This is a genomic window from Pannonibacter carbonis, assembly GCF_003012935.1.
Classification (GTDB): Bacteria; Pseudomonadota; Alphaproteobacteria; order Rhizobiales; family Stappiaceae; genus Pannonibacter; species Pannonibacter carbonis.
This window is the reverse complement of record NZ_PUDR01000019.1, coordinates 1-55,885: the sequence shown is the minus strand read 5'-3', so window position 1 is coordinate 55,885 and position 55,885 is coordinate 1. Positions and strand designations below refer to the sequence as shown.

Below are 55,885 nucleotides of genomic sequence, written 5' to 3'. Positions count from 1 at the left end.
GAAAGCCGGGTCGAATGGTGAGCGTGGGCGCGATATTGAGCTGACGCTGCACGATCTGCTGGCCGGTCTGGCTGACGCTGTTCGAGGCGCCCTGACGGAGCGCCTGGACCAGACTGTTTTCGTTCTGGCTGGTCCCCGCCTCGGCGCCGACGCTGAGCAGCGTCGAGAGTGCTGCGGCCTTGAACAACTCGCCCCAATGGTAGTCGACGCCATCCTCGAGGCCGGCATAGCCTTCGGCGTCGGCGCCGGGCTGACGCTCCAGCACGATCGAGCGACCGTTTGGAAAAATCAGCCGGTTCCAGACGAGCAGCACGCGGCGTTGGCCGAAGCCGACCCCGGCGTCATATTGCCCGACGACGCGCGTACCCTGCGGAATGAGCAGGATCTTACCAGTCGGGCTGTCGTAGATGTTCTCCGTCACCTGCGCGGTGATCTGGCCGGGAAGATCGGAGCGTATGCCGGTGATGAGCGCGGCGGAAATCACGGCGCCCGCCTGAAGCACATTGGCTGATGCGGGCGCGGTGACGCGATCGGGAGCTACGGTGCGCTTGTCGGGCGTCTGGTTCAGGAAAGCGAGCTGGCGGTCCTGCGCCGAAGGTGTCGCCGGCTGCGGCGCGAGGCCGAGGGTGGTGAGGTCGGTCTGTGGGGTCGGGGTCGTAACGGGCTGCACGGTTGTTCCGCTGGTCGCTGGCCGCGTCTCCGTCGAGGCGAACAGGCGCGCGGTCCTTGCGGCTTCCAGCTCCTGCAGGCGGCGCTGTTCCTCTTGGCTGGGACCGACGGGCGCCGGCGCGGCAATCCCGGGCGTCGGAACGAGCTGGCCGCCGTTCTGCGCATTGAGGATCGGGCGGCCAAGATCGCCCGGCAATGGCGGCCCGAGCTTCGGCACGCCGCTATAATCCTTTGGCAGGCCAGCGAGGCCGTCCGGCGTCGTGCGATTGTCGGTCGAATAGAGTTCTTGGCCCTGATTGCCGCCGTTCCGTGTCTGGAGTGCATAGATGAGCGCTCCGCCAACGCCGAGGCTGGCGGCGAGGCCGAGCCCGGCGAGCACCTTGCGCGACAGCCGCGTGACGCGCGGCGGCTCGGGACGCAGCCGCATGGGCGCGACCGGCTCACCGGTCAGCGGCCGAGCGTCATCCTCCGGCATTTTCCCTTCCTCCTTTCCGGGATCGATCTTGCTGGTCACGACGCTGGCCTCCCGTCGGTGCGGGAGATGCGGATGCGCTTCTGATCCTTGGCAGCGCCGAAGCGCAGTTCAGCGGCGGCGAACAGCCGGTCGACGATCATGTAGTTGCCGCGCACGCGGTAATTCACGAGCTCGGACGTATCGCCCTCCGGGCCGACGACGAACAGCGGTGGCAACTCGCCCTGGCCGATGCCACGCGGGAACTCGATGAAGACCTGTTTGCCGTCGTCAAATGCGCGCAGTGGCCGCCACGGCGCGCGGTCGCCCGTCACCTCGTAGCGGAAATTGACCCGGGCGAGATCAACCCCGGTCGCGACGGGCTGCGCCGCTTCGGCTTGGATGTTCTGGCGACGCAAAGCGATGAGCTGGTCCTGCGGATATTGCCAGGACACCGAGGCCATGTAGGTCTTCTCGGTAGAGCGCAGCTCCATGTGATAGGTGCGCCGGTCGGTGTTGATGACGAGGTTGGTCATCAATTCGGGCCGGGTCGGCTTGACGAGGATATGGACCTGTTTCGCCGCTCCCGTGCCGCTCTCCGTGTCGCCGATGATCCAGCGAACAGTGTCGCCGGCTGCAACCGGGCCGGTGCCGACGAGCTGCTCGCCTGGTTGAAGGCCGATATCGGTGATCTGCCCCGGCGAGGTGTAGACTTGATAGAGCGCGCCATCGACGAAGGGGTAGATCTGGATGGCGTTGATGAAGCCATTCCTGACCGGCTGCATCCGCGCTGCGGCGTTGGCCTCGTTCACGCGCGCGGCGGGATCGGTGAGTTCCGGGACAGGTTTGCCGTCCTTGCCGACGGCCTTCAACTGGCTTGGCAGCGGCAGCGGCTTCGGGAGTTCGACGACTTGCACGGGCTTGGGCGGGTCGGCCGCCTGCACGGCGGGCGCGGCGTTGTCATAGTCGATATCGGGCGGCGGAATGTGCCCGGCGCATCCGGCGAGTGCTGATGCAGAAAGCAGCAAAGCCGCGAGTGAGACTTTACGGAAAGCCGGACGCACCGCACTCCAGGGGGCGGCTTTGCGGAATGCTGGCGTCATTGTCCAAGCTCCTTCGACCAGTTGATGGCGTTGACGTAGATTCCGAGAGGGTTCTTCCGCAGCGTGTCGGCATCGCGGGGCGGCTGCACGGCGGTCGTGAGGATCGCCGACCAGCGTTCGGTGGCGCTGAGCGAACCGTCCTGATAGCGGCGCTCGATCCAGGCGACGCGGAAGCTTGAGGGCGACGCGCGAATGACCGACGACACCTCGATCGCAACCTGTTGCTTGCCGACCTTGGCGAAGGGATCGTTGGCGCGGGCGTAGTCATTGAGCGCGAGTGCGCCGCCCTGCGTTGTGTAGTCATAGGCGCGCAGCCAGTTCTGGCGGACAATGATCGCATCGGCGGGAATCGAGCGGACTTCTTCGATGAAGCGCGCGAGGTAGAAGGCGATCTGCGCGTCATTCGGCTGATAGTCGGCGGTGGCGGGCGCGACCGCCTGCGCCTGGCCGAGGCGATCGACCTGCACGACCCACGGCACGACTGAACCATTCATGGACTGCCAGACAAGCGCGGCAGACAATCCCGACGACACGGCGAGTGAGCCGAAGGCCATCAGGCGCCAGTTTCTCGCCTGCACGCGGGCGGAGCCGATGCGATCGTCCCACACCTGCGCGGCGCGCTGATAGGGCGTCTCAGGTTCGGGGGATTTGCCGTAATGGGTGGAAGGTCGCTTGAACATAGTCAGTCACTTTCAGAGAGGTTGACGGAAGAGCCGCCGCCATGGGCGTCGCCGCTGCGCACCGCATGGGCGGCGGCCTGAACGCCGTGCGTGAGTTGCTGCGAGCGTCTCATGCGCGTCGCCCAGGCCGGCGGGTTGTCGGTGGCGGCGGACGAAGCGGTTGATCCGGATGCGGCTTCAGCGCCATCGCCGCTGACCGTGCCTGCGGTCGAAGACCCGCCCGTCGTCTCGAAGGCGGCGCGCGCACCCGACTGGTAGCTTTCCCGGATGCTGTCGGCGGCGCGACCAGCCGCGCGGCGCAGCGGCGAGACCGCTGCCCGTGCGCCGGTCGAGGCGACGTTGCCGAGGCCTGACGCGACGGCGGATGCACCGGTTTCACCGGCCGCGCCGAGGCTGTAGGCAGTGGATGCGCCACCGGCGAGTGCGGCTCCGCCACGGGCAGCGGCGGCCGCGCCGCCTGCCAGCGCCGCGCCCCCGGAGGCAACAGCGCCGACAGTGGCCGCGCCAGCAGCGACGACCCCGCCTGCGGCGAGACCCGTGCCGATGACTGCGCCTGCGCCGAGTTGCGGACCGCCGGAGACCAAGCCGTTGGCGATGCCGGGGCCGAAGATGCCGAGGCCTAGCAGCGAGAGCGCCGCCAGAACGATCGCCATCGCATCGTCGATCGAGGGCGTGGCGCCACCGAAGCCCTGGGTGAACTCAGAGAAAAGGGTCGAGCCGATGCCGATGATGACGGCGAGCACCAGCACCTTGATGCCGGACGAGATGACGTTGCCGAGCACCCGTTCGGCCATGAAGGCGGATTTGCCGAACAGGCCGAAGGGGATCAGCACGAAGCCGGCGAGCGTCGTCAGCTTGAACTCGATCAGCGTGACGAAAAGCTGGACGGCAAGAACGAAGAAGGCGAGTAGCACCAGCACCCAGGCGAACAACATGCACGCGATCTGGATGAAGTTCTCGAAGAAGGACCAATAGCCCATGAGGTTCGAGATGGAATCGAGCAGCGGCCGGCCAGCGTCGAGGCCGGTCTGCGCGACCTTGCCGGGGCGCAGGAGATCGCTGACTGAGAAGCCGGTGCCGGACGCCTTGAGGCCTAGCCCTGCGAAGCTCTCGAAGACGATGCGCGCGAGATTGTTCCAGTTGCCGATGATGTAGGCGAAGACGCCGACGAACAGCGTCTTCTTGACGAGGCGCGCGATGATGTCCTCGTCGGCGCCCCAGCTCCAGAACAGCGCGGCCAGCGTCACGTCGATTACGATCAGCGTGGTGGCGATGAAGGCCACCTCGGGTTTGAGCAACCCGAAGCCGCTATCGATGTAGCGGGTGAAGACGTCGAGGAAATGGTCAATGACGCCGGTGCCCTGCATGATCAGCGTGCTCCTTCGGACTGCGTGGCCGTGGCCGGTTGACCTAGGAAGCGACGGCGATTTTCGGCCCAGGCCTTCAGGCAAGACGGATCGCGGCTACCTGCCGCTCCGATCCCGCTGCACCGGGTGAGTTCCGCATCGAGCGGATCTCGCGTGACGAGCGGTGGTCGCTGTGCCGTCTGGCTCTCCGCCTGATAAACAGGACGATTGACCTCGATCGCGGTCGCCACGACGGCGAGCGCGATGAAGACGACGGCGCCGATGCGTGCGAGGGTCTTACCGTCCATCGCGCGATCCTCAGTTGTTGCCGTGGAACATCTGCGCATTACCCGGCTGGTAGCCGGCGCCGGGCGTCAGGAAGCGGCGGCGCTGTTCCTGCCCCTGCGCGGCTGCCGCGGCCTGCTCAGCCGATTGCAGCGCCTGCGCGCGGCCGTTGGCGGCGACAACGGCGGTCAGATCGGCGAGCTGCTGGGCCTGAAGCGCGAGAAGCTGGTTGCCGGCCTGCGTTGCCTGAAGAGCACCGGTCGCCGACTGGCTCGCTCCGACCAAGGCCGACATCTGCGTCCGATTGGTGTCGATATTGCCGACGGCGGTCGCCTGCACGCGCATGGCGTCCTGCAATCCGCCGACCGTGTTCTGCCAGCGTGAACGAGCGTCGGCGACGAGCTGGGCGTCCGACGCTGACATCGAGACATTGGCGTATTTGGTCTGGAACGCCTGATCGATCGCTTGCACGTTGTAAGCGATGTTCTGCGCCTGGCTGAGCAGTTGCTGCGTGCGCTGCACCGACTGCTGAAGCTGCTGGAGCGAGGAATAAGGCAGGCTCGCAAGATTGCGGGCCTGGTTGATCAGCATCTGCGCTTCGTTCTGAAGCGAGGTGATTTGGTTGGTGATCTGCTGAAGTGAGCGCGCGGCGGTGAGGACGTTCTGAGCATAGTTCGACGGATCGAAGACGATGATGGCGTACGCCGGCGTCGCCAGCATCGAGGCGACCGCGATGGGTGTGATCAGCAGCGCGGCGACGAGCCGCGTCGCACGGGTGCGACGAAGTTTCATTGGGACTTCTCCTTGTTGGCGAGGTTGGGAATGAGGTCGGCGGCCCAGGTCACGCCGCGATGGCGCAGCCAGGCATCGAGGAAGCCGTCCACGCCATGCTCTGCGACTATGCTGGCGATCGCAGCCTGATCGGTCTTCGACGATGCGGCGCAGAGGGCCAGCGCCACCTCAGAGAGGCCGAGTTCGAACAGACGGTTGCCGCGGCGCGACTGGCAGTAATAGTCGCGCTTCGGCATGGCGCGGGCGAGGATCTCGATCTGCCGGTCGTTGAGGCCGAAGCGGCGATAGATTGCGGTGATCTGGGGCTCGATCGCGCGCTCATTCGGCAGCAGCAGCCGGGTCTGGCAGCTTTCGATGATGGCGGGCGCGATGGCCGATCCGTCGATGTCGCTGAGCGACTGCGTGGCGAAAATGACGGAGGCGTTCTTCTTGCGCAGCGTCTTCAGCCATTCGCGAAGCTGGCCGGCGAAACTCTCGTCGTCGAGCGCCAGCCAGCCTTCGTCGACTATGATGAGTGTCGGCGAGCCGTCGAGTCGGTCTTCGATCCGGTGGAACAAGTAGGCGAGTACGGCGGGCGTGGCCTCGGTGCCGATCAGCCCTTCGGTCTCGAACGCCTGCACCGTCGCCGTGCCGAGATGCTCGCTTTCGGCGTCGAGCAGTCGACCCCAGGCGCCGCCGATGCAATATGGGCGCAATGCCTGCTTGAGGTCGTTGGACTGGAGCAACACGCAGAGACCGGTAATCGTGCGTTCGTCGAGCGGCGCGGAGGCGAGCGAGGTCAGCGCCGTCCAGATATGCTCTTTCACTTCCGGCGTGATGGCGATGCTCTCGCGGGTCAGGATCGCGACGATCCAGTCGGCCGCCCATGCTCGTTCGGCCGTCTCCTCGATACGGGCGAGCGGTTGAAGGCTGACGGACGTTTCCGAGCCATCCGTCAGGCCCCCGCCGAGATCGTGCCAATCGCCGCGCATGGCGAGTGCGGCTGCGCGGATCGAACCGCCGAAATCGAAGGCGAAGACTTGGCAGCCCGGATAGCGGCGGAACTGCAAGGCCATCAGCGCCAGCAGCACGGACTTGCCCGCGCCGGTCGGCCCGACGATCAGCGTATGGCCGACATCGCCGACATGAAGGGCAAACCGGAACGGGGTCGAGCCTTCGGTCTTGCCGAAGAGCAGCGGGGGTGCTGCGAAATGCTCGTCCCGTTCGGGCCCCGCCCACACTGCCGACAAGGGGATCATGTGGGCGAGGTTCAAAGTGCTGATCGGCGGTTGCCGGACATTGGCGTAAACGTGCCCCGGCAGGCTGCCGAGCCAGGCATCGACCGCGTTGATGGTCTCGGCCATCGCCGTGAAGTCGCGGCCCTGGATGACCTTCTCGACGAGACGTAGCTTCTCGTCGGCGACGCGCGGATCGCCGTCCCACACTGTCACGGTGGCTGTGACATAGGCGATCCCGGCATAGTCGGCGCCGAGTTCCTGAAGCGCGAGATCGGCGTCCGCCGCCTTGTTCGATGCATCCGTGTCCACCAGCACGGATTGCTCGTTGGTCATGACTTCCTTGAGGATGGCAGCGATCGACTTGCGCTTGGCGAACCACTGCCGCCTGATCTTGGTCAGCAGCTTGGTCGCGTCGGTCTTGTCGAGCAGGATCGCACGCGTTGACCAGCGATAGGGAAAGGCCAGCCGGTTCAGCTCATCGAGCAAACCCGGCGTGGTCGCTGTCGGAAATCCGGTGATCGTCAGAACGCGCAGATGCGCCGATCCTAAGCGCGGCTCCAGCCCGCCGGTCAGCGGCTGATCGGCGAGCAGCGCATCGAGATAGACCGGCGTCTCGGGCACGCGGACGCGGTGGCGGTGCGTCGAGACGCAGCCGTGCAGGTAGGTCAGGGTCTCCCCGTCATCGAGCCAGCGGCATTCGGGCATGAAGGCTTCGACTAAGCGCAGCAGCCGGTCGGTGCGGTCGGCGAAGCCCGCCATCACCTCATGGGGGTCGATGCCGGTCTTCTCACGGCCCTCATAGAGCCAGGTCTCGGCGCGGGCGGCGTCCTCGGCCGGCGGCAGATAGGTGAAGGTGAGGAAATAGCTGGACTCGAAATGCGATCCTGCTTCCTCGAAATCGGCTTTCCGTTCCGCATCGACCAGCGCGGACGCGGCATCCGGGAACACGCTGGCGGGATAGGTCGCGGCGGCGTGGCGCTGCGCTTCGACGAAGATCGCCCAACCGGAGCCGAGACGCCGGAAGGCGTTGTTGAGGCGGCCAGCGACCGCGACCAGCTCGGCCGGCACCGCCGAATCCAGATCGGGACCACGAAACCGCGCGGTGCGCTGGAAGCTGCCATCCTTATTGAGCACGATGCCGGGCCAGGCCAGCGCCACCCAGGGCAGGAAGTCGGCGAGCCGGGCTTGTCTGTTACGATATTCGGCGAGATTCATCATGCCCCGCTCCCTCAGACCGAAAGGTGCGCGGGGATGCGCAGATGGCGGCGGCCGACCTCGACGAAAAGCGGATCGCGCTTCGCCGCCCAGACGGCCGCGAAGTGTCCGATCGCCCAGATGGCGATACCGACCAGCCAGAGCCGCAGGCCAAGGCCGACTGCGCCGGCCAGCGTGCCGTTCATGATGGCGATAGCGCGCGGCGCGCCGCCGAGCAGGATCGGTTCGCTTAGCGCCCTGTGCAGCGGGACGGTGTATCCGGGCACGTCTCCGCCCTGTTCGACGACGCTTGCCATCAGACCAGCGCCCCTCCGCCGAACGAGAAGAAGGACAGGAAGAAGCTCGACGCGGCGAAAGCAATCGACAGGCCGAACACGATCTGGATCAGGCGGCGGAATCCGCCCGATGTGTCGCCGAAGGCGAGCGTCAGACCGGTCGTGATGATAATGATGACCGCGATGATCTTGGCGACCGGACCTTCGATCGACTGCAAGATCTGTTGCAGCGGCTGTTCCCACGGCATCGACGAGCCGGATGCATGGGCGGGCGCGGCCAGACCCAAGCTCAGCGTGGCGACCGATACGATCATGGCGAGGTGCCGGCGCGTCAGGCGCAGGCGTTGAACAACAGGCATCATTGAGAGGTTCCTTCTTCGGGCTGGGGGTGAATGGTGGCGGGCACGACTCGGTAATCACCGTCCGGGCCGAGGCCCTCGACGCGGGCGAGTTCGGAAAGCCGGCGCGCGGACCCGCGACCGGACAGCACCGCCACAAGGTCGATCGTCTCGGCGATCAGCGCGCGCGGGACCGTGACGACGGTTTCCTGGATGAGCTGTTCCATGCGCCGGAGCGCGCCGATGGCGCTACCGGCGTGGATCGTGCCGATCCCGCCGGGATGGCCGGTGCCCCATGCCTTCAAGAGGTCGAGGGCTTCGGCGCCGCGCACCTCACCGACCGGGATGCGGTCGGGGCGCAGGCGCATCGAGGACCGGACGAGATCGGACAGCGAGGCGACGCCATCCTTGGTCCGCATGGCCACGAGATTGGGCGCGGCGCATTGCAGTTCGCGCGTGTCCTCGATGATGACGACGCGATCGGCAGTCTTCGCCACCTCGGCGAGCAGCGCGTTGCTCAGTGTTGTCTTGCCGGTCGAGGTGCCGCCGGCAACGAGGATGTTGGCCCGGGACGCAACGCCCTCGCGCAATGCCTCGGCCTGGGCGGCCGACATGACGCGCGCGCGGATGTAGTCGTCGAGCGTGAACACGGCGACGGCGGGTTTGCGGATGGCGAAGGCGGGCGCCGCGACCACCGGCGGCAACAGGCCTTCGAACCGCTCCCCCGTCTCGGGCAGTTCGGCGGAAACGCGCGGGGCGCCGGCATGGACCTCCGCGCCGACATGGTGCGCGACCAGGCGGACGATACGTTCGCCATCGGCGGGCGACAAACGTTCGCCCGTATCGGACAGTCCTTCGGAGAGCCGATCTATCCAAATGCGCCCGTCCGGGTTCAGCATCACCTCGACGACGGACGCATCTTCCAGAAACCGGGCAATCGCCGGTCCCAGCGCCGTGCGCAGCATTCGCGCGCCCCGCGCAAAGCCTTCTTGATTGTGTTGTGAAGCCTTCATGTCGCCCCGAACTCAGCGGGGACAGACAGACCTTCCCCTTGCGGGGTTGATTAAAAGAGCCTGATTTTGGGCGGATTCAACAAGGATTCAGCGTCGTAGTAGTGTAGCGTGCAAATACAGGAGAACGGCGGTTGCCACCGGATCTTGCAGGCGCCCTGACCATGACTATTCGCCGCGCGTGCGACTATCCTGATGCTCCGAGTCGTTCATATCCTCGGAAATTTCCTGCCGCAGCTTAGGCCCCTTGGCCAGGCGTCGTCCGAGCGCGGTGACGAACTGATCATAGCGTTCGCCCGCCTTCGCGCGGGCAGCCTGCGCAGCCGGCTCCGGCAGTGTCGGCATGGTCGAGACCCAGTATTTGATGAACACCGCGAGGCTTTCCACGGCGATACCAACATCGCGCTCCAGCCTCGTCATGCGACGATCGAGCTGGTCGAGCCGCTTGGTGATCGCTGCTTCCTGTTTTTCGGCGGCATCGGGCGAGAGAAAGGATTCGATTGCCGCTTCCGCGACAAGAGAGCGGGAATGATCGCGCCGTGCGGCGTGTTCGGCCAGTCGGTTCATGACCGCTGGATCGAGGTAGACGGACAGGCGCTGCTTGCGGGATGATTTTGTCATGGGTGTCTCACAGGTCCATGCCGTCGCCTGGATCGAGTGACACCTGACGCGCCACGCCCTGCATGATGCGGTTCATCCGGCTGTTGCGCGCGGCTTCATCCTCGGCCTCGTCCCGGTCTGCGTCGATCTCGAACGGGTTGTCGATCGGCATCGGCTTCTCGACCGGCTTCACCCGGTTGAGTTCGGGCTGTTGGCGGCGCTCGGATTCGGTCGGATCGTCATCGGCGGCTTTTGCCGCTTGGTTGGCGCCGACGATCTGTGGGCGTGGCGGCAACGGCAGCGTGGTCCAGTCATCGGGCCGGACCTGCTTCGGCGCGGCAAGCGAAGGCGGCGGCAGGATGCGTTCAACGAAGCGTGCATCCTCGTAATAGCGTGCCTTCCTCGCGCGGATCGGCGGGGTGCCGGCAGCCATGACGATTTCGTCGGAGGGCGCAAGCTGCATGACCTCCCCGGGGGTGAGGAGCGGACGAGCGGTCTCAGAGCGCGACACCATCAGGTGCCCGAGCCAGGGCGACAGACGGTGTCCGGCATAGTTTTTCATCGCCTTCATCTCGGTGGCGGTGCCGAGCGCATCCGACACGCGCTTGGCCGTTCGCTCGTCATTGGTCGCGAAACTGACGCGGACATGGCAATTGTCGAGGATCGAGTTGTTGGCGCCATACGCCTTCTCGATCTGGTTCAGCGACTGCGCGATCAGGAAGCTCTTGAGGCCATAGCCCGCCATGAAGGCGAGCGCGCTCTCGAAGAAATCGAGCCGCCCCAGCGCGGGAAACTCGTCGAGCATCAGGAGAAGCCGATGACGGCCGGCTTTCGCCTGGAGATCCTCGGTCAGGCGGCGGCCGACCTGGTTGAGGATCAGGCGGATCAGCGGCTTCGTGCGGTTGATGTCGGACGGCGGCACGACAAGATAGAGCGTCGTCGGGTGCTTTCCACCCACGACGTCGCCAATCCGCCAATCGCAGCGGCGCGTCACCTCGGCGACAACGGGATCGCGGTAGAGGCCGAGGAAGGACATGGCGGTCGACAGCACGCCCGACCGTTCGTTGTCCGACTTGTTGAGCAGTTCGCGCGCCGCCGATGCGATCACCGGATGCGGCCCGGCTTCGCCGAGATGCGCCGTCGTCATCATCGCCGCGAGTGTGGATTCGATCGGTCGCTTCGGATCTGAGAGGAAGGCCGCGACGCCGGCGAGCGTCTTGTCCGCTTCGGCATAGAGGACGTGGAGGATCGCGCCGACCAGCAGCGCATGGCTGGTTTTCTCCCAATGGTTCCGCTTCTCGAGGCTGCCTTCGGGATCGACCAGGATGTCGGCGATGTTCTGGACGTCTCGAACCTCCCATTCGCCGCGGCGCACCTCGAGCAACGGATTATAGGCTGAGGATTTGGCGTTGGTCGGATCAAACAGCAGCACGCGCCCATGCTGGGCACGAAAGCCAGCGGTGAGCTGCCAGTTCTCGCCTTTGATGTCATGGACGATCGCCGATCCCGGCCATGTCAGCAGCGACGGCACGACCAGGCCGACGCCCTTGCCGGAGCGCGTCGGCGCGAAACACAAAACATGCTCCGGGCCGTCGTGACGAAGATAGTGGCTGTCGTAGCGGCCGAGCACGACGCCATCCGGGCCAAGCAAACCGGCCGACTTCACTTCCTCCGCCTCGGCCCAGCGGGCTGAACCGTAGGTCTCGACCTTCTTCGCCTCCCGCGCGCGCCAGACCGACATGCCGATAGCGACGGCCACGGCGATGAAGCCTCCGGACGCTGCGATATAGGCGCCTTCGACGAAGACCTGTGGCGCATAGGCGTCATAGCCATACCACCACCAGAAGAAGGATGGCGGCAGGTAGATCGGGAAGCCGAACAGCCGGAACCATGGCGCGCCCAATTCAGGCTGAAACCCGAGCCGCCAGGCCACCCATTCGGTCGCCCCCCAGACGCAGATGAGGACGATGGAGAGAACGGAGATGATCTGGCCCCAGAGAATCTTGGTGGCGGGCATGGGCAATTCCTTGTCTGCAATGGTGGGTCAGAGGCCGAGGCCGCGCTTGCGGCCAAAGCTCCAGCCGATGCCGCCGTCGTCGCGAGCGACGCCGGAGACATGGCGGCCGAGTTGCTTTTCGAGGGAGGGTGTCCAGGGCACGAGCTGGAAGCCGAGGCCGTCATCGATCATGGCGAAGCGACCGGAGGCGAGCGTGAAGCGCTGGCGATAGGAACCGGCGACATATTCGCCAGGGCCTGCGCGATTGAAGGGCTGGCCGGTCTCGGCGGCGAGCTTCTCGCCCAGCGCCTCCAGTTCGCGGGCGCGCAGCGTGTCGATCAAGTTGCGCGCGAAGGTGACGCGCTGGCCGTGCTTCTCTGCGAAGCCCTGTTCGATCAGGTGCTCGGCGCGCTGTTCCATCGCCTGCCGCACCTCGGCGCCGAAGCCGCTGTCGGAGAGCGCGACGGGTTCACGCGCGATGTTTTGGCGATCGAGCCAGGTCGCGCCCGACGCGGTGATCTGGTCGGCGATGGCGAGATCGGAACGAACTGCGAGCGCCATCCGACGCTGACCTTGCGCGTCGTCGAACTTGCGCAGCTCGACGATCGAGCCCGGCGCGCTGTCGCCAGCCGCATCGAGATCCGGAAACCTGATGTGATGAGCACGCCCATCGACGCCATCGACGACGGCATAGGCCGTGCCGTTCAGTTCGTCATCAAGACCACGTGTCACCAGCCGGCCGATGATCGGGGTGTCGAGGCTCTCGGCGGCGAGAACGTAGCTCGCCGAACCCCGCTCGATGCCGTGTTCGGTGAGCGCCCGGTGCATTCGCTTGATGACGTCGCCGCGCGTCCCCAGCTCGCGCAAGGTCGCCTCGGCCTTCTCGTCGATTACCCACTGGCCGGGGCCGACTTGGTCGGCAAGCCCGAGGGCTTCGAGTTTGCGCAGGCGGCCGACCTTTTGGGCGTGATAGACTTCCGGTTGTTCGCTCGGCCGTGGCGCGAGGTCGATGACGCCGGTATCGCGCGCATCGCGGACAAGCTGGCGATCGAGCTGGGTCCAGCGTTCGGCATCGACCTGGCGGTCCAGTGTGCGGCGGATGTCGAGATCGGTGCGGGGGCCGAGTTCCTGGGTGATGAGGTCGCGCGCGCGGTCGCGCATTCCGTCTTTGATGTAGTCGCGGGAGATGACGAGATCCTGCCCGTCGTCACGGACCCCCCGAACGATCAGGTGGACATGCGGGTGCTCGGTGTTCCAGTGATCGACGGCCACCCAGTCCAGGCTTGTGTCCAGATCCCTTTCCATCTGGCTGACCAGATCGCGGGTGAAAGACTTGAGGTCCGCCATCTCCGCCGCGTCGTCGGGCGAGAGGATGAAGCGGAAGTGATGACGATCTCCCTCACTTCGCTCCGCGAAGGCTTTTGGATCGGCGTCGTCCACGCCAGGACCGAACAGCCTTGCCTTTTCTCCGTCTCGGGTGACGCCCTCGCGGCGCAGGTAATTGAGATGGGTGACGAGTGGCGCGGAACGGGGGCTGTGGCGCACCACGCGCGCCTTGATCACGGCGCCGCGCGAGCGCGCGGTGATGAAACGATTGGCCTGGATGCTGGCACGCTGGCCGCGCCCGAAGCGTGAGCGGTTGCCGGCAACGATCCGGCCCGAGCGTGAAACGCCGGCGCCGGCCTTCTTCGCGGCGGCGAGCGCCTGCGCGATGAAGGGTCGCGCGCGCTGTGCGCCGGAGGAGCGAATGCGGCCAGGCCGGATGCGAAACTCGGTGTCGTCGGTCATAGCCGAGACCCCGCACATCGCGCCAAGTGCAGGAAATCATAAGGAAATGGGTATGGTTGCGAGGTGCGGGAAACCCGCGCGCCTCGCGAAAATGCGCCATAACTCCTTGAAACAACACGACCGCAACAAGCCGCACCTCGCGGCCTTTTATCCTGCCATCCTTCGGTCGTGTTGCCTGTGCTCCACCTCTGCGCTCTCTGGAATACGCCAGCGCCCGCTATCGTGCGATTGGGAACTACCGCGCTCATCGCATCGGCCCGGTATCAGCGCGGGCGACGAACAGCCCGCCGGATTGCGGCACGATGGCGGAAACGTCACGCACCTCTGGCGTCGGTCCTGCATCGGTCGAAGAGCGCTCGGCCTGCACAGGATCGGCAGCGGGGCGGCGATCCGGCTGTCCGATGAACAGCGGCGCGCGGGTCCACGCCAGCGGATCGACTACTGCCAAGACGGTAGGTTTGGTCGCGCCGTTGCTGTCCAGCGCTGGCGCGACATTGGCGAGATAGGCGCGGGTTTCGGACGGTAGCGGACGGCCGCTCAGCGACGCCTCATAGCGACCGGGACCGGCATTATAGGCAGCGATCCAGCCGGGCGAGCCGTAGCAGTCGAACAGCTCACGAATGTAGGCCGCGCCCGCGATGATGTTGTCATGCGGGTCGTATGGGTCTGCGCCGAGACGGTGGCGGACGCGCAGGCCCGCCCAGGTCTGTGGCATGATCTGCATCAGGCCGATCGCGCCCTTGGGCGAGAGGGCGCGCGGATCGCCATTGCTTTCCGCGCGCAGCACCGCCCTGATCCATGCAGCCGGAAGCTCGAAGCGCTGTGCCGCTTCCGCGATGTGATCGGCGTAAGGATCGCGCGGCGTTGGCCGAGCGGTCGTGACGGGATCGGCGAGCGACGGCGCGGATTGAACGCAAGCGAGCGCGAAGCCGGAAAGGAGAAGGAGGGCGGTGCTGCGCATGGCGTCAGTCCTTCCCGTCGCATTTTGGCAGGCGGCTCCAGTGCAGCGACCAGTGCGTTCCGGCATCGTCGTCGCGGAACAGGTTGGCGCGGATCGGTTGCAGGAAGGTCGGATCGTCGAGCTGGATCGCGACATAGTCGCCGGCCTTCTCGCCGGTGCGGTTCCAGCCGGCGCCGACTTCCGCGCCTGCCTCGCCGGTCTCGCCATCGACGAGGTGGACGCGAAACTGGGGTGCGTTCTCGGCGTCTGATGGCTCTGCCGAGACGATGAGAATGTCCTGAGCCAGCATCAGCGTCGTCAGATGTCCGACGAAGCCAGTGCCGTCGTCGTCGTGCGTGAATGTGCCGATCTGTGGCATGGTGGTTTCCTTGGCGGTGGCGTTGAGAAATCCATCGGCGAGCACCGCTCCCGCCGATGGGAAAGCGGTCAGTGCGCGGCGGCGCGCCAGACGAAGCGGCCATCGCCGGCTTCGTCGGTGTAGATCGGTGTCGCCTTGCCGATGACGGTGCGCGCCGGGATCGGGCCGAAATAGCGGCCGTCGAGGCTGTCGGGCACGGACGGATTCATCAGGAAGATGTCGCTGTCCGCGATGCGGCGGCAGCCCTGCCAGACCGGCAGCGGACGGCCACGTCTGTCACGGTCGAGCGCGTCGCCGATCGGCACGGTATCGACCGTCACGGCATCGCCGGTGCGGCAGACTTGTTGACCGGGAAGCGCGGCGACACGCTTCATCAACGGCACGCCGCGACCGATATACCCGCGCTCGACCATGAAATCGGCGAGTGGCTTGTCCGGCATGACAGTGACCAGATCGCCGACCGCCAGCTGGCGGGACGGATCGAGGTCGTAGAGGCCGATTGGCACGCTGGCCGAGGCGTTCCACACGAGGCGCAGCGGTGTTGGAACGAACGACGCGAAGGCGACGCCCATGATCGAGAAACACGTCGCCATGACATAGCCGAAGCGGGTCATTGCTCGATCTCCCGCCGCTTGAGCCACGCTTGATGGCGTTCCATCGTATAAGCGCGCGGCTCGTGGCCTGCGCTCATCCGGTTGGCTACGTGCCGCCAGTGATCAGGAGCGACATCGCAGGCGTCGATGTCGGCCGCTTCCACCGCGTCGATGTGGCGGAGCACTTGTTCGACCTTCGGCCAGCCTTCGATCTTCAGGAGGATGTCGCCGCCGGGGCGCACGAAAGGCAGCGTCTGATAGGCTTCACCCGGCTCGACGGCGCGCACGATGTCGATGCGGGAAATGATCGTGCCGAAGTCGTTGCCCGCCCAACGGACGAAGGCGAAGATGCTTTGCGGCCGGAACGAGAGAACACGCCTGCGGCGGTCGAGAATCTCTTCGTGCGCCTCGCGGCCGAACCTGATCCAATTCTCGATCCTTTTCTCGATCCAGGTCAGTTCGACATGGGTGAGATCGTCTGCTGCGCGGCCACGTGGAGCGGCGACGCGGCGCACGGCGGCATCCGTGGCGCGGTTCATGAGGGGTCTCCTGGGTTCGGTGGGAATTCGCGCGTGAGCAATTCGCGCAAGGCTTCGGCGACCGTGACGCCGCGCCGAAACGCGGCGACCTTGATCCGGGCGCGAAGGTCGGGCGTCACATCGATAGTGAGACGCGCGCTGAACGCGCCAGCCTCGTTGGATCGCGGCGCGGCATCGGCGGCCTTGATCCAATGTTCGGGATCTGCTGGCCGGGCGGCGAATCCACGACGGGTGGGACGCTCGCTCATCGCGCAGTCCTCCCGATGCGAAGCCGGTCGATCTCGCCGGCCAGCGCGGTGATCTCGCGCGCTGCGAGCGTGTCGTCGTCGAGTTCAGCGACAAGCCGCCCGGACTGCGCGGCCGCTGCAAAGCCGATGCGTTGCCCGATAGCGCTTGCGAGCGCTTGCGGATCGTGGTCGGCAAGCATTTCGGCTGTCTCGCGCGCCATCACCGTGCGCGAGGCGCAGCGGTTGAGCACGAAACGGGCGACCAACTCCGGCCGATAGATGCGCGCCTCGGTGAAGAGCGACAGCATCTCGGCGGAGGCCCAGCCATCGAGAGGTGATGGCTGCACCGGGATCAACACCAGGTCGGCGGTAAGGAGCGCCGAACGCATCAGGCTGGCGACACGAGGCGGCCCGTCGATCACGACGTAGTCCGCATCTCGCGCTAGCTCGGGGGCTTCGCGGTGCAGCGTGTCGCGCGCCAGGCCGATCACCCCGAACAGGCGCGGCAGGCCTTCGCGGCTGCGCTGCTGCGACCAGTCGAGCGCCGAGCCCTGCGGGTCGGCGTCGATCAGCGTGACGCGATGTCCTTGCCGAGCCCATTCACCGGCGAGGTTAAGCGCCAACGTGGTTTTGCCGACGCCGCCTTTCTGATTGAGGAGCGCCAGGATCATCGCGCGCCTCCCGAACCGGGATCGAGAGCTTCAGGAGGTGCGGCGTTCTCGTCCCCCTTACCGGCTGGTCCGAGGGCGCCGATGGTTCCCTGATGGGAGTTCTGCACATCGCGCGCGCGCTCTAAAAAGTTAGATTCTGAGTTAGAGTCTAAGTTAGGAGCGCGAATTTCGGTTTTGACGCCGTGGGTTAAGGCCTGTTTCGGTTCCCGATGGCACGAGGGGCCGGTTCCTGATGGCACGTGCCCTCGGGTTCCCGATGGCACGACGCTATTCACAGGATATCCACAGGCCGGTGCGGGCTCGAAGGCGAGCAGCATCCGTCCGCCGACTTCGATTTCGAGGGAGAGCGTGTAGCCGGGCAGCGGCTGCCTACGGATGATGTCGCGCAGCTCGAAGGCGAAACGTTTGAAGGGCGAGAGCGCGCCGGATTTCAGGTGCAGATGGTGAAAATCGAAGCGCCAGCCATTACGCTGGCGGCCGCCATGTTTGCGGACGAGCCGGTAAAGCCAACGATCCAGTCCGCCCGTCAAATCGAAGTAGGCGCGGTCGATGGTGAGCACGAGCGCGTTGTCGAGCACGGCCTGATAGAACCAGTCGGGCACGATCAGTTCGACGCCGTCGGGCCGGCCGCCGCGATCGGTGCGTTCCTTCCATTCGTTGATCCACGAGAAGCGATGCCGACGGCCCTCGGCGGGCTGGCGTATCGAGGTGCAAACGGTCGTCGATTGAAGGCGGTCGAGCGCCGCCTTCAGGCGCTGATAGTCGCGCAGGGACGTGCCGCGACCGATGAACCTCAGGATTTCATAGGGAGTGGCGACCATGAGGCGCGAGGTGCGCAATCCTGTATCACGCGCCTCGACGATCTGGCTCGCCGCCCAGATCAGGATGTCGGCGTCCCATATGGTCGCCATCCCGTGATCGGGTACGGCCTCGACCCGGATGGAAACGCCGCCGGCGACGAAATCGATCGGCGCCACGCGATGCGTTTTGGACAGGGAAAAGAACGGATAGGCCATGAGATCCTGCGCATCTCGGGGCGCGAACTCGCCGGGGAGCGCTCGGAACAGATCGAGCTGTCCACGCTCTGAAGAGGGCCGATGTCGCGCCGCCATTGGGGAAGCCGCTCGCGATCAGCGCGCGTATCGAACTTGCGGCGCGGCGGGCGATGTATGGCGCTTCGCCGGCAGCACGCTCCCGCGCGGGTCCGAGGTGGACGTGACGGCGCCGCGCTCTGCCCATGCCTGGAGATCGTCGACGGCATAGACGACTCGCCCGCCGAGCTTTTTGTAAGCCGGCCCGGTTCCGTAGGTGCGGTGCTTTTCGAGCGTGCGGGCGGAGAGGCTGAGGAATTCGGCAGCTTCCTTGGTGCGAAGGAAGCGCGGAGGTAGGACGGCGAGATCGGGTCGCATAAATCGGCCTTTCGTGGGCTTCAATGAAGCTGCCGATGGTCGGCGGCGGACGAAGGTCACGATGGCGAAGGACGGGAGACGAGTTGCAGGGCGAAGTTGGGGGGACCCAAAATCCCACACCGTGCAGACCGATCGGCTTGATCAGGATCGGCGCCGATGACGGAGCAATTTGCGATAACCGCCCGCAATGAGGTCATGCGCATCCCTGAGGAGCGACATCACGGCATGTCGGCTCGACGACATCTGCCAATCGTCGCGACTGAGACGCTCGACGCCAAAGATGACTTTTGCGATCTCTTGTTGGGTTGCGCCGTCGCGATGAGCATCAAAAGCGCGAAGCATTTTGCGCTGACGCGCACGTTGTTGCCTGGTCAGCCGCATATCCGGGGGGATGGTGCGCCCGTGAAGCATGGCGAGCAGTCGGAGCACCGCCTCTACCCGGTCAAAACCTTCCAGGCCCAGAGGTATGACGGCGGCGACTGGACGCTCAGCCCGCGTCTCGGCGGCGAGAAGAAATTGAATGCGTTGCGCGGGATCATCGCCCCGCAAGAAGCCGTTGCCACGGTCGTCTGTTCTGAGGATGTCCTCAAAACCGGTTCGAGACTGGCCTTCAAGTGAGAGGTTTTCGACGGGAGCCGGTGCGAGGAGGACGATGCTGGTGTCGAGATCCGCATCCCAGAAAACGTTTGCCGCGGGAACATCGAGGATCGGATCGACCGGGAAATCGCAACCCCCATCGCTGGCGGATTTGATCCGACAGCGTGTCAGCGGCGGCGGAGTTTCTGAACCAATTCTCGAAGTCCAGATCGTAGGCTTCGTTACGTCGAAGCCACTCCCAGGCGATATCGGATGCGGACGAACCCTCGACGTGATCGTAATAGGTCGAGGATCGCCAACGCGATGCGTCGGGCGTCATCACAGTCCTCCCCAGATTCAAGCGTTTGACGGGGAGGACAAAGATTCCCGGATGAGTTGTCTGGCGGAAGCCTGAGTCTGGGCAGCGCGTGATGCCACGGCGGCATCACCTCGAGCCGGCGCGCAGACCTTCTCGGGCCAGTTCACGATAGCCGTGCTCGGTCATCCAGCGGGCGCGCGCGAGATGGGTGTCGTGCATTTGGCGACAGCCTACCGGGTCGAGATCGGGATCGAGACCGAAGAGAATCTGGACCACCTCGCGCCAATCCGCGCCATCACGGGCGGAATCGAGCAAGCGCAGGTAGAGAACCATATGCTCTCGGTCATATGTCGTCAGAGTTTTGCCCGCCGGTGGCTCGCTCAGAATCTGCGCCATCGATATTCCCCCGAGACAGCATATGCGCTGAGCAACGTCCTGTTAACCAAATTCCATTTTGTCATTGATCCATGACACCTGTCGCAAAAAGGAAACCGGGTGCGCGCACCCAAGTCGAGCGACTAGACCGGCGATTTTGGCTCGTTTCGCTCATGGAGCAGCAGCACGCCTTCACCTTTATCGGTCGCCAGAAGGACGATGCCGGCTGCTTCGAGCGCCCGTCGGACCTGATCGCGCGTCGTCTCGTACACCTCGAGTCCGTTTTCGGATTCGAGGCGCTTGAGCGCGGTCAGCGATGTCCGGGCCTTGTCAGCGAGCGTCTCCTGCGTCCAACCCAGCAACGCGCGCGCGGCCCGCGATTGTCGGGCGGTGATCATGCATGATCACCTCCCACCACGGCTGACGCGCATTCCAGAACTACGACTAAAATAGTCGCCCTAGTGCAAAGCGCCACAGAAATCTACGTTGAGCGCGTTCGGAAATCGGCACTTGGATAGGCGTCCGCGCTTGGCTGATTCGGTCGCTTTGCACGCCGAAGGCCCCGACCTTCCGGCAGGGGCCTTGCGCGGTGCCTCAGTCGCCGCGCCGCCCGTTGGGACGGGACCAGATCAGCGAGAAGGTGTCTTCGCCCTCGTCGTCGAAGAGGTTGGCGTAGATCGGGGCATTGAAGCTCGGATCGTCGAGCTTGAGGCCCAGATAGTTGCGACCTTCGTTGGAGCGCTTGGACCAGGCGGCGCCAATTTCGGCGCGGCCGACTAGGACCCGGTGGCTGGGGGCGTTCTCGCCGGTGGCGCGCTGGTCGGGGACGATGCGCACGTTCTTGGCCTGGACGCTGAGGGTGACGATGTCGCCGGTGAACTCGTTCGAGCCGGTCTTCTTGAAGGTGCCGATGGTCGCCATTGTAAGTCTCCGTTTTCCGTTCCCGAGCCCGCACCATTGCGGCCTCGATGGCGATCGGCAGGCCGGAGGCGATCGACGGCGCACCCCGAAGGGGCCTGACAGCTAAGGAGGGCTTTCTTGTTTCGCGAGGAATGACGGCGCAGCCGGCAGGGGAAGAAAGTTTGACGCCGCTGTTGCGTCATAGGCGATCGAGGCGCAGCCGACCTTCGGCCAGATCAGGCCATTGAAGAGGCCGTTTGGAGCGGTCGAGATACGGTCAGAGAACGGAGAAGATGGCGGCCGTCCCGCATTGGCAAACCGGCGTCACGGCACGCTCACCGGCTTCGTCTCCTCCCGGTAGGCCTACGTTGCCGCATTCCGACCTTCCACCGCCCTCCGGGAAATCGCCGCGCCAGCGTCCGGTGCGCCGCAGAGACATGATTCTGCCTGGGCTGCGCTCCAACGACGATCGTCTTTCCGGGGCCGAGCGTCGATCCGCGCCGCATCCGCCCATCGCAACGGTATGAGACGACGGGGAAGGCGACAGCCACTCGCTATTCTGATCCTCCTTACGGCGATGACGAAGATCAGGCCTGCGCAAGACCCCGGCCGGACGGGCTCGGGGCCGTCGCCATTCCCGCGACCCGCACGAAGGCGGAGATGCCGACCGCAACCGCGCCGATGACGGAGAACGTGATCTGCCATGCGTCGGAGGGCATGAGGTGCTTCACGATGCCATGGGTCGCATGGAAGCCGGCGATGGCCGCCGGCGCGACGAAGGCTGAGGCCACGATCAGCTTCAACCACATGGGCCGGACGAAGCTGATGAGCAGATGGCCGGCGGCGAGCGTGATCACCGCCGCCACGGCCCCGACCAGAAGGGCGCCGGGGATGTCGGCTCCGGTGCCGTGCTCCAGACGCCTGCGGTTACGGCGACGAACGCTGGCAGCGCGAAGACGACCAGCGTGAACAGCAGCCAGCAGAGCAAGCCGATCGCTGCGAGGGATGCAAGCATTGCGAGGATGATCATGGTGGTGGCCTCCGTAGGGGCAAGATCTGACGGTCGCGCCTTCCACCACCACCACGGCGCATCCGAAGTACAGCGCAGGAGCAACGATGCCGGGAGCGGAAATCGTCGGTGATTTCCGCGCGGGCGACCGGGGGCGCCTCGGTTAAGGGGCGAAGGGATCGATCTCATGGACGATGGCGGCGATGTCGCCATCATATTCGCTGGCGGGCGTGACCGACAGCGTGCCGTCGCCGGCCTGGAAGATGACGATGGCGGCCATCAGCGTGGTGGCGAGGCTGAAGGCGAAGGCGTGGGCGTCGTTGAGGGACATCGATCCGGCTCCTGTTCGAGCGGAGGACCATCCCCCGCTGACAGGCGCCCGATGAGTTCGGCCGATGGCCGCAATCACCGCGAAGGTGAAACCGTGAGCGGCGGCACGCGCAGCGTAGTCCGACCCTTTACGGGTTGATGGCGTCAGGCCATCGGCTGGACCAAAGGATCAGCGCCAATGGACGCGGGGTGGTGCCTGCCGAGTGGAGGAGCCGCCAAGTCCCACGCCGTCGATGATGGTGGGAACCTCGCCTCTCGTCATGAGAAACCGCTCGTTAGGCGCTATGACGATGGAGGCATGGCGGCGCCTGGACTCGCCGATGCTCCGCCAGACCTACGCTGATCGGACATTATTCGCGATGCAATATCACCTCGAAACCTTCGTCGACCGAGGGAGGAACGAAGTGACTGGTAAAGAGATCGAAGTCCTCTTCGCTGACGTTGAATTCGTGCTCGCCACTCGTATTTCTGCACTGGAGGCGGGCTTTGCACACCTCGTCCGATACATCTAGATAGTGGAGCTGATGCCTGCACCCCGCGCTCTCGAACAGGCTGCGCATCCATCCCCGAGTGGCTGGGGTGTTCGCCGGGAAGTCGAGCACGACCGATACCCCGCCGCGCAGCAGATCGATCAGGTGCGGGGTCATGGCTTCGCGCAGCCGTCTCGCGTTGCGAACATAGTCGGCCAAGCTGTTTTGTTCGCCGGGATAGAGGCGGGCAAGCCAATGATCTTCCCGCACGGCGACCGTGTGCGGCTGCTTGCTCAATTCAGTGGTGAGAGTTGATTTTCCTGCGGCGATCTTGCCACATACGAGATGCAGCGTCGGTTCGTTCGATGACATGACTTAGACCTTGGAAGACGCCAACGGCGTCATGACGTTCACAAGCGGAGAGACCCGACCCGATGTATCAGGCCGGGAGGTGAATTCGTCCGCTAGTCGCGACCGCGATGTGAACCAAGATCCTCATCCTGCAACAATACCGATCTTCCTGTTCCCAGTCCACAGCCGACATCGGGTTTTGGATAGACCTATCCTCGCACGATCAAGGTATGTTGAGGCGGAGGCAGCGCTTACGCGCCGCCAAACTTCCACACCGGGATGCCGAGCTTCTTGGCCTTGTCGGCGAGGTCGTTCATTTTTCCAGCCTTAAAGAAAGTCTGTTCGCGGGTCGTCCCCGCCCTGCGCGGATCATTCGGGAGGTCTCCAATCTGGTTGGGTTGCGAAGAAAGCGACGTTTTCCTCGAGCCGATCCCAGTGGGGTTTGTCGCGATCGAAAATGACCACTTCAACCTGCAGCCCGTCGGCGTTATCCATCGCGCCGAGCGGAAGCGTAATATGGTCGGCGCTCCGTGTGTTCCGGCCATAGACCGGGCTGCCGCAGGTTGCGCAAAATCCTTTCGTCACGGTTGAGCCTTTTCCGGACTGATAGGTGAACTCGCTGGTCGTCCCGTTTATGACAACGGCGTCCCGCCGAAACATGGCGCCAATGGAATGGCACGTGCCACTCAATCGCCGACACTCTTCACAATGGCATTGTGCAACCACGACTGGCGGACCAACAGCAGTAAAACGGGCTCCGCCACATAGGCATTTTCCACTATATGTTCGTGTCATAAGTCAGACCTTGTACTTGCGATGAGCAATCCGGCGTAGCCCGCCGAGCACATTGACCAAGCTTTGTTCCTTGTACACCGATGTGCCTCGCCATCGGTATAAAATGCGAAAAATGCTGGCGGCGCTTACGCGCCGCCAAACTTCCACACCGGAATGCCGAGCTTCTTGGCCTTGTCGGCGAGGTTGTCGTGAATGCCGGTGCCCGGGAAGTGCATCACGCCCTTGGGCACGATCTGCAGGATCTCGTCGTTGCGCTTGAACGGCGCTGCGCGGCTGTGCTTCGTCCAGTCTGGGGCGAAGCCGATCTGAGGGACGTTGCGGTTGGTCGCCCAGAGCGAGGCGATCTTCTCGGCACCCTTCGGAGACTTGCCGTGGATCAGCACCATGTCGGGGTGCTTTTCGCGAACCTGATCGAGCTTGGCCCAGATCAGCCTGTGGTCATTGAAGTCGAGCCCGCCGGTGACGACGATCTTGGGACCGGGAGGGAGAAGGATTTCCTGCTCGGCTCGCTTCTTCGCCATCAGGAAGTCGCGGCTGTCGATCATCGCCGAGGTCAGATTGCGATGGTTGATCTTTGAGCCGGTGCGCGGGAGCCACGGTTTGCCGATCTGGCGTTCGTAGTGTTCGGCGGCCTGGTCGCGCATCAGTTCGAAGGCGTTCTGCCGTTCGATGAGCGTCTTGCCCTCGGCGATCTGGCGCTCGAGTTCGACCGATTTCACCTCGCTGCCGTCCTGCTGCCGCTGCGAGCGTTTCTGCGCCTGCTCATTGTCGTCGAGTTCGCGGGCGATCCGATCGGCGGCGCGGTGGAACACGTTGACGGTCGACCAAAGGAGGTCGTCGAGGTCGGGTTCGAGGCGCGTATCCGCCAGGGTCGAGATCAGGGCGTCGAAGATGTCGGCGACAGCGCCTGCGACCTGATTGCCGTCGGGCAAGAGGCGCTGGTCGGGCTCGTCAGCGAAGGGGCGGTAGCCATAGAGCTGCAATTCGTTGAGGACGTGATCCGTAGGGGACGATTCGTGGTGGGGCTCATAGTCGTCATGCTCGCGCATGGTCTGCTCCTTTGGCTGGACCGCGACCGTCGCGGCCTTCATGGCGACGGTGCCCACGGGCGGAGCGGACCTGCACCCGGCGCCAAGCGCCGGGCCGGAGCATGAGCGGAGGATGCCGGAGGGCGACTATTTTGTTTCGCGATGGAAAGGCGCGGCACGCGCCGCCGGAAAATAGTCGGCCGCAGGCATTGCCTGTCCGAACCGCATGTGGGTCGATCGCCCTCTCGAAGGCCGAGGCGCGGTCCTCCCCAAAGGATCGTGCATCCATGCGAGCATGGTGGCGGCCCGAGCGCCGGCACCGCTCAGTCCGCGATCTAGGCCGCCAGCAGCATGAAACGGGCCACGTCCTGCGGTGCGAGTTGCACCCGGATTTGCGCTATCAGCGCGTCACGGCCGAATGTACGGAGATCCTCGTTGAAGTCCCCGAGTAAGGGGGACAGGGTAATCGCCTCGATCCCGATCGCGTTCGCCCGTTCGATTAGAGAGTTCCGCGCTCCGTTCCCGGCGTGATCGTTGTCGCGCACGACATAGAGCCGACGCAGCGCGTCGTGGAACTGGATGGCAGCGAGGTGAGCCGCGGAGAGTGCTGCGGCCGCCGACATGCCGGGCATGACCTCGCGCGCAGAGAGCACGCTTTCGATGCCTTCACCTGCCGCCAGTACCTCGCCGGGGAGTCCGAAGCGGACCGCGTGTCCGAGAAGGTCGCCCATCGCTTTGCGCTGCGTGTCGATCGGCGCCTTGTCGGAGCCGTCCGGGGCGAGCCAGGTCCGATGCGCGCCGGTGATCCTGCCGGAGAGATCGGTGACGACGCCGACCATTGCCGGCCAGGTCTCGGTGGGGCCGTGCTCATCGGGCCGATAATAGCAACGGGGATGGAAACGCAGGTTTCCGCATCCGTGCAAAGCCGTAATCCCGCGTCCGCGCAAATACGCTTCTACGAGCGTGCCGCCGATCGGCTGACACATGGCAACCAGTCGGCGTGCAGCCTCGGCCGACCCCGATGGTGCCGACGTGCGAGCGTGCTGTTTCGGTTGGGGTTCGGGATCGGGATGCGGCAGGCTGAGGAAGTGACGGGCCTCTTCAGCGACGTCGGCGAAGTCAATAAGGCCCAGCGATTCACGGATCACGTCGAGCAGATCACCATGTTCGCCCGTCGCGGCGTCGGTCCATTTGCCGGCAGGGCCTTTGGCGCTGGCTTTGAGGCGGACATACATCGAGCGGCCCGGTGTGTTGCGCACATCGCCGACCTGCCAATAATGGCCCTGTCGGCGACCGGCCCCAAGATAGCGGCGGCACACCGCCTCGGCCTGCCTGCCGAGACGCTGCGCCAGGTCGGAAGCATCGTGCCGGGACATCACGCCGCCTAGCGCTCGGAGAGGCGCATGATCGCGTAGGTGTCGAGCAACCTGCCGAGAACCGCCACGCCGCCCGTGGTGACAGGCACGAAGAAGCGCAGCTTCCACGAGATGATCTCGGTGAAGAGGCCATAGGCGCGAAGGCGCTCGCGCATTGTGTCCGTGAAGCCGGTCAGCTCGATGCGATTCGCTCCCATGACGCGGACGCGGCGAAGCTGAAGTCCCTCGGCCAGGTCAAGGATCGTCCGTCCGTCGAGGAGTGCCGTATATGCAGCGTCAGGCGACAGGTCGACCGTGTCGGTCGAGGCGGCGTTCGCGGCCCAGGCTGGGGAGACGCGGCGGCCGATGATGCGTTCACCCTCGTCGGTCTGAAGGCGGTAAACCCGCGTCGACTCGTTCGGCAGACGCTTCCACACCGGCAAGAGCAGACCAGCGACGATGTGGATCGTGCTTTCACTGAGCGGGGGCACATCGCTGAGTTCGCGGGACCAGGCAGCAGCGAAGATGTTCTGGTCGGCCTCCTGCCAGTGGCTTTCCGTCATCGACTTCAACGAAGCATGGTGGTGTTCCATTGGCCGGACCAACCGAACGCGGCGTTCGATCTCGCCATCATCGAGCATGAGCGAGGGCGCGGGGACCTGCACGGCGGCGCGACCGGACTTGGCGTTCACCAGCAGCTTGCCGTTGTCGGCATCGACATAGGCTAGCGCGTCCGCCAGCGTCATTGGCCGGTTACGCCGTTTCTCGGTGATGGTGAGCAGCCGGGTTTCGGCCCCGGTCGCCGGATGGGTGTAGATGGTCTTGCGGCCGGTGACGACAAAACTCTCCGCCGTCAGAGTCTCCAAGCCGACATCATAGACGCCGCTGGCGATGGCGCCCTGGACCTTGGCGTCGAGCAATTGCTCGAAGGCGGTGAACAGGATGCCCTGAAGTTCGATGGTCAGCGCCAGCAGACGGTTGAGGAAGGTGGTGATCGGCGGCAGCTCGTCCTTGATGCCATTATCGTCCATCAGCTTCAGGCCGGTGGCGCTCTCGAAACGGGCGAGCGAGCAACCGTCGATCTTGCCGCGCACGATCAGCAGGTAGAGCTGGCGCAGTGCATCGCGAGCGTAAGACGATTCCAGATTGTCCTCGGGTCGAAACAGCCCTTGGCCCCCGGTCTGGCGCTGGCCTCGTGTGATGGCGCCGAGGGTGTCGAGCCGCCGAGCGATGGTGCTTAGGAAGCGCTTCTCCGCCTTCACGTCGGTTGCGATCGGGCGGAACAGCGGCGGCTGAGCTTGGTTCGTCCGGTTGGTGCGGCCGAGACCCTGAATGGCCGCGTCGGCCTTCCATCCTGGTTCGAGGAGATAATGGACGCGCAGGCGTTGGTTCTTCGCGGTGAGATCGGCGTGGTAGCTGCGGCCTGTGCCGCCAGCATCGCTGAACACCAGCACGCGCTTCACATCGTCCATGAAGGCCGCCGTCTCGGCGAGATTGGCGGAGGGCGCGCGGTTCTCGACGGCGAAGCGGTCGCCCTTGCGGACGATACGGCGCGAGCGGCCTGTCACCTCGGCCACCGTGTCTGTGCCGAAGCGCTGCACGATCTGGTCCAGCGCACCGGGCACGGGCGGAAGCGAGGCGAGGTGCTCGATCAGCTCGTCACGCCGGGCGACGGCTTCCCGGCTTTCGACCGGCTGGCCATCGCGCATGACGGGACGCGACGACAGATTGCCCTCGCTGTCGGTGAACGGCTCATAGAGCTGCACGGGAAAACTATGGGCGAGATAGTCGAGGACATACTCGCGCGGCGTGATGTCGACGCGGATGTCGTTCCATTCCTCGGTCGGGATCTCGGCCAGACGGCGTTCCATCAACGCCTCGCCGGTCGAGACAATCTGCACCACGGCGGCATGGCCTTGCTCAAGATCACTCTCGATCGAGCGGATCAGAGTCGGTGTCTTCATGCTGGTGAGAAGATGACCGAAGAATCGCTGCTTGGCGCTCTCGAACGCCGAGCGGGCGGCGGATTTGGCCTGCCGGTTCAGCGTCCCGTCGCTGCCGGTGATATTTGCCGCCCGCATCGCGGCGTCGAGATGGTTATGGATAATCGAGAAGGCCCCAGCATAGGCATCGTAGACGCGGCGCTGTTCGTCGGTGAGCTGGTGCTCGACGAGTTCATATTCCACACCGTCATAGGAAAGCGACCGGGCGGTATAGAGGCCGAGCGAACGCAGATCGCGTGCCAGCACCTCCATCGCTGCGACGCCGCCATCCTCGATCGCCTCGACGAACTCGGCGCGGGTCACGAAGGGGAAATCCTCGCCGCCCCACAGGCCGAGCCGCTGGGCATAGGCGAGATTGTGGACCGTTGTGGCGCCGGTGGCGGAGACATAGACGACGCGGGCACTGGGCAGCGCATGTTGCAAACGCAGGCCAGCACGCCCCTGCTGCGAGGGGGCGACATCGCCACGGTCTCCCTTGCCGCCGCCGGCGTTTTGCATGGCATGGCTTTCGTCGAAAATGAGGACTCCATCGAAATCAGTCCCCAACCATTCGACGATCTGGCGGACGCGCGAAACCTTCTCCCCACGCTCGTCGGAGCGTAGCGTGGCATAGGTTGCAAATAGGACGCCTTCGCTGAGCGTGATCGGCTTGCCCTGCGGAAAGCGCGACAGTGGCGTCACCAACAGGCGCTCCATGCCGAGCGCCGACCAGTCGCGCTGAGCGTCCTCGATCAGCTTGTCAGACTTCGATATCCAGACTGCCTTGCGGCGTCCCTGGAGCCAGTTGTCGAGAATGATCCCGGCCGATTGGCGGCCCTTGCCAGCGCCGGTGCCGTCGCCGAGCATGAAACCGCGGCGGAAGCGGACGGTGTTCGGGGCGTCGGTGGGCGCTGCCTGGACGAGATCGAAGGTGGCATCGACCGTCCACGATCCGGCGAGATAGTCGTTATGGGCCTCGCCGGCGTAGATGACGGTCTCCAACTGGGCCTCGGACAGTAATGCGCGGATGTTCGCGGGCAGCATCGGGCGATAGCTGGGCCTGGGTGGCGCGACGCTCGCCATCGCGGCCGACTGCACGAGCCTGGTCGGATGCAGCTCGGAGCCGGGAATATGGATCGACTGCAATCCGTATTCTTCATAGATCGACTCGGTGAGATTGGCGCCATCGGTCAGCGTCGCGTCCACGATCTCATAGTCGAGTTCGATGCCTTCGGGATCGGCAACGGTAGCGGTGGGACGCGATGCCACCGAACGGACGAGAAAACCGCTCACGGATTTCGGCGCGGCGGCGACTGGACGAATTTCGGCAGGCAGCGTGACGGGGAGACGCGGCGGCACGTGGGCGTCGATCCACCCGAGCAGCGTGGCGGCATCGGGCGCCATGCCGGGAGACGACGGGAACATGCCCAGATCGTCGGCGGGCGACTTGTCGATGACGGTCAGCCGCGTCGGAAAGCTGGTGCCGTGCTTCTGATAGACCGAGCCAGCGATGGCGGCGCTGAACACAACGCGGCCACGCGCCTGCAAGCCGACAAAGGCATCGCGCCATTCGGACAGGTCCGGCCCGACATTGGCGCCGGTGATCGCGACCAGACGGCCGCCAGGCGCAAGCCGGTTCAGTGCTGAGGCGATGTGGCGGAAACCGGCATCCTGCACCCGGCCGGAAACATGCGCCATCGCCGAGAACGGCGGATTCATCAGCACGACGGAGGGAACAGCCGAGGCATACAGATGATCGTCAATCTGCGCGGCATCGAACCGGCTGACGGGAAGGACCGGAAAGAGGGAGGACAGCAGCTCGGCGCGGGTGTCGGCCAGCTCATTGAGGATGAGCGATCCGCCCGCCGTCAGCGCGAGGATCGCCAGCAACCCGGTGCCTGCCGAAGGCTCCAGCACGCGGTCGGATGGCGTGATTGCTGCGGCCGTCAGCGCAGCAAGGCCAAGCGGCAACGGCGTCGAAAACTGCTGAAGCGCCTGCGATTCCTCCGATCGCCGCGTATGCGTCGGTAATAATCCGGCGATCTTCGTCAGCACGGAAAGGCGTGCAGCCGAGGAGGCGGATTTGCGGAAGAGCGCCTTTCCGTATTTGCGAAGGAACAAGACTGCGGCGACTTCGCAGGCCTCGTAAGATCCCTTCCAGTCCCAGGCGCCCGACGCATCGGAAGCGCCGAAGGCCGTTTCCATTGCACTGCGCAGGATGGCGGCGTCGACGCGCTCGCCGCGTTCGAGATGGGGGAGCAGGTGATTGGCGGCAGCGAGGATGCCCGACGACGGGACGAGCGGCAGCGGCGCGGCCGCAGCGGCCTGGGGAGACAGGATGTTCATGGGTTGAGCCTCAAGGAGAGCGGAGAAGGACAAGCCCGCGCGGCGCTCTCTTTCGCCTGTCCGGACTCAATCCCTCCCGGCGGCCCTCTGACTCTCGCTCACCCCGACATGAAAAAAGCGCCCGACCGCAAGGTGGGCGCTTTTCCATCCATCAATGGCGTCTTCTACTGCCTGTCGGGCCGCACGAAGTCGTCCGGATCTTCGGGGTCGGGTGGCAGGTAGGCGTCGTAGGGATTGCCGTCCACGAGATGGCCGAAGGGCGTAAAGACGTAGTCGTCGTTGTCGCGCCCAACGGCGCAGATGACGTAGCGAGGGATGCCCGTCACGGCGTCCAGACACTCCATGAGGGCGAGGTTGCCGTCGCCCGCCGCGCGCAGCAAGGTCTGGAAATTGCTCCGGGCATGAGAGGGGATGCTCATAGCGGTCCTCCCTCGCCGGAGATGGTCTCGGCGAGCCAGCCATCTGTATAGATCCAGTCCACCGTTTCGCCGGTGGCGAGGTCGAGGACATGGGCGCCGCCACCAAATCCATCGAGCCGGGGCTTAGAGCAGGTGTTGGCGTATTGAAATCCCCAGCGGCCCGTGAGGCTGAACTCGGCGGCGCAGCGCTTCACGAACTGGATGACGCGCTCGGGATCGCCGGTTTCATCGTCGCGCATCCAGAGGTTCGTGCCGCCATGCTCGGGCTGGATCGACAGCAGGAACCCTTCGGAGGGCGGTTCCTCCGACGCGCCGTGCTCTGACAAGGCGTTGTAGAGATCGAGCGCGCGGGCGGCGTTTTCCGGCGTGCCGACATCGAGCAGGCACGAGAAATGAGTGAAGTAGTCGGCCATGACAGGCTCCAGAAATAAAAAGGCCCGAGCCGCGCGGCTTAGCCGCGCAGATGTTGGTTTATGGGCCGGGCTGACGGTTGAAGGATCGGAGAGAGGTCTGCGGGGAACGGATCGTGCCGCTCCCCGCCAGCGTTCGGCTATTCGGCGGCGATCATGGCTTCGTCGTCGTCGGCGTCGGCCACCTCGTCCTCTTCACCGTCACCAGACAGGAAAGCCGGAAGCGCGACTTCGCCACCTTCCTGATTGGCTTGCTCGCCAGTGGTGTCGGCATCGGCCGGGCGCAGCGGCTCGGGCAGCCAGCCGGTCTCAGCCAGCAAACGTTCCGCTTCCTTGGCCATGTCGCCCTTCTTCATATGGTCGATGAGCTGCGCCGCCCGATCGCCCGCGCCCTCGCGCACCGCTTCGACGATGCGCGTCTTGGTGACGCGGCCGAAATAGTTGCCGACCGTCGGCCGCCAGCCCGCGCTCACCATGTCGAGGCCAGTCGCACGCGCCAGCCGTTCGGCTTGGCCCATTCGGACCTTCAGCCCATGCTCGCTGACGCCCGAACCTCCATAGGGATTGGGCCGCTCGTAAAGCGCGTTGATCCCGTAGCTGACGCAATGAGCGAGCAGTTCCAGGCGACTGTCGTCGTCGAGCGCGATCAGCCAGTCCCACAGCGCCTCGTCATCGGCAGGCACATGATCGCCCCAGCGTTCGTGCCGCTCCGTGACGGATTGGGCCGAGGCGCTATCCTTCAGATCATCAGCCTGCGCCGCGAAATGAATCTGCCGAACATTGGCTTCCAGCACGCCCGTCGCCGGGCGATGCAGGAAGGTGTCGGACACCAGCTTGTGCAGCAGCGCCGTCATGGCGACGTGCGGATTGCTGGCGACCGCATCGCGGAGCGCCAGCGTGCGATGCGCGGTCAGTTCGATGACGAGGCGCTCGGGCAGCAGCTTGATGCCGTCTTCTTCCTCCTCCTCGACCGGCGCGACCCGACCGCCGATGGTGACGACGGCGCGCTGGATGGCAGGCTCGCGGATTTTCCCGGTTTGGGGATCGACATCCTCCACCGCCGCTTCGTCGCCGGAGCCCTCGAATGGCAATTCGTCCTCGGGGCGGACATAGCCGCGATCGACGACGAGCGAGCCATGCGTGTCGATGCTGACGAACACGCCGCCGATGGCGATCTCGGCCGGATCGTAGCTGACGGGTCGATTGTCGAGTTCTTCGATTGCCGCCTCGATCTCGCCGAGGCGTTGGTCCACCGCATCCGGCAATTCGTCGGCGTCCTCGTAGTCGGCGACCAGGCCGTCAAGTTCCGTCTGCAAGGCGTCGCGCGTCGCTTGTTCCTCCGGGGTGATGTCGAGCGACGTGCCCGAAAGCCGGCGCAAGCGCTGGGTGACGCCATAGGGGATGCTGACCGCCGCATCGACCCACTTCCAACCGGTAGCGGCGATCTCGTCGGCGACCGCGGACAGCTTCTCGGAGACCAGCCGATCGAGCAGGCCGACATCCTGGAGCCAGCCGCCATCGTCGGACTCGAACAGATCACGCAGCACGATGCCGCCTGCGGCTTCGTACGCGTCGATGCCGATGAACACGACGCGCTTGTCGGAGGCGCGCACCGCAGTTTCGGTCAGCATGCGCTTGATCTGCCACGGCTCCTTCTGCCAGCTATTGCGGATCGTCTCCCACACCTGTTCCTGGCGGGCGTGATCCTGCGACACCGTGAAGGCCATGAGCTGCTTCAGCTCCATGCCGTCTTCAGCGAACACCGCCAGCAGCGCGGGCGAAACAGAGGCCAGGCGCAGGCGCTGCTTCACGACATTGACGTCGATCAGGAAGGCGGCCGCGATGGCCTCTTCGCTCATGCCCTTGTCGCGCATGGCTTGGAAGGCGCGATACTGATCGAGCGGATGCGGGGACACGCGCTCGTCATTCTCGGCGAGGGAGATTTCCTCCATCAGGACGCCGCTCGCCGCGTCGCTGACGACGCACGGCACGGGCGCGGTCTTGTTGAGGCGCTTCTGCTTCGCCAGCAGTTCCAGCGCGCGATAGCGTCGGCCGCCGGCCGGCACCTCGAACATGCCGGTTTCGACGCCGTCGGCATTGAGGACGGCCCGCACATGCAGTGACTGGATAAGGCCGCGCCGGGCGATGGACTCGGCCAGATCCCCGATCGAGACGCCGGCCTTGATCCGCCGGACATTCGACTGGCTCAGCACCAGCTTGTTGAAAGGGATGTCGCGCGACGACGACAGGGTGATCTTCTGAATGGCGGTTGCCATGGTCGTTACTCCGCGACGGGCGGCCGAGAGACTCTCTCTCGACCTCCAACCCGTCACGAAGCGAAGCGCCGCCCTCTCACTCTTGGAGGGCAGCGCAACGCAAACGGAAAGACGGAGAAGCGTGGAAGTCAAAAGCCGGAGACACGGAAAACCGCATCTCCGACTTTGATGAGATCAGGCCGCGCGATCGAGCAGCTTCTTTGCTTTGGCCTCCATGTCGAGGCGGGCGTCCTGATGCGGCTTGTCGCGGGCAACCGCGGTGATGCCCTGCACGAAATCGAAGATCGACTGCGGCGGCCGCCCTTCCTCGGCCAGCACCGTCTCTATGATTTTGCCAGTCTCGGCCTTGGAGAAGCCGCGCTTGCGCAGGAAATCGGTGCGATCCTCGTCGGTACGGGCAACGATCCGTTCGCGCGCCGCCTTGATGCCGTTGATGAAGGGCATGGGCGAGGAATTGGCGAAGTTCATCAATGCAGGCGCTGCCTCATGGGCGAAGCGCAACGCGGCGTATTTGCTGTGGCGGATGCTGATTTCCTCGAAATCCTCGACGCCCCAGAGATTGCGGTTCTGGCACACAGCGCGGAGATAGAAGCTCGCCATGCCGAGCGTCTTCGCGCCAACCTCGCTGTTCCAGCAATAGAAGCCGCGGAAGAACAGATCGGGCGAGCCATCGGGCAGCTTGCCGGCCTCAATGGGGTTCAGATCGTCAACGAGAAACAGGAACACGTCACGGTCGGAGGCATAGAGCGTGGTGGTGTCCTTGGTGATGTCGACGCGCGGATTGTAGATCCCCGTCGACCAGTCGAGCACGCCGGGCACTTTCCAGCGCGTGTCACCCGTGCCGTTGCCGGCGATGCGCTGCACGGCTTCGACCAGCTCGTGGTCATAGATACGACCGTAATCGGGGCCGGTGACAGCGCGAAGTTCGATGCGGCCCCTCGAAAGGCCATCGTCGGTTTCCAGCGTCTTGATCTGCTCGGCCCGGTTCGAGGTCAGGCCATATTGCAGATTGATGCCGGCCAGCGCGGCGGGGAGATTGCGTAGATAGGCGGCGGGCGCACCCACCTGCGCGGCGAGCTGGCCGAAGCTCCAGTGGGTCGGGGCTACGGGAGCTTCCGCACCCGGAAGGATCAGCGACAAGCGTTCGGGATCGGAGCGATTCGCCTCGACGTGGATCAACGCGCTTTCGACGACGCGAGTTCGGCTACGATCGGCCCGGTCGCGCACTGAGCGGGCCAGCTCGCCGAGCGACAGGAATCGCTCGTCATCCGGCCGCGAGAACCATTCGGACGACACCCGCCCGACGCGCTCGCCGCGGCTGACATCGACCTTGTAACCGCCACTCGTGTCGTGGCGGGCGTCGAGAACTTGCATGTTCATGGGATCAAACTCCATGACGGGCGCCGAGAGCCTCTCTCTCGACATTCATCCCGTCGCGGATCTCCGATCCCTTCTCTCACTCTTAGCGGGGGCGTTGCGGGGGACACCCCGCAGAAGGGGTCGAGCGAGACCTTGGCTCGGTCGCAGGGGAATGCTTTCCCCCGTATTTCTCCCAAATCGCAACCCTTTGAGTCCCAATTCGCGAGGCACTCACTCCCAATCAGCCGAAGCCCATGGCGCGCTGAGCTGACAACCAAAATCAGTCGTAAGGCGACGCCGAGCTGATGTGTTTGCGCACTGCATTGAACGGCCCGTCGAGGAAAAAGGCGAGATATTCCGCGACCAACGCCAGTTCCCCATTTTCCTCGTTGGCGGGCGCTCGTGTGAATATCTCCAAGGCGGTCGCCAACAGTCGATCATAGGGACGCGGATGGATCGCAAAACGCGCTGAAAGCGGAAAGCCGAACTCGGTCGCCATGGCGGCGAATATCGCACGCTGCACATGACCGTTTCCGTCAAGGAAGGGGTGAATCTTGCCGAACCAGCAGAAGGTATAGCTGAGGCCCAGGAGCTTACCGTAGTTGTCTGCGGAGGCGTCGCGGAGCCATTGCTGCATATGATCCAGCAGCAAGTTCATACGGGCGGGCACTTCTTCGGGAGGACAGAACTCAAATTGTCCCCCAACTTCGAGTTGGCTCTCAGAGGACATCCTCCGGCCAGCCAGAGTGGTGCCTCGCGTGCCGCGATAGGTGCCCGCATATTCGTTGTGGCCAGAAGGCGTGAAGGACGCGAACAGCGTGCGATGCAGATCGCGCGGATCGGTAAGGATGGCCTTTCGGCGCGCAGGGTCGGCGATGATCTCTGCCAGAAGCGTCGAGCACCCCGCCGTCATTGCTGAATCGTAACCGGCTATGTCGTGGGCTTGCCAGGGCGGCGGTGTCGTGGTCATGCTCAGTGCTTCCAGTATGGTTTGCGACCGGCGAGTTCGGGATTGATGCTGCCGCCTATCGTGTGGAGGACTCGCCGAAGGCGGATTCCGCCTCCTTCAGGCAGCGGTCCCAGAAGGCTATGGCTGCGTGCAGTTGGGGCAGCACAGGCTTGCCGTTGCGATCGCGAGCTTCTCGGGCATCGAACGCCGCGACGTGCGAGAAGCCGTCAGGCATCGACGGATCCGCCACAACGGCGGTAGGCCCGAAGGCTGCGCTGCGCAGTTGCAGTCCGCCCTGAAATTCCTTGAGCAACGCGTTGCGCGTTGGCTCGATGAAGGTCCCGAATATGGGATCCTGCTTCCAGGTAGACCACCGCGTTTTGCACCAATCTCGTCGCTCGGCATCGGCACAATCGACCTTATCGAAAACATGCCCGACCGAGCGCAAGAGAGCGATGATCGCGACATATTGGGATTGATAATCCGCGACCGGTCGCATCATGCTGTCGTCCTGCGCGAAGCGGGCGACCAGGTCGCGAATGAAGTCGAGTTGTGCGCGGGCAACGAGCATCGGTCACAGCACCCGAAAGACCGCCTCGATGTCGGCGGCGGTGTTGGTGTCGTCGAAGGAATGCAAGACCGCGCCAGTCTGCGTACGATCTCGGATCTCGATCTTCTCGGTCTCGTGGTTGTAGGCGAAGACATAAATCTTGCCCGAGATGGTCACCCACAACATGTTGGCCGGGCTGCCCGCCATGCGGCGGATGCGGATGGAATCTGGCTCGCCACGCCAGATGATTCCGCCGAGGAGCGCCAAGGCGATGCCCTTCACCTTACCCGCATGGTGATCTGCCCGGCCCATCACGCCCATCGCGTAGGCGTGGAGTTCTTCAACGTCTTTTGCCGTAATCGCCATATATCCTCCGTTCGTGTACTGCGCCGCCTCGCGGCCGAAATCGCTATTCGAAACCGTTTTGGCGCGCCTTCTTCCTCGGCGCTGGTTCAGGCGCCTCCAATGATGCGTCGCTCTTGGCCGAGCGGGATGATCCAGCCGCCGGCACGGTCGGACCGTGCAAACTCGTCTGGACGTTCCTTGTCGGCGAGACGGCTGCGAATGGCTTGCGGCTCGGCGTCGATAGCGGCGCGAATGAGATTGCGTTCGACCCCGACGAAGATGGGCCGCAGATTGAGGCGGGAGAGCGCCTCCTGATCGGCGGGTTCAACACCGGTGTCGGTGAGCGGTCCTGCGCGGGTAACGATACCGCCGACCAAGGCGTCCATAGCGGCGCTCGCCTTATCCACGTCCCGCACCGGGGACGCGTCCAGCAGCGAACGCGCGCGCTGGGTCTCCCCTTGGAGCCTTCGTGGGAATGATTGCAGTGTGAGGCCGCGAAGCGCGTCCGCTAGTTCGGCATGCCCGAGCGGTTTGATGAGATTTGCGATATGGAGCCGAAGCATGCCGATGAAGAGCGCGTCCTTCTCCTCCTGGGTATGCGGCTCGCCTTCTTCGACCGGGTCCCGAACCGAAAGGCGGGCATCGGCTGGACCGGCCGTCGCCATTCCCCAGCGCGTGGCGATCGCGATACGCTTCACCGTGACCTTTCGGCCACGGGCGGTGACGTCGACCCGCCGAGCCTGCGCCCATGCCCGGTCCAGTGCTTTGGCGGGACCGCCGACATCGTGGCAACCCTTGGCTTCGGCGACTGTCAGCGAGGACAGGTCGGATGCGCAGGCGATCCAGTCGGGCAGATCGCCACGGGACAGGCGCGTGATTTTGACCTGACGGCGGCGATCGAGGTCGATCGTGCGGCTGCCGAGATGGGCGAAGATCGAGAGGTTGAAATAGCGCTCGAGGTAGGCACGCGCGACGAAGCGCCCGAACAGGCCGGACAGCGCGACCTTGACTTCCCGTGCTTGACCCAGCGGCTCCTTGAACACGAATGGCGTGCCTGTGCCGGTCGGCGTCAGCAGCGCATCGAGAATGGACCAAGCGCCATAGGCCGCGCCCGGTGTCTGAAGCACCTCCCGGATACCGGCATCCTCGATCTCGGAGACGTCCAGATCGACGGTCGGCCCGGAGACCGGGCTCGCGGCTGGTGGATCGAAGCTATGAAAGAAAGTCCTCGTCATAGCGCCAGAGCCCGCGTGAGATCGTCATGCTCGAAGGCGCTGGCCATACGGGTGATCTCGGCCGACCTGGCGCCGACAGCTTTCGCGGTCTCGCGCCATGCCGAGGTCACGGTCGCGACCTCTTTGATGATCTCTCTGGCTTGCGCCAGCGTGAGCGCGAAATATTCCGATGCCTGTTCGAGCAGTTCGAGCGAGCAGGTGCCCTCGTCGAGGTCGATGTTCGTCGTCAGCACGCGCGCCTTGAGATCGGTGGGCACCGGATTGAGATCGTAGGCGGGCGAAAGCGACCATCCGGCTCTTCCGAGCCAGAGGAAACCGTGATTGCGCAGGTGATCGTCGACATTGGAGATCAGCACGTTGAAGACGACGCGCCGATAGAGCGCATGGGCATCGGTTTTTCCCTGCGCGCCATGCTGGGCCAGAGCGTCCACGATCTCGGGGTAGCTGCCACGCTCGCCGTCTCTGGCGCCCACCATCGCCATGGCGGACAGGAAGGGGATGCGGATCGCGCCATCGCGATCGAAACGTCGCGACAGCATCACCGCCTTGCCAGCGACTTCAACAAGTTCGTGTTGCGGGGTCGCGATACCGGCCTGGCCGGCCAGCCGCAGCGCGATCGCCTCCCAGGTTTCCATGCTGTATTCGTCGGTCTCCTTCGGAAACTTGGCGATAGAGAGGTGGCCATGTTGGTCGATCACCGACGCCTTCGGCCGCGCACCTCCGAGGGAGGAGCCGGGCGCGAAGATGAGCTGAAGGTCTTCGTCAGTTTCCTCGTCCCGGAGAATACGCTCGGTGATCTGAAGCAGGCGGCCAAGCTCGATCAGGGCCGGAACACCGGCCCTGATTGGCGCCTGGAAGGTTTCGTCGCCGACCCAGCGAAACCGGAGCGCGCCGAGCCGCGTCTCATCGGCGACGCCGAGAAGGTAATCGCTTTCCGCGAGCGTGCGAACGGCGCGGCTTTCGCGTTCCGCAAACCTACGTTCCGCCCGCTGCATCAGCCGTCGGCCCCAAGTGTCCGGCGCTGAGTCGCCGATCGAACCGAAGGTAGCGAGACCCGCAGGAGGCGCGAAGGCTCCCCTCGTCAGAGCAAGAGCGGGCTCCAGGGAGAATCGCTCCGGATCATCAAGCCATGCACCGTCGTATTCGAAGAGTATGGTTTCTGCGCCTCGAACGCGATTGCTCCTGGCCAATCCGATCGGGCGCGTGCGACCGTTTAGATCGATATGGACCTCGAAGTCAGCCATCGCGGGAAGATCCCGTCGGCCGCTTGAGATGGACACGTTTGGGCAACTCGGCGCTGGCCAGCGCTTGTCCGACACTATCATTGCTGATGTCGGCGACCTGGCTCAGTCCGTCGAGGAGCCCAAGTGCCTGAAGAACGCCGGCATAGATGCCGATGCTGACGTTGGTGTCACCAGCCTCGATCTTCTGCAAGGTTGAGCGGGAGGTGAAAGCGCGCTCAGCCACGACCGCCATCGGCAGCCGTCGGCGTCGACGGGCATCGTGGATGTCCGCCCCTAGCTTGCGCAGCGCCCGCCGCACGGCGGCAGGAGGGTTATGGGGAGTGGGCATTTGCTACCTTCGCGCTACAGATTGGCGGAATATGTAGCACGAAGATGACAATATTTCCATAAGGAACGTCTCAATCCAGCAGCGTGCGAAGGTTGGACTGGACCTTTTTCCCGACGGCTTCCGGCGAAAGCCCCAGAACCCTGGCAAGTGAGGTGGCCGTCGCCTCGACATCGGAGGGCTCACTGGGGCGACCGTGTACCTGCGTGAACGGGCCATCGGTTTCGGTCAGGATCCGGTCGGTCGGCAATTCGGCGACGAGTGCACGGCCTCGGTCCGTCCGAACCATTTCCGCATTGACCGAGAAATAGCAGCCGAGCGCAACGGCGCGTTTGGCCTCGCTGCGGCTGCCCGTGAACCAGTGCAAAATGGCCGTTCCTCGATCGCGAGGCAAATGTTCTTCGATCATATCGAGGACCTGCGCCGCGCTTCTTACGCTGTGGACGGTTAGAATCTTACCACCCGCGTCGGCACAGCACTGAAGGACACGCCGGAACACCTGCTTTTGGGTGTCCAACGACTTGTAAAAGCGCGGCCCAGCGTCGAGTCCGACCTCGCCGACGTAGCGTGTTTCGGACAGGTGGCGCTCCCATAGTGGCAGTTCACCCGCGCGCTCCGCGATCAGCTGCGGATGCAAGCCGAGAGCCGCTCGCACAAAGCGGGTTTGCCGCGTGAGCTCGTGGTTGCGCGGCCAGGCCTTCGGCGTCGTGGTGACGGTCAACGTGTAGATCCGAGCGGCTTCCGCTTTTGCGATCGCGGCCTCGAAGTCGGGATAGAGGTCGAGATGGCAGTGGAAATCGACGCCGACAGCTTGAGTAGTGTCGGTCATCCCGGCCGCGTCCTGACGCCTACCAGGAGCGCGCCGACTTCTTCGAGCCCGCGCCGATAGACACTCGCGAGCGCTGCTTGTCGCGCCGGCGACTCATCGAACAGCGGACCTGGCTTGTGGATGAGAATCGGCGCCAGCGCCGGGCGAGCGCGCAGCCGTTCGATCGCGAGCTGGAAGGACCGAACCTGGACACCTTCCGATTGCCGCGTGTCGAGCGCGTGAGTCGTCAGATCATCGACTGTGTAGGTCGTCGGATCTGGATCGGGATGCAGCCCGGCGACAAGCGCCGCTCGCCTGATGAGACAAGGCAGACAGTAACCGCAATGCTGTGTGCCGAGCCCCTGCCAACGTCCCTTAGTTGGGGACGCGCACGAAAGCGATGAAGGGACAAGGCGGCGCAGCAGTGCGCCGTTGGCACAGGCAGTGACCATCTCGCCCTTGGTCTTGTCCCAATAGGGATTCTCGATCGTGCCATTGACACCGAGACCTTGGAGAGCGTCGTTCCAGCGGGCGATATAGAAAGGATGTGTTGTGCGTGTGCTGAGTGCGCCGAGGCGCAAGGGATCGAGCGGCACGTTGACGGCGATCAACCCGTTTTCCGGCACTTTGAGCGTGAACGGCGCTTCAAGCCCGCTGCCCGCGAATACACCGAGTGCGAAGAAGAGAAACGATCGTCCCCGTGTTGTATTTTCTCCGGCAGAACCGCTTACGAAGCCGTCCGGGAACGCCATCCAGAGCCGCAAACGCTCAAAAGCGCGGCCATGATATTGGCTTTTTAACGCCTCGAAGATCGTGGATTGTGCATCGCTCGTGGCGCCCTCGCCGGCGTGGCTAACGAGTAGAGGGGTGCGGCCATCTTCAAGCGCGTCGATCGCGCCAATGAGGCTGTCGAGGCCACCAGAAAAGAGAGCGAGGTCGTTGAACGGAGGCCCTATGAGTCGCGCAGGAGCGACCGATGCAACTCTGGTGAACCGGCGTGGTCGAGCACGAAATGCCAGCGACCATCGATCGCCGGTCAGAAAGTTCAGCATCCGGACGAAGGTCGGTGCGACGGCGGTCCAGCGATCAGGGTCGGAAACCGGCACGATCAATCTGATTTCGCGGGTCCAGCCATCCTGCGATTCGCTGGTCCGTGAGATACGGGTGTCGGCGGCGTGGACGTGAGCTGCCAGAACGAGGACATCCACTCCGATTTCGGAAGGATGAACGCCGAGCCGCGATAGATCGGCAATCGCACGACCGATCCCGTGATCGAGTGTGCGTTCGCCTGCGACCAGATCAAGGCGTGTCTCGACCTCTCCGTCGCCAAGTGGAAAGCGATTGCGATCGCCAGGACCGTACCGGCCGATGATGACGTGTCTTCTCATACGCCCTCCGCCTCGGCATCGCCCATGATCTGCAAAATCCCGAACGCCTGCTCGTAAATGCGCCCCACAAACTGGAGTACGCGGTCGGGCGTCAGAGCACTCATCGCGGCGCGGGCGGCCGTGAGCGCGTCCGCCACTCCACGTCGGATGAAGTCGTTCAGTTGCGCTTGCACACGCGCCGCTTCCCGGCTGTCCGACGGTAGCGTGATCGTCTTCGCCCCGATGTCGTTGCACAGCCGCGCTTCGATCGCGTTGGTTGCGTAGAGTTCGAAGACGGTTTGCATCTGGTCGGCGGTGAGCCCGTCAAGATCGGTTATGCCCGCGCCGGCGAGGTCCGTGATGGTCTCGATAAATGCTTCGCGTGCGATGCCTTCGTCGATCGAACCCCCATCAGGACACACATAGTCGGCCAGACCGAGAAAGATTTCTTCGATCGGCCTCCCTGCGAGAGCGCCGAGGTTGAGCGAGCGAAGGGCTTCCGTCGCGCCGCGGGCGACAGCGTCCGACAGGAAGCTAACCAGGCGGCTACCAGCACCGCGGGCCGATCCCATCCTTGCGGCTGCTGTTCGGGCGCCGCCTGAGGAAGAGCCCACATAGTGTGATACGGCTCGGCCGAGGCTCTTGCGGTCGCTGCCGCCTGATCCTGCAAAACGCGAGAAATTGTTGCGCGCCGCCGAGAACCGCGTGGGATCGGCTACTGGTGGTATTGGCGGCCTTGCCGGTGGCGCGGAAGGTGTGGCGGGAGGAGCACCATCCGATGGCACGCCGTCTGGCGATGCGCCACCAGGCGGAGTTCCGTCCGGGGCTGCGGGCGGTGCGCCATCATCGCCAAGCCAACTCGGCACGAGGGGAGTTCCGCCGCCTTGGCCTCCAAAAGCGCTCGACGTCCCCATCAGTTAAGCCCCCGGATGCTCGGTCCCTGTCGGGTGCGGAGTACACCACTGGCGGCTGCTTTCAGCATCGCACCACCGTCTTTGCCCCAAGTCTGAAGGAGTCGATCAAAGCGTTGGGCTGCATCGCCGTCCTTGAGAACGCCTTCCCAGCCGCTACAGACCCAAGGGCCCAGGCGGTCTCTCGGGAGCGCTTCGAGGAAGTCGACGAGATTGCTTTGCAAAGTCGTGTGAGCCTTGACGAGAACCGCCAATCCCGCTGCGCCGGGCGGCTCGGTATCAAAACTGTCGCTCCCGACGATACGGCCACGCACGGCTTCGAAAATTTGGGCGGCTTCGGGCGGGGCCAAGCGCTTGAGATCGGCTTCGAGACCCTGTACCGCGAATTTGCCGCCAAAGAGCTGTTCTACCACGGCGGCCAAGTGCCCGAGCACAGAGGCGGCGCCGAAATAATCCTTCCGGTCCTTGGCGACGAAGAGATAGGGGCGGAGGTCCACTCCGCCGATCGCCGTCGGCACCGCTGCCCAGGCTTTGATAGCGGGCGACGACAGCCATTCACCCAAGAGAGCGCTCTCCGTCGATTTCACGGTCTCAAGTTTGGGCGCGGCCTTAGCGGAGTCATCGCTTTTCGACGCGATCTTCTCCGGCTTGGTCGGGCGCTTTTCATCGTCCTTTGCAGTCGCGGCGGCTTCAAGCGCCAATAGGTCTGCACATTTCCCATCGGCCGCAGCCGCTGCCGCTGCGGCGATCTGATCGAAGAGCCGGGGCAGGAAACGCTCAGCAAGCATGAGTTTCGCGAGCACCGGCAGCTTGACATCGTCCCCAAACCCGCGGGCTTCGGCGGTGCGTTGCCGAAGAACAAGTGTGTTGAGGAAACGCTTGATCTGGCGCGGGTTACCCTTGGTGCCACTCGCCAGGATGGGTCCGATCTGATCGCTGAGCGCCAACGCGTTGTTGGCACGAGACGCCTTGTCCCCGAGAGCGGCTCTGACCGTGGCCGCGTCGAGCGCACCGGAGGTCCAAGGGCGCCTCAGTCGCTCACGAGCGACTTTAATGAGGGCGTTGAATGCAGCGTCATTCTCGCCGAGTTCGGCGCCGACAAGGAGCAGCGTCACATAAATGCGCGTTTCCGTGTCACCGAGCGTCGGGATGCGGAATGGCACCTGGATGAGTTTCTCAAGATAGTTGCGGGCGTAGGTCTGTGGACCGGTGGTGTCGGGAAGGTCGGGAAAATGCTTGCGTACCGCATATTCGATCATCGCCTCGTCGGCGGCGACGACGAACGCGGTCCGCGACGTGAACACGAAGAGACGCACGGCCTCCAGCGTCTCAATCGCGGTATCGGGCAGGCAGCGATCGAGGTCGTCGATCAGGACGACGAGCTGCTCGATGCCGGCTTTGTCGAGCAATTCGTCGAAAGCCTTCCGAAACGCGTTGATCTCATCAGGAACATTGGTTGAATCGCCTTCCCCCTTGGGCTTCAGCAGCCCTTTCACGCCTTCAACCGCGGCTTCGAGATTGTCCTTGGTGGCGAGCTTTGCGGGGTCGGCGAGGAAACCTTCCAACGTGCCGACGATGGTCTGAATCTGATCGGGCGTCGGGATGCCGGTGAAGGCGGTGAAGGCAAGCCCGCCGGCTTTCTTGGCAACCTTGAGCCAGTCTATCCGGCGGAAGACATCCTTGACGGCTTCGCCGGCCTTGGTGAGGGCGGGACGCTTTTCGATGAGGCCGGTGACGATGCCCTCGATCAGCGCAATTTTGGCGTCTTCGAATCCTTGGAAGCGCCAGCCATTGAATTTGAGACAGAGGACCTTCGCCTCGTCATCGAAGCCAGCCTCAATCATTTCGAGGACGCTAGATTTCCCGGCGCCCCAGTCGCCGTGAACGCCGACTGTAACGGGCTGGTCGGGTCGCGTGCGTAAAAGCTTGATGATCGTTGCCGCGATCGCCTCGTTGTTGAGGAGGTCGACCTTGGTTTCATTGTCGGTCAGGATCATCAGGCCTCCAAGCAACTTGGCGCCGAGAAGTGGCGGCCTGGGCGGTCAAAATCGACCGCGGCAGCAATTCTGCCTTCTTCGCGCTACGGATTCTCATATTGTGTAGCACGAAGATCACATTTTTTCTAGAGTGAGATTCTACGGGTGCATTGCGCCGAGAGCACAGCAAAAGCCCATGGGGCCACCAAGAAAAGAGGCCTGAAATTTATGCGAATCAAAGGGGTCGAAATCGAGAACTTCCGACTTCTGCGAGGTGTCGCAGTGGGGTTGGAAGATCGCACTACGCTGATCGTAGGGCGCAACAATAGCGGCAAGACCTCGATAGCAGAGCTATTCCGCCGACTCCTCGGCGAAAAAGCCCCGTCATTTAGGTTGGAGGATTTTTCCCTGGGTTGCCACGAGCGCTTCTGGGCGGCGTTCGAGGCCTTCCGCGCGGGGGGCACTGCGCCAGACGTCATCGCACTCCTTCCATCGATCAAGGTCACGATCGACATCACCTATGACGTCAACGCTCCAGATCTCGGCCCGCTGAGCGAATGCATCGTCGATCTCGATCCGAATTGTAGCGAGGCACGGCTCATCCTGACATACGGACCTCGACCTACGGCGCCGACAACGCTCTTCGCTGACCTCACGGTCGGCGAGGATGTGGCGGTCAACCGTTCGACCTTGTTTCGGGCTTTGGGTAGCCGAGTGACAAGCGCCTACGTGGCGTCGCTGGAAGCGGTCGATCCCAATGACCAGACCAATCGAAAGGTGCTGGAACCAAAAACACTCACAGCGCTCGTCCGCGGCGGTTTCATCAATGCGCAGCGCGGCCTTGACGACGACACCCACCGCGAGCGGGACGTTCTCGGCAAAGTCGTTGAGGTGCTATTTCAATCGGCTCTCACCGATCCTGTCGACCCCGAGAAGCGGACGACGGCAGAGCAACTCAAGGCGGCAGTTGAGCAAATTCAAGGCGACTTACACGCAGGCTTCAACGCGAAGCTCACTTCGCTTTTGCCGACGTTCGACTTGTTCGGCTATCCCGGTCTCTCCGATCCCGGCCTCGTCACCGAGACGAGTTTCGATGTCGACAAGCTGCTGAACGATCACACCAAGGTTCGCTACGTCGGCGTCAATGGCATGACCCTGCCCGAAACATACAACGGGCTCGGTGTGCGTAACCTCGTCTACATGCTGCTTCAGTTACTGCGGTTCTTCCGCGAGTATCAGGCCACCCCGACCGCCGCTGGTGTGCATTTGATCTTTATCGAAGAACCGGAAGCGCACCTGCATCCGCAGATGCAGGAAGTCTTCATCCGGCAGCTCGACCAGATCACGAGCGCCTTCGTCGCCCAGCTCAACGAGAACAGGCCTTGGCCGGTCCAGTTCGTCGTCACCACGCACTCACCGCATATGGCAAACGAAGCGCGCTTCGAGGCCATGCGTTATTTTCTCTCGGTTCCGGACGGCGTGGGCATGCGCCGCTCGGTGGTGAAGGATTTGCGCAAAGGCATGGGCGGCGCGGCCGTGCCCGACCGCGAATTCTTGCATCAATATTTGACCCTGACGCGGTGCGATCTGTTTTTCGCTGACAAGGCGGTCCTGATCGAGGGCACAGCGGAGCGCATCCTGCTCCCGGCGATGATCCGCAAGACCGACAGCACCGCCGCCGGACAACCGCAGCTCGGCAGCCAATATCTCACGGTGATGGAGGTCGGCGGTGCTTATGCCCACCGATTCTTCGATCTCCTCTCCTTCCTTGAATTGCGCACCCTCATCATCACCGACATCGACGCAGTTAGGCCCAATGATGCTGGAAAGCGGGTGGCCGTGCCGGTCGCAGAGGGTGTGTTCACCAGCAACGGATGCCTTAAAGCCTGGTTCGGGGACGATGTTTCGCCACAGGCGCTGCTCGGAAAAGCCGCTCCCGAAAAGACCGCCGGCATTCGGCGCATCGCTTTCCAGATACCGGAAGCGGCCGGTGGACCGTGTGGCCGGAGCTTCGAGGACGCCTTCATCCTGGCCAATCCAGCGCGTTTCCCTCTGGACGGCGACCCCGCGCTTGCGGCTTACGTCCTGGCTGGCGATCAGAAGAAGTCCACCTTCGCGCTGGAGCACGCGATCGAGCACACCGACTGGTATGTCCCCCAATATATTGCCGAGGGGCTGCGCTGGCTGGCGGAGGGCAATCCTGCACCCGTAGAGCTGGCTCCGCAGGTCGGGGTTGAGATCGTGGCAGACGCCGTCGGCGACGCGGTGAACGTGGGCAAGGTCGGCGAGAATGGCTGAGGAAGCGGAAAATCCGGCAGACGCCGCCGGGCGCGTGGCCCTCGAACGGATGTTCGCCTGTCTGGACGATGGGCGCAGCTTCCGTCTGGAAGCCGGCGCAGGCGCAGGCAAGACTTACTCGCTGGACAAGGCGCTCCGCCGCTTGATTGAGGGACGAGGCGCCGAGCTTCTTCGCCGCGGGCAGCAGGTCGGCTGCATCACCTACACCAACGTCGCCAAGGACGAGATCATTTCGCGCATCCAGGCCCATCCTGCCGTGCGTCCCGATACGATCCACGGCTTTTGCTGGTCCATTCTGCAGGACTTCCAATCTAATCTTCGCGCGCTCGTTCCCGAACTTGATGGCTGGGCGGAGCGTCTCGAACCTGTCGACGGCATCGGAGCCCGCCGCGTCCATTACGAGTTGGGATATCCCAGCGTCAGCGACCATCAGGTGACTTTGAGGCATGACGATGTCCTTGCGCTTATGATGAAGGCGCTCGCCTATCCCAAGTTCCGATCGGTCTTGACTGCGCGCTATCCCATCCTTCTGATCGACGAATACCAAGACACCGACGCTGGCTTCGTCGATGCGCTCAAGGCGTGGTTCCTGGACACGGGCCAAGGTCCACAGATCGGGCTATTCGGCGATCACTGGCAGAAGATTTACGGTGAAGGCTGCGGCCTGGTCGAGCACGCGGCGTTGGAAGTGATCGACAAGAATGCGAACTTCCGATCCACCGACCCGATCGTTCAAGTCCTCAATCGAATGCGGCCGGCGCTGCCCCAGATGGTGCGTGATCCAGCCCTGCCGGGCGAAGCGCGCGTGTTTCACACCAATCTTTGGCCCGGCTCCAGGCGGACCGGACAAGGCGGCGGGCACTGGACAGGCGATACAAGCCCTGAGGCCGCAAAGGCATATTTCACACACATCAAGCATAGGCTCGCGGCCGAGGGCTGGGATCTCGGGGTTGGGAAAACCAAGATTCTCATGCTCAGCCACAGCGTCCTTGCTCGTGAGCAGGGCTATTCAAGTATCCCGCCAATCTATGGCCAGTTTAACGATCCTTGGCTGAAAAAGGACGATCCCCACATCAAATTTCTGTCCGACCAGTTGGAGCCGGCTTGCGCCGCCTTTGAGGCGAAGCGCTACGGCGAAATGTTCGGATGCTTTGGAGCCGGTGCGCCTAAAATACACAAGCACGCGGATAAGGTGGCGTGGTCGGACGCCATGGCTGCACTGACCGCACTGCGAACGTCGGGGACGATTGGCGAGGTTGTCGACTTCATCGCCGCGCAGCCGCACATGCGACTTCCCGAACCTGTGGAAGAAGCCGAGCGGCGACTAGCCGACTCCGGCCCCGAGCCGGTCGAAGGGGAATCCCGGCGCGTCACCCAACTTCGGAAGCTGCGTGCGGTCCGCTATACGGAGTTGATCGCCCTCGACCGATTCATCGACGGGCACACGCCCTTCGCCACCAAGCACGGAGTCAAGGGTGCCGAGTTCGAGAACGTGCTTGTGATCGTCGGTCGTGGGTGGAACAAATATAACTTCGGCCAGATGCTCGAATGGATCGAACCGGGTCCGCCTGCAGACAAGACCGAGTTCTTCGAGAACAATCGCAATCTGTTCTACGTGGCGTGCTCGCGGCCAAAGATCCGGCTGGCCCTATTATTCACACAGGCGCTCTCCCAGAATGCTATGGCGCAACTTACCGCTTGGTTTGGCGCTGCGAACATTATTGCTCTGCCTGCCGACCCTCAAGTCGCAGTCTAGGCGCGACGCTCTAAGCCTTTGCACGCCGCGGAGACCGTTGACGTTGCCCCCTGAAGCGCCCTCGGTTTGAATTGGACTCCGTCGGAAGGAGACGGAGATGAAGAAGAGCCGGTTTAGCGAAGAGCAGATCATTGCGGTGCCGAAGGAGCACCAGGCCGGGATTGCGGTGGCGGATCTCTGCCGCAAGCACGGGATCAGCGATGCGACCCTCTACAATTGGCGCAATCGCTATGGCGGGATGGAGGTCTCCGACGCGCGCCGCCTGAAGGCGCTCGACGACGAGAACCGGAAGCTCAAGAAGCTGCTGGCGGAGTCGATGCTCGACGTCGCGACGTTGCGCGAGGCGCTTGGAAAAAACTTCTGAAGCCCGGATCGCGGAGAGCGTTCGTGACCTGGGCCATCGAAGAGAAGAGCTACTCGCAGCGTCGGGCCTGCAGCCTGATCGGGCTTGATCCGAAGACCTATCGCTATGCCTCGCGTCGCTCCGACGACGTGACGATCCGGGAGCGCCTGAAGACCCTGGCGGGTCAGCGGCGACGGTTCGGCTATCGGCGGCTGCACATCCTGCTGCGGCGGGACGGCATCGTGCTGAACCATAAGAAGCTGTTCCGGCTCTATCGTGAAGAGCGGCTGACGGTGCGCCGGCGTGGCGGGCGCAAGCGCGCGCTCGGGACACGGGCGCCGATGGCCATGCCACAGGGCCCGAACCAGCGCTGGAGCCTGGACTTCGTCGCCGACCAGTTGGTCGACGGACGGCGCTTTCGTGTGCTGGTCGTGGTCGACGACTTCACCCGCGAATGCCTGGCACTCGTCGTCGACACCTCGCTCTCCGGCCAGCGGGTCGCCCGCGAGCTCGATGCGCTCATCGCCCTTCGCGGCCGGCCGCTCATGGTCGTCAGCGACAACGGCACCGAGCTGACATCGCGGGCAATCCTGCAATGGCAGGAGGATAGCCAGGTCGAGTGGCACTACATTGCGCCGGGCAAGCCGATGCAGAACGGGTTCGTCGAGAGCCTGAATGGTCGCTTCCGGGACGAGTGTCTCAACGAGCACATGTTCCGCAACCTGCCGACCGCTCGCCGGCTGATCGAAGAATGGAGAGTGGACTACAATGCCCACCGGCCGCACACGAGCCTTGGCGGCCTCACCCCCAACGAGTTTGCAACCCGGTCCAAGACGGACCACATCGAGAACAGAGTCCAGTCATGAACGAGGGCAAATAGGGGGCAACGTCACCGTCGACGAAAACCGTGCGCCGCCATTTGCCGAAAATCTCCGACCTGTGATCGAAGATACCTGAATCCATGTCCAGGGGACGATGGGGCTGATCAGTCCTAAATGACGGTTTGGCGCCGCGACGGCGTCGGCGCCCGGTACTTGAGGACGCGCGCAGCGATCGCGAAAAAGTCGGTGAGGTTCTCGATCGAAATGTCGATCTGATAGAGGGGGCAGGATCGCTCCTCGTCGACCTGGAAGCCAACCCTGCAAGGCTCCGCCGTCCGCTCAAGGCGGGCATAGGACTGATCGCCCGCATTCGACGGCGCGCCGTTTCGGCCAAAGCGAGACCAATATGTCTCGATCGGATGGCTGCGTTCCCAGTGTTTCAGACTGTCGTCTCTGGAGAAGCGATCGCAATCACAGCTACACACCAACTGTAGATCACCACGAAGACTGTCGAGGGCTGGGCCCAGGAGCAGATCCACAACTTTCTCCGGGAAGGGCTCACCGCCCTCGGTTCGGAGGGCGATCTCCATAACCTCCTGCAGTCGTTCGGACTGGCCGTGACGGAGGGTCGCCAGAATAAGGTAGGCTATCGCTTCGATGATCGGACCCTGTTGTCCGCCAGCCTTCATCAGTCGGGTGTAAAGGAACAATAGATTGAAAATCGCCATCGAACAGGCCGCGAGGGCTTCCTCGTCCGTGCAATATCCGCCCCAAGGCCGCTCATCGATGCTGCCGTGGGCAAACTCGTTGGCTATGAGGGCGATTCGCTCCATCGGACCGATCTCAAGCGTTCCGCGCTCCGCCCAGATCCGCCGGGCTCGCTCGATCGAGCTATATTCCAATAGGTTCCAGAAGCGTTCTGTGATGGCTTGTAGATATCCGGCGGAGCTGAGGCCGCCCTCGAACAGCCGCAACACGGTCGAGGGCTGGTCGCTCAGCATGCGCTCCAGGACGGGTTGGTCCCACAGTAGAATCTGCGGCTTGGGAAAGCGCGCCTGCCAGGTCTTCACCCAGTCGCGGGTCGGGTTTGAAAACGTCGTGTTCGTCGCGATTACCAGGCAATCGACAGTTCCGTCGGCCAGGACGTTGTTGCAGGCCGACGTCACCGCATCCTTCTCGACCGTCCCAGCCCGCCCCTTACATTCAATCCACCACCGCTTCGCCTCGATCTGACCGTCCGCGCCTGGCATATAGAACCGGCCTTCAAGGTCGCGGCCACCATCGGCAGCGCCGCCGCCAATACCGCCGAGGCGCCACTCGAGATCACGCGCGCCGATCCCATCGAGCAGCCAGAACAAGCATTCTTCCAACGCCCTGCCTTTGAGCTCCCTGAACGGGATCTCCGTTGGCAAGACCCATTTGGGTGCGCCGTTGGGGCCATCTCCATCGGGTTCATCAGCTTGGGCCAACGCTACCTCGCTCGACCCGAGGCCCGCAGGAGATAAACGCTTACCGCAGACGCCACGGTGACCACGAGTTCGGCTTCTTCGAACCGGGGCTCGCGACCTTCTTGAATGTGACGGCCCTGTTCGGAGGCAAACCCCCATAGCTTATGCAGAGCGGTGTCAAGCGGGGGAGGAAAGCTCAGCCGACCGATGATCTTTCCGAGGGTGTCGGTGCTTCCGTCGATTTCGCGCGCCACGCATTCCAAGGCGGCCATGGCATGCTGGATGGCGCCCGTAACGTCAGCCGCCGGTCGGCGCGAGATGTCCTTGAGGGCCTCATGCAATTCGTTGGCGGCGGTTGGCGTCCCAGCGTCCCGCATGATTTGAGCCGCGTCGCCGGTGGCCAGTTCGAACGGCTCAGATCCGCGGGCGACGATAACGCCCGCTTTCATCTGCCAGCCAACGCCATGTTCGTGAAACAGCAGGTTCAGGCGACGCTCAAATTCTGGCCTCCGGGAGTCGGTGTAGTCGCCCTCCCCGACGGCGTGGTAGAGGCGTTCGGCGATGTCATAGACCCTATACCAGGGCGCGCCATCGATCAGTTGAGAAACCTCGTTTTCGACGTTCCCAGGCGACCAGTTGTTCGGGTCCGGTCGCCTCAGCAGAACCTCGCAGACGGCGTCTCGCATTCGGTCTGGCCCGAGGCCACAGGCATAGCCAAGCATTAATACGCCATCGCGCACAACGTCAGGCGCGTCTTCCCGGATAGTGATCTCGGCGTCGGGGGGGCGAAATCCGAATCGATCTGAAAATGGCGACAATTTATCCATTCCCGATATCTAGCATGGCTTGAAAGATCGGTGATAGGCGGCGACTAGCCGGTCGGACTACGCCGGAAATACATGATCGATCCATGACGCGCACGCTTCCAGTATCTCAAGCGCCATCGCCGGTGAATGAATGTCGGAAGTGCCGTGGGATAGCCCGTTCCGCAGCGCGATGAGGGCTTCGATTGGGTCGAAGGCCGCTGTTCGATCCGACATGAGCGCGGGTAGGATTCCAGCCTTTCTCGCTCTGTCGACAAGATTTCTCAGTGTACCTCGCGCGGCGCCTCCGTGGCCGTTGAGCCTGTGTTTCAGCGCTAACTCGAAGGCGCCAAATGCTTGGACTTCTCCGACCACGAAGAGATCGTAGTCGAAGAAGGCATAAATGATCGTGTTTCGGGCGCGATCGTAAGCAGCCAGAACATCAGACGGTGCGGTGCCCGCGAGACCGATGCCGGCGAGCGCGTTATGATGGTCCACAAGAGTCATTCGGCGGGCCTGGCCGTTTTCAATGACGCAGAGATCAGCGAAGCGCGGATCGGGCTCCAAAATGTCTGCAACGGTCTTAAAGGCCATTTTTCCCGATCCAGTGCTCTGCCAACGGGCGTTACTCGTCCAAAGTTATGCAGCCAGCTGCGAATCTCCGTCAGAGTGGCTGGGCGACTCCCCGGTGGCTTTGGCTAGGAACCGACTGAGCGCAACTCTCCTTGAATCTCGGTCAAGCGCGTATGCCGTTTGCTTGAATTCGACGCCGTCGAGTAGTCCTTGAATGTATCCGGAAATCGTGTCGGCTGCCATGATCAACGCTGTGTCGAGCGTGTGAATATATTTGCTCGTCATCGTCCCTTTCGAATGGCCCACGAGTGCGGCAATGGTGATTTCGGTGAATCCGAGATCGTTGGCGATGCTCGCGAAACTGTGTCGCAGGACGTGGGGCGTCACGTCAGAAAGCAGTGACTTCCTAAATATCTGCTTCCAATGTTTCGGGAAGCTCCCAAACGCGGCGCCAATACGCTTGCCAGGAAACACGTAACATTCGACTTCCATTCCAAGCGGCGTGAGGAAGGACCGAGTGTACGCGAGCATCTCATTGGCGACCCGATCACAGATCGTCCTCCATTGATCTGGCGTCATAGCTCGTTCTTTCTTTGTGCCTCTGCTAACCTCGGTATTTTCCATTCGCTGTGCCACACTATGATACGCTACACTTCGCAATCAGCGATAACAATGCGCCCAACACCGTCGAATATACGCCTTATTTTACAGTTGCTTATACTTCCGTTCACGACAATTTTGAAGTCGATCAACTTGCAATCGGCTTCAAACGGTGTAACGATGGACAACGGCAAACGCCCACAGCAAAGGAGTGCGCTCCGGCTCGTCGAGCCGGAATTGACGCTCAAGCGCCCCGGCGATGGTCCAGACCTGCGCTTGGTCGAGTTGGCTCGCCTGCTCGCCCGTCGTGCCGCGCGGGAGGTGTTCGAGGAGCAGACGAAGGAACGCAGCACGACGCGCTCCTGAGCCCCGGAAGGAGAGTGCGCCTTGAAGGTTGCGATCTACGCCCGCTATTCGTCCGACAATCAGCGCGACGCGTCGATCGCAGATCAACTCCGTATTTGCCGTCTCCATGCCGAAAAGCAGGGCTGGCACGTGGTCGAGGAATATACCGACCACGCCATATCTGGCTCCTCCCTCCTCCGCCCGGGCATCCAGGCGCTGATCTCCGACGCCACGCGCGGGCGGTTTCAGTTCGTGCTGGCCGAAGCGATGGATCGCCTGTCACGCGATCAGGAAGACATTGCCGGCCTATTCAAGCGCATGGCCTATTCCGACGTGAAGATCGTCACCCTGTCCGAAGGTGAGGTCACGCATCTCCATGTCGGCCTCAAAGGCACGATGAACGCCCTCTTCCTGAAGGACTTGGCCGACAAGACGCGGCGTGGCCAGCGCGGTCGCGTCGAGTTGGGTAAGTCTGGCGGTGGCAACGCCTATGGCTATGACGTGGTCAAAAAGTTCGATGGGAATGGCGAGCCGGTGCGCGGCGACCGGACCATCAACGAGGTTCAGGCCGACGTCATCCGCCGCATCTTCCGCGATTACGCCACCGGCAAGTCGGCCAAACGGATCGCCTTTGAACTGAATGAGGATGGCATTGCCGCACCCGGCGGCGGCGATTGGGGCTTCAGCACGATCAACGGCAATCCGAAGCGAGGCAACGGCATCCTCAACAACGAGATGTATATCGGCAAGCTGATCTGGAACCGCCAGCGCTTCCTTAAGGACCCGGACACCGGCAGGCGCCAGGCGCGCATGAACCCGGAATCGGAATGGATCACTCAGGACGTCCCCGAACTGCGTATTCTCGAAGAGGAACTCTGGCAGTCGGTGAAGGAGCGCCAGAAGTCGGTCAAACGGAACCGGAGCGACGACGGCGAGACCGAGAACCATTTCCGCGAACGTCGGCGCCCCAAATACCTCTTCTCAGGGCTGACCAAGTGCAGCTGCTGTGGGGGTGGCTACTCGATGATCTCGGCCGATTTGGTCGGCTGCTCGACAGCCCGCAACAAGGGCACCTGCAACAACCGCAAGAACATCCGGCGTGACCAGCTCGAGGCTCGCGTGCTCAATGCGCTTCGCCACCACTTGATGGATCCAGCGCTATTCAAGGAGTTCTGCGACGAATTCACCCGCGAGATGAACCGCCTGCGCATGGAGGGTCGGGCGTCGATCGACGCGGCAGAAGCCGAGACTAAAAAGATCGACCGGGAGCTGGACAAGCTCATGAGGCTCATCATGGCCTCGGGTAACGATGAAACCCCAACCCGCATGATGAAGCAAATGAAGGAGTTGGAGGGCCGGCAGCAGGAGCTAAAGGCATTCCTCCAAGAAGCCGAGGAGCCGCCTCCCCTTCTACACCCGAACATGGCGCACCACTACCACATCCAGGTCGACGAGCTGTACGCGGCGCTTCAAGAGGATTCCGAGGCCAAGCGCATGGTCGCAGCCGACGTGCTGCGTTCGCTGGTCCGGGAGATCGTCCTCACCCCGGAGGAAGGCGAGCTTCAGATCGACGTGCGCGGTGATCTGGCTGGAATCCTTAGCGTATCGCTCAAAAGCAAACGGCCCGCCGGAGGGGCGGGCCGAGTGCAAGTTGAGATGGTTGCGGGGACCGGCTCCATTCAGAGCTTGGGTCCTTCGCAAGTTGAGGTGGTTGCGGGAGGGCGCAACCATCAGGACTTGCGGACACAAAAAAGCCGCCCGGTTGGGGCGGCTGATTTGCGCGATGTGATATCGCAAGTTGAGATGGTTGCGGGGGCAGGATTTGAACCTGCGACCTTCAGGTTATGAGCCTGACGAGCTACCGGGCTGCTCCACCCCGCGTTGAGGTGTATTGCGGTTTTGTCCGCGGAGCTGATTGAGTTGAAGAGTTTTTGTCTGGACTTTGCAGGCCTGGCGGCGACCTACTCTCCCGCGTCTTGAGACGAAGTACCATTGGCGCTGGGGGGTTTCACGGCCGAGTTCGGGAAGGGATCGGGTGGGGGCCCCCCGCTGGGGCCACCAGGCCGGCGAAGTGCAGACAAATGAGGAACTGGTCTTTTTTGCCTTTTGAGGCATCGATGATTTTGTCGCGTATCCCTGACTATCGAGGGACTTGACGGACCGAAGGTTCGCAAGCGCGACGCGCGCCGGCCACGTTTGGCCGCCCTCGCGGAGGGCAGCGCCCGTGAGCGCTTTAGAATGGAATGGACATTGATTAATGAGAGTGATCAAGCCGAACGAGCTATTAGTAAGGCTCAGCTTCACACGTTGCCGTGCTTCCACATGCCTCCTATCGACGTGGTGGTCTTCCACGGCTCTTCAGGGA

At 63.6% G+C, this 55,885-nt stretch carries 54 protein-coding genes, 1 tRNA gene, 2 rRNA genes and 2 pseudogenes (1 of these 59 cut by a window edge); 4 read left to right on the top strand and 55 right to left on the bottom strand.

All coding sequences use genetic code 11. The features are described from left to right. The 47 genes and pseudogenes from C8348_RS19970 to qatA all read right to left on the bottom strand — a co-directional run. Positions 1 to 1,144, bottom strand: partial view of a TraB/TrbI/VirB10 family type IV secretion system protein gene (locus C8348_RS19970; protein ID WP_106755085.1) — the 5' portion only. 53 nt of this gene lie to the left of the window's left edge; only the first 1,144 of its 1,197 coding nucleotides appear in the window; the start codon lies at positions 1,142 to 1,144; its stop codon lies beyond the left edge, outside the window. 35 nt (positions 1,145 to 1,179) lie between these two features. After that, positions 1,180 to 2,223: a P-type conjugative transfer protein TrbG gene (gene trbG / locus C8348_RS19965; protein ID WP_106755064.1), complete on the bottom strand. Its 1,044-nt coding sequence runs from the start codon at positions 2,221 to 2,223 to the stop codon at positions 1,180 to 1,182. Beyond that, complete coding sequence (gene trbF / locus C8348_RS19960) at positions 2,220 to 2,903, bottom strand: conjugal transfer protein TrbF (protein ID WP_106755063.1); 684 nt, start codon at positions 2,901 to 2,903, stop codon at positions 2,220 to 2,222. Before trbF ends, trbG begins: the two co-directional genes overlap by 4 nt. A 2-nt stretch (positions 2,904 to 2,905) precedes the next feature. Further along, on the bottom strand, positions 2,906 to 4,270 hold the full coding sequence (gene trbL / locus C8348_RS19955) for a P-type conjugative transfer protein TrbL (RefSeq protein WP_106755062.1): 1,365 nt from the start codon (positions 4,268 to 4,270) through the stop codon (positions 2,906 to 2,908). Positions 4,271 to 4,272: 2 nt separating this feature from the next. Further along, complete coding sequence (gene trbK-alt / locus C8348_RS19950; RefSeq protein ID WP_106755061.1) at positions 4,273 to 4,557, bottom strand: putative entry exclusion protein TrbK-alt; 285 nt, start codon at positions 4,555 to 4,557, stop codon at positions 4,273 to 4,275. Positions 4,558 to 4,567: 10 nt separating this feature from the next. After that, a complete protein-coding gene (gene trbJ / locus C8348_RS19945; protein ID WP_106755060.1) occupies positions 4,568 to 5,326 on the bottom strand; it encodes a P-type conjugative transfer protein TrbJ in 759 nt (252 codons plus the stop codon). Beyond that, the gene (gene trbE, locus C8348_RS19940; protein ID WP_106755059.1) at positions 5,323 to 7,761 is read right to left on the bottom strand and encodes a conjugal transfer protein TrbE; all 2,439 of its coding nucleotides are present in this window, start codon (positions 7,759 to 7,761) and stop codon (positions 5,323 to 5,325) included. Before trbE ends, trbJ begins: the two co-directional genes overlap by 4 nt. An 11-nt stretch (positions 7,762 to 7,772) precedes the next feature. Next, positions 7,773 to 8,054, bottom strand: coding sequence for a VirB3 family type IV secretion system protein (locus C8348_RS19935; RefSeq protein ID WP_106755058.1), 282 nt, complete (start codon positions 8,052 to 8,054; stop codon positions 7,773 to 7,775). Then, positions 8,054 to 8,347 carry a TrbC/VirB2 family type IV secretion system protein gene (locus C8348_RS19930; RefSeq protein ID WP_244294079.1) on the bottom strand — a complete coding sequence of 98 codons (294 nt, stop codon included), beginning with the start codon at positions 8,345 to 8,347 and terminating at the stop codon, positions 8,054 to 8,056. Before C8348_RS19930 ends, C8348_RS19935 begins: the two co-directional genes overlap by 1 nt. A 44-nt stretch (positions 8,348 to 8,391) precedes the next feature. Continuing rightward, a complete protein-coding gene (gene trbB, locus C8348_RS19925; protein ID WP_106755057.1) occupies positions 8,392 to 9,384 on the bottom strand; it encodes a P-type conjugative transfer ATPase TrbB in 993 nt (330 codons plus the stop codon). 165 nt (positions 9,385 to 9,549) lie between these two features. Further along, entirely contained in the window at positions 9,550 to 10,002 is a 453-nt protein-coding gene (locus C8348_RS19920; RefSeq protein ID WP_106755056.1) for a ribbon-helix-helix protein, CopG family, read from the bottom strand. A 7-nt stretch (positions 10,003 to 10,009) separates the two neighbouring features. After that, positions 10,010 to 11,998 (bottom strand): conjugal transfer protein TraG, encoded by a 1,989-nt coding sequence (locus C8348_RS19915; RefSeq protein WP_106755055.1) that lies wholly within the window; start codon positions 11,996 to 11,998, stop codon positions 10,010 to 10,012. A 27-nt stretch (positions 11,999 to 12,025) separates the two neighbouring features. Next, on the bottom strand, positions 12,026 to 13,765 hold the full coding sequence (locus C8348_RS19910; RefSeq protein WP_106755054.1) for a relaxase/mobilization nuclease domain-containing protein: 1,740 nt from the start codon (positions 13,763 to 13,765) through the stop codon (positions 12,026 to 12,028). Positions 13,766 to 14,009: 244 nt separating this feature from the next. Next, entirely contained in the window at positions 14,010 to 14,726 is a 717-nt protein-coding gene (locus C8348_RS19905; protein ID WP_106755053.1) for a lytic transglycosylase domain-containing protein, read from the bottom strand. Between the two features lie 4 nt (positions 14,727 to 14,730). Next, positions 14,731 to 15,084: a DUF736 domain-containing protein gene (locus tag C8348_RS19900; RefSeq protein ID WP_106755083.1), complete on the bottom strand. Its 354-nt coding sequence runs from the start codon at positions 15,082 to 15,084 to the stop codon at positions 14,731 to 14,733. 68 nt (positions 15,085 to 15,152) lie between these two features. Then, the gene (gene traF, locus C8348_RS19895; RefSeq protein ID WP_106755052.1) at positions 15,153 to 15,698 is read right to left on the bottom strand and encodes a conjugative transfer signal peptidase TraF; all 546 of its coding nucleotides are present in this window, start codon (positions 15,696 to 15,698) and stop codon (positions 15,153 to 15,155) included. Beyond that, complete coding sequence (locus C8348_RS19890) at positions 15,695 to 16,216, bottom strand: DUF2840 domain-containing protein (protein WP_106755051.1); 522 nt, start codon at positions 16,214 to 16,216, stop codon at positions 15,695 to 15,697. The genes traF and C8348_RS19890 overlap by 4 nt, the downstream gene beginning before the upstream one ends. Continuing rightward, positions 16,213 to 16,464, bottom strand: coding sequence for a hypothetical protein (locus C8348_RS19885; protein ID WP_106755050.1), 252 nt, complete (start codon positions 16,462 to 16,464; stop codon positions 16,213 to 16,215). The genes C8348_RS19890 and C8348_RS19885 overlap by 4 nt, the downstream gene beginning before the upstream one ends. Beyond that, positions 16,461 to 17,114 (bottom strand): ParA family partition ATPase, encoded by a 654-nt coding sequence (parA, locus tag C8348_RS19880; RefSeq protein ID WP_106755049.1) that lies wholly within the window; start codon positions 17,112 to 17,114, stop codon positions 16,461 to 16,463. Before parA ends, C8348_RS19885 begins: the two co-directional genes overlap by 4 nt. Then, entirely contained in the window at positions 17,111 to 18,226 is a 1,116-nt protein-coding gene (locus C8348_RS19875; protein WP_106755048.1) for a replication initiator protein A, read from the bottom strand. Before C8348_RS19875 ends, parA begins: the two co-directional genes overlap by 4 nt. An 18-nt stretch (positions 18,227 to 18,244) precedes the next feature. Continuing rightward, the gene (locus C8348_RS19870) at positions 18,245 to 18,523 is read right to left on the bottom strand and encodes a helix-turn-helix transcriptional regulator (protein WP_106755047.1); all 279 of its coding nucleotides are present in this window, start codon (positions 18,521 to 18,523) and stop codon (positions 18,245 to 18,247) included. A 141-nt stretch (positions 18,524 to 18,664) separates the two neighbouring features. Next, complete coding sequence (locus tag C8348_RS22490; RefSeq protein WP_244294077.1) at positions 18,665 to 18,934, bottom strand: DUF2285 domain-containing protein; 270 nt, start codon at positions 18,932 to 18,934, stop codon at positions 18,665 to 18,667. Between the two features lie 199 nt (positions 18,935 to 19,133). Next, positions 19,134 to 19,439 carry a transcriptional regulator domain-containing protein gene (locus tag C8348_RS22485; protein WP_106755045.1) on the bottom strand — a complete coding sequence of 102 codons (306 nt, stop codon included), beginning with the start codon at positions 19,437 to 19,439 and terminating at the stop codon, positions 19,134 to 19,136. Between the two features lie 105 nt (positions 19,440 to 19,544). Further along, positions 19,545 to 19,814 (bottom strand): DNA -binding domain-containing protein, encoded by a 270-nt coding sequence (locus C8348_RS19855; RefSeq protein WP_106755044.1) that lies wholly within the window; start codon positions 19,812 to 19,814, stop codon positions 19,545 to 19,547. Between the two features lie 122 nt (positions 19,815 to 19,936). After that, a complete protein-coding gene (locus C8348_RS19850) occupies positions 19,937 to 20,191 on the bottom strand; it encodes a helix-turn-helix domain-containing protein (protein WP_106755043.1) in 255 nt (84 codons plus the stop codon). Between the two features lie 196 nt (positions 20,192 to 20,387). After that, positions 20,388 to 20,714, bottom strand: coding sequence for a DUF736 domain-containing protein (locus tag C8348_RS19845; protein ID WP_106755042.1), 327 nt, complete (start codon positions 20,712 to 20,714; stop codon positions 20,388 to 20,390). A gap of 566 nt (positions 20,715 to 21,280) precedes the next feature. Further along, positions 21,281 to 21,723 (bottom strand): annotated as a pseudogene (locus C8348_RS19840) (hypothetical protein). A gap of 142 nt (positions 21,724 to 21,865) precedes the next feature. After that, on the bottom strand, positions 21,866 to 22,033 hold the full coding sequence (locus tag C8348_RS22215) for a hypothetical protein (RefSeq protein ID WP_198647160.1): 168 nt from the start codon (positions 22,031 to 22,033) through the stop codon (positions 21,866 to 21,868). Between the two features lie 349 nt (positions 22,034 to 22,382). Then, on the bottom strand, positions 22,383 to 22,874 hold the full coding sequence (locus tag C8348_RS19835; RefSeq protein ID WP_106755041.1) for a P-loop nucleotide/nucleoside kinase family protein: 492 nt from the start codon (positions 22,872 to 22,874) through the stop codon (positions 22,383 to 22,385). 348 nt (positions 22,875 to 23,222) lie between these two features. Next, a complete protein-coding gene (locus C8348_RS19830) occupies positions 23,223 to 23,648 on the bottom strand; it encodes a GFA family protein (RefSeq protein WP_106755040.1) in 426 nt (141 codons plus the stop codon). A 125-nt stretch (positions 23,649 to 23,773) separates the two neighbouring features. Further along, complete coding sequence (locus C8348_RS19825; RefSeq protein ID WP_106755082.1) at positions 23,774 to 24,697, bottom strand: DUF2493 domain-containing protein; 924 nt, start codon at positions 24,695 to 24,697, stop codon at positions 23,774 to 23,776. 314 nt (positions 24,698 to 25,011) lie between these two features. After that, positions 25,012 to 26,052 carry a DUF7146 domain-containing protein gene (locus C8348_RS19820; RefSeq protein WP_198647159.1) on the bottom strand — a complete coding sequence of 347 codons (1,041 nt, stop codon included), beginning with the start codon at positions 26,050 to 26,052 and terminating at the stop codon, positions 25,012 to 25,014. 8 nt (positions 26,053 to 26,060) lie between these two features. Then, positions 26,061 to 30,359 (bottom strand): strawberry notch family protein, encoded by a 4,299-nt coding sequence (locus C8348_RS19815; protein WP_106755038.1) that lies wholly within the window; start codon positions 30,357 to 30,359, stop codon positions 26,061 to 26,063. Positions 30,360 to 30,523: 164 nt separating this feature from the next. Beyond that, positions 30,524 to 30,778, bottom strand: a complete 255-nt coding sequence (locus C8348_RS19810; RefSeq protein WP_106755037.1) for a DUF6117 family protein — start codon at positions 30,776 to 30,778, stop codon at positions 30,524 to 30,526. Beyond that, on the bottom strand, positions 30,775 to 31,191 hold the full coding sequence (locus C8348_RS19805; protein WP_106755036.1) for a hypothetical protein: 417 nt from the start codon (positions 31,189 to 31,191) through the stop codon (positions 30,775 to 30,777). Before C8348_RS19805 ends, C8348_RS19810 begins: the two co-directional genes overlap by 4 nt. Before the next feature lie 137 nt (positions 31,192 to 31,328). Next, complete coding sequence (locus tag C8348_RS19800; protein ID WP_106755035.1) at positions 31,329 to 33,464, bottom strand: ParB/RepB/Spo0J family partition protein; 2,136 nt, start codon at positions 33,462 to 33,464, stop codon at positions 31,329 to 31,331. A gap of 174 nt (positions 33,465 to 33,638) precedes the next feature. Beyond that, positions 33,639 to 34,844 (bottom strand): DUF932 domain-containing protein, encoded by a 1,206-nt coding sequence (locus C8348_RS19795; RefSeq protein ID WP_106755081.1) that lies wholly within the window; start codon positions 34,842 to 34,844, stop codon positions 33,639 to 33,641. Between the two features lie 259 nt (positions 34,845 to 35,103). Then, the gene (locus C8348_RS19790) at positions 35,104 to 35,793 is read right to left on the bottom strand and encodes a Fic family protein (protein ID WP_106755034.1); all 690 of its coding nucleotides are present in this window, start codon (positions 35,791 to 35,793) and stop codon (positions 35,104 to 35,106) included. 55 nt (positions 35,794 to 35,848) lie between these two features. Beyond that, on the bottom strand, positions 35,849 to 36,343 hold the full coding sequence (locus C8348_RS19785) for a hypothetical protein (RefSeq protein ID WP_106755033.1): 495 nt from the start codon (positions 36,341 to 36,343) through the stop codon (positions 35,849 to 35,851). 3 nt (positions 36,344 to 36,346) lie between these two features. Further along, positions 36,347 to 36,688 (bottom strand): hypothetical protein, encoded by a 342-nt coding sequence (locus tag C8348_RS19780; RefSeq protein WP_106755032.1) that lies wholly within the window; start codon positions 36,686 to 36,688, stop codon positions 36,347 to 36,349. Between the two features lie 86 nt (positions 36,689 to 36,774). Further along, positions 36,775 to 37,902: a hypothetical protein gene (locus C8348_RS19775; RefSeq protein ID WP_198647158.1), complete on the bottom strand. Its 1,128-nt coding sequence runs from the start codon at positions 37,900 to 37,902 to the stop codon at positions 36,775 to 36,777. Continuing rightward, a complete protein-coding gene (locus tag C8348_RS22320) occupies positions 37,899 to 39,146 on the bottom strand; it encodes a type II toxin-antitoxin system HipA family toxin (RefSeq protein ID WP_106755031.1) in 1,248 nt (415 codons plus the stop codon). The genes C8348_RS19775 and C8348_RS22320 overlap by 4 nt, the downstream gene beginning before the upstream one ends. Further along, positions 39,139 to 39,474 (bottom strand): helix-turn-helix domain-containing protein, encoded by a 336-nt coding sequence (locus C8348_RS19765; protein ID WP_106755030.1) that lies wholly within the window; start codon positions 39,472 to 39,474, stop codon positions 39,139 to 39,141. Before C8348_RS19765 ends, C8348_RS22320 begins: the two co-directional genes overlap by 8 nt. A gap of 70 nt (positions 39,475 to 39,544) precedes the next feature. Next, entirely contained in the window at positions 39,545 to 40,300 is a 756-nt protein-coding gene (gene qatD, locus C8348_RS19760) for a Qat anti-phage system TatD family nuclease QatD (RefSeq protein ID WP_106755029.1), read from the bottom strand. Then, complete coding sequence (gene qatC / locus C8348_RS19755; RefSeq protein WP_106755028.1) at positions 40,297 to 41,667, bottom strand: Qat anti-phage system QueC-like protein QatC; 1,371 nt, start codon at positions 41,665 to 41,667, stop codon at positions 40,297 to 40,299. The genes qatD and qatC overlap by 4 nt, the downstream gene beginning before the upstream one ends. After that, on the bottom strand, positions 41,664 to 42,560 hold the full coding sequence (gene qatB, locus C8348_RS22585; protein WP_341871598.1) for a Qat anti-phage system associated protein QatB: 897 nt from the start codon (positions 42,558 to 42,560) through the stop codon (positions 41,664 to 41,666). Before qatB ends, qatC begins: the two co-directional genes overlap by 4 nt. Continuing rightward, entirely contained in the window at positions 42,560 to 44,554 is a 1,995-nt protein-coding gene (gene qatA / locus C8348_RS19745; protein WP_106755026.1) for a Qat anti-phage system ATPase QatA, read from the bottom strand. The genes qatB and qatA overlap by 1 nt, the downstream gene beginning before the upstream one ends. Before the next feature lie 144 nt (positions 44,555 to 44,698). On the opposite strand from qatA, the gene C8348_RS19740 reads away from it, so the two are divergent. The 3 genes from C8348_RS19740 (at position 44,699) to C8348_RS19730 (ending at position 49,796) form a co-directional block, all read left to right on the top strand. Beyond that, positions 44,699 to 46,831: an ATP-dependent nuclease gene (locus C8348_RS19740; protein WP_208983833.1), complete on the top strand. Its 2,133-nt coding sequence runs from the start codon at positions 44,699 to 44,701 to the stop codon at positions 46,829 to 46,831. Then, positions 46,824 to 48,587 (top strand): UvrD-helicase domain-containing protein, encoded by a 1,764-nt coding sequence (locus C8348_RS19735; RefSeq protein WP_106755024.1) that lies wholly within the window; start codon positions 46,824 to 46,826, stop codon positions 48,585 to 48,587. Before C8348_RS19740 ends, C8348_RS19735 begins: the two co-directional genes overlap by 8 nt. 97 nt (positions 48,588 to 48,684) lie before the next feature. Further along, positions 48,685 to 49,796 (top strand): IS3 family transposase gene (locus C8348_RS19730; RefSeq protein ID WP_106755023.1). Its coding sequence is split into 2 segments (ribosomal slippage): positions 48,685 to 48,940 and positions 48,940 to 49,796, totalling 1,113 coding nucleotides; the frame shifts between segments, so codons are not numbered across the junction. A 125-nt stretch (positions 49,797 to 49,921) separates the two neighbouring features. Here the strand turns inward: C8348_RS19730 and C8348_RS19725 are convergent. The 5 genes and pseudogenes from C8348_RS19725 to C8348_RS22480 all read right to left on the bottom strand — a co-directional run bounded on the left by C8348_RS19725 (position 49,922) and on the right by C8348_RS22480 (position 53,694). Beyond that, on the bottom strand, positions 49,922 to 51,109 hold the full coding sequence (locus C8348_RS19725; RefSeq protein WP_157950484.1) for a hypothetical protein: 1,188 nt from the start codon (positions 51,107 to 51,109) through the stop codon (positions 49,922 to 49,924). A 113-nt stretch (positions 51,110 to 51,222) separates the two neighbouring features. Beyond that, complete coding sequence (locus C8348_RS19720; RefSeq protein WP_106755021.1) at positions 51,223 to 52,026, bottom strand: AbiJ-NTD4 domain-containing protein; 804 nt, start codon at positions 52,024 to 52,026, stop codon at positions 51,223 to 51,225. A 57-nt stretch (positions 52,027 to 52,083) separates the two neighbouring features. Beyond that, positions 52,084 to 52,596: a hypothetical protein gene (locus C8348_RS19715; protein ID WP_106755020.1), complete on the bottom strand. Its 513-nt coding sequence runs from the start codon at positions 52,594 to 52,596 to the stop codon at positions 52,084 to 52,086. A 45-nt stretch (positions 52,597 to 52,641) separates the two neighbouring features. Next, positions 52,642 to 53,052, bottom strand: a pseudogene (locus C8348_RS19710) (tyrosine-type recombinase/integrase); the annotation flags it as partial. 288 nt (positions 53,053 to 53,340) lie between these two features. Further along, complete coding sequence (locus tag C8348_RS22480; protein WP_244294073.1) at positions 53,341 to 53,694, bottom strand: hypothetical protein; 354 nt, start codon at positions 53,692 to 53,694, stop codon at positions 53,341 to 53,343. Between C8348_RS22480 and C8348_RS19700 the strand changes: the two genes are divergently transcribed. Next, complete coding sequence (locus C8348_RS19700; protein ID WP_244294074.1) at positions 53,575 to 55,368, top strand: recombinase family protein; 1,794 nt, start codon at positions 53,575 to 53,577, stop codon at positions 55,366 to 55,368. The two genes, C8348_RS22480 and C8348_RS19700, sit on opposite strands and share 120 nt — an antisense overlap. Here C8348_RS19700 and C8348_RS19695 read toward each other — a convergent pair. The 3 genes from C8348_RS19695 to C8348_RS19685 form a co-directional block, all read right to left on the bottom strand. Further along, a tRNA-Met gene (locus tag C8348_RS19695) sits at positions 55,325 to 55,401 on the bottom strand. The genes C8348_RS19700 and C8348_RS19695 overlap by 44 nt on opposite strands. Positions 55,402 to 55,468: 67 nt before the next feature. After that, positions 55,469 to 55,583 (bottom strand): 5S ribosomal RNA (rrf, locus tag C8348_RS19690). A 200-nt stretch (positions 55,584 to 55,783) separates the two neighbouring features. Beyond that, positions 55,784 to 55,885, bottom strand: a 23S ribosomal RNA gene (locus C8348_RS19685); the annotation flags it as partial.

Coding starts and splice junctions, on each gene's coding strand:
- trbG (WP_106755064.1), bottom strand. CDS start 2,223: ATGACGCCAGCATTCCGCAAAGCCGCCCCCTGGAGTGCGGTGCGTCCG.
- trbF (WP_106755063.1), bottom strand. CDS start 2,903: ATGTTCAAGCGACCTTCCACCCATTACGGCAAATCCCCCGAACCTGAG.
- trbL (WP_106755062.1), bottom strand. CDS start 4,270: ATGCAGGGCACCGGCGTCATTGACCATTTCCTCGACGTCTTCACCCGC.
- trbK-alt (WP_106755061.1), bottom strand. CDS start 4,557: ATGGACGGTAAGACCCTCGCACGCATCGGCGCCGTCGTCTTCATCGCG.
- trbJ (WP_106755060.1), bottom strand. CDS start 5,326: ATGAAACTTCGTCGCACCCGTGCGACGCGGCTCGTCGCCGCGCTGCTG.
- trbE (WP_106755059.1), bottom strand. CDS start 7,761: ATGATGAATCTCGCCGAATATCGTAACAGACAAGCCCGGCTCGCCGAC.
- C8348_RS19935 (WP_106755058.1), bottom strand. CDS start 8,054: ATGGCAAGCGTCGTCGAACAGGGCGGAGACGTGCCCGGATACACCGTC.
- C8348_RS19930 (WP_244294079.1), bottom strand. CDS start 8,347: ATGATCGTATCGGTCGCCACGCTGAGCTTGGGTCTGGCCGCGCCCGCC.
- trbB (WP_106755057.1), bottom strand. CDS start 9,384: ATGAAGGCTTCACAACACAATCAAGAAGGCTTTGCGCGGGGCGCGCGA.
- C8348_RS19920 (WP_106755056.1), bottom strand. CDS start 10,002: ATGACAAAATCATCCCGCAAGCAGCGCCTGTCCGTCTACCTCGATCCA.
- C8348_RS19915 (WP_106755055.1), bottom strand. CDS start 11,998: ATGCCCGCCACCAAGATTCTCTGGGGCCAGATCATCTCCGTTCTCTCC.
- C8348_RS19910 (WP_106755054.1), bottom strand. CDS start 13,765: ATGACCGACGACACCGAGTTTCGCATCCGGCCTGGCCGCATTCGCTCC.
- C8348_RS19905 (WP_106755053.1), bottom strand. CDS start 14,726: ATGCGCAGCACCGCCCTCCTTCTCCTTTCCGGCTTCGCGCTCGCTTGC.
- C8348_RS19900 (WP_106755083.1), bottom strand. CDS start 15,084: ATGCCACAGATCGGCACATTCACGCACGACGACGACGGCACTGGCTTC.
- traF (WP_106755052.1), bottom strand. CDS start 15,698: ATGACCCGCTTCGGCTATGTCATGGCGACGTGTTTCTCGATCATGGGC.
- C8348_RS19890 (WP_106755051.1), bottom strand. CDS start 16,216: ATGAACCGCGCCACGGATGCCGCCGTGCGCCGCGTCGCCGCTCCACGT.
- C8348_RS19885 (WP_106755050.1), bottom strand. CDS start 16,464: ATGAGCGAGCGTCCCACCCGTCGTGGATTCGCCGCCCGGCCAGCAGAT.
- parA (WP_106755049.1), bottom strand. CDS start 17,114: ATGATCCTGGCGCTCCTCAATCAGAAAGGCGGCGTCGGCAAAACCACG.
- C8348_RS19875 (WP_106755048.1), bottom strand. CDS start 18,226: ATGGCGGCGCGACATCGGCCCTCTTCAGAGCGTGGACAGCTCGATCTG.
- C8348_RS19870 (WP_106755047.1), bottom strand. CDS start 18,523: ATGCGACCCGATCTCGCCGTCCTACCTCCGCGCTTCCTTCGCACCAAG.
- C8348_RS22490 (WP_244294077.1), bottom strand. CDS start 18,934: ATGCTTCACGGGCGCACCATCCCCCCGGATATGCGGCTGACCAGGCAA.
- C8348_RS22485 (WP_106755045.1), bottom strand. CDS start 19,439: ATGACGCCCGACGCATCGCGTTGGCGATCCTCGACCTATTACGATCAC.
- C8348_RS19855 (WP_106755044.1), bottom strand. CDS start 19,814: ATGGCGCAGATTCTGAGCGAGCCACCGGCGGGCAAAACTCTGACGACA.
- C8348_RS19850 (WP_106755043.1), bottom strand. CDS start 20,191: ATGATCACCGCCCGACAATCGCGGGCCGCGCGCGCGTTGCTGGGTTGG.
- C8348_RS19845 (WP_106755042.1), bottom strand. CDS start 20,714: ATGGCGACCATCGGCACCTTCAAGAAGACCGGCTCGAACGAGTTCACC.
- C8348_RS22215 (WP_198647160.1), bottom strand. CDS start 22,033: ATGTCCCTCAACGACGCCCACGCCTTCGCCTTCAGCCTCGCCACCACG.
- C8348_RS19835 (WP_106755041.1), bottom strand. CDS start 22,874: ATGTCATCGAACGAACCGACGCTGCATCTCGTATGTGGCAAGATCGCC.
- C8348_RS19830 (WP_106755040.1), bottom strand. CDS start 23,648: ATGACACGAACATATAGTGGAAAATGCCTATGTGGCGGAGCCCGTTTT.
- C8348_RS19825 (WP_106755082.1), bottom strand. CDS start 24,697: ATGCGCGAGCATGACGACTATGAGCCCCACCACGAATCGTCCCCTACG.
- C8348_RS19820 (WP_198647159.1), bottom strand. CDS start 26,052: ATGTCCCGGCACGATGCTTCCGACCTGGCGCAGCGTCTCGGCAGGCAG.
- C8348_RS19815 (WP_106755038.1), bottom strand. CDS start 30,359: ATGAACATCCTGTCTCCCCAGGCCGCTGCGGCCGCGCCGCTGCCGCTC.
- C8348_RS19810 (WP_106755037.1), bottom strand. CDS start 30,778: ATGAGCATCCCCTCTCATGCCCGGAGCAATTTCCAGACCTTGCTGCGC.
- C8348_RS19805 (WP_106755036.1), bottom strand. CDS start 31,191: ATGGCCGACTACTTCACTCATTTCTCGTGCCTGCTCGATGTCGGCACG.
- C8348_RS19800 (WP_106755035.1), bottom strand. CDS start 33,464: ATGGCAACCGCCATTCAGAAGATCACCCTGTCGTCGTCGCGCGACATC.
- C8348_RS19795 (WP_106755081.1), bottom strand. CDS start 34,844: ATGAACATGCAAGTTCTCGACGCCCGCCACGACACGAGTGGCGGTTAC.
- C8348_RS19790 (WP_106755034.1), bottom strand. CDS start 35,793: ATGACCACGACACCGCCGCCCTGGCAAGCCCACGACATAGCCGGTTAC.
- C8348_RS19785 (WP_106755033.1), bottom strand. CDS start 36,343: ATGCTCGTTGCCCGCGCACAACTCGACTTCATTCGCGACCTGGTCGCC.
- C8348_RS19780 (WP_106755032.1), bottom strand. CDS start 36,688: ATGGCGATTACGGCAAAAGACGTTGAAGAACTCCACGCCTACGCGATG.
- C8348_RS19775 (WP_198647158.1), bottom strand. CDS start 37,902: ATGACGAGGACTTTCTTTCATAGCTTCGATCCACCAGCCGCGAGCCCG.
- C8348_RS22320 (WP_106755031.1), bottom strand. CDS start 39,146: ATGGCTGACTTCGAGGTCCATATCGATCTAAACGGTCGCACGCGCCCG.
- C8348_RS19765 (WP_106755030.1), bottom strand. CDS start 39,474: ATGCCCACTCCCCATAACCCTCCTGCCGCCGTGCGGCGGGCGCTGCGC.
- qatD (WP_106755029.1), bottom strand. CDS start 40,300: ATGACCGACACTACTCAAGCTGTCGGCGTCGATTTCCACTGCCATCTC.
- qatC (WP_106755028.1), bottom strand. CDS start 41,667: ATGAGAAGACACGTCATCATCGGCCGGTACGGTCCTGGCGATCGCAAT.
- qatB (WP_341871598.1), bottom strand. CDS start 42,560: ATGGGGACGTCGAGCGCTTTTGGAGGCCAAGGCGGCGGAACTCCCCTC.
- qatA (WP_106755026.1), bottom strand. CDS start 44,554: ATGATCCTGACCGACAATGAAACCAAGGTCGACCTCCTCAACAACGAG.
- C8348_RS19735 (WP_106755024.1), top strand. CDS start 46,824: ATGGCTGAGGAAGCGGAAAATCCGGCAGACGCCGCCGGGCGCGTGGCC.
- C8348_RS19720 (WP_106755021.1), bottom strand. CDS start 52,026: ATGGATAAATTGTCGCCATTTTCAGATCGATTCGGATTTCGCCCCCCC.
- C8348_RS19715 (WP_106755020.1), bottom strand. CDS start 52,596: ATGGCCTTTAAGACCGTTGCAGACATTTTGGAGCCCGATCCGCGCTTC.